Annotated in this window: 40 protein-coding genes and 1 tRNA gene; 22 read left to right on the forward strand and 19 right to left on the reverse strand. The window is 65.0% G+C overall.

What is annotated here, in order from left to right; genetic code table 11:
- Nucleotides 1-544 precede the first annotated feature (544 nt).
- The 6 genes from ACFWPX_RS03705 to catA all read right to left on the reverse strand — a co-directional run bounded on the left by ACFWPX_RS03705 (nt 545) and on the right by catA (nt 7,048).
- A complete protein-coding gene (locus ACFWPX_RS03705) occupies nt 545-2,200 on the reverse strand; it encodes a CocE/NonD family hydrolase (protein WP_378925710.1) in 1,656 nt (551 codons plus the stop codon).
- A gap of 2 nt (nt 2,201-2,202) precedes the next feature.
- Entirely contained in the window at nt 2,203-3,849 is a 1,647-nt protein-coding gene (locus tag ACFWPX_RS03710) for a tannase/feruloyl esterase family alpha/beta hydrolase (protein ID WP_378925712.1), read from the reverse strand.
- A gap of 13 nt (nt 3,850-3,862) precedes the next feature.
- Nucleotides 3,863-4,654, reverse strand: a complete 792-nt coding sequence (gene pcaD, locus ACFWPX_RS03715) for a 3-oxoadipate enol-lactonase (RefSeq protein WP_378925715.1) — start codon at nt 4,652-4,654, stop codon at nt 3,863-3,865.
- 75 nt (nt 4,655-4,729) lie between these two features.
- Entirely contained in the window at nt 4,730-5,050 is a 321-nt protein-coding gene (gene catC / locus ACFWPX_RS03720) for a muconolactone Delta-isomerase (protein WP_378925717.1), read from the reverse strand.
- Nucleotides 5,051-5,066: 16 nt separating this feature from the next.
- Nucleotides 5,067-6,188 carry a muconate/chloromuconate family cycloisomerase gene (locus tag ACFWPX_RS03725; RefSeq protein ID WP_378925719.1) on the reverse strand — a complete coding sequence of 374 codons (1,122 nt, stop codon included), beginning with the start codon at nt 6,186-6,188 and terminating at the stop codon, nt 5,067-5,069.
- A 20-nt stretch (nt 6,189-6,208) separates the two neighbouring features.
- Nucleotides 6,209-7,048, reverse strand: a complete 840-nt coding sequence (catA, locus tag ACFWPX_RS03730) for a catechol 1,2-dioxygenase (protein WP_378925721.1) — start codon at nt 7,046-7,048, stop codon at nt 6,209-6,211.
- A gap of 175 nt (nt 7,049-7,223) precedes the next feature.
- On the opposite strand from catA, the gene ACFWPX_RS03735 reads away from it, so the two are divergent.
- From ACFWPX_RS03735 to ACFWPX_RS03770, 8 genes are all read left to right on the forward strand, one after another.
- Nucleotides 7,224-8,000 (forward strand): IclR family transcriptional regulator C-terminal domain-containing protein, encoded by a 777-nt coding sequence (locus ACFWPX_RS03735; protein ID WP_378925724.1) that lies wholly within the window; start codon nt 7,224-7,226, stop codon nt 7,998-8,000.
- Between the two features lie 98 nt (nt 8,001-8,098).
- Nucleotides 8,099-9,526, forward strand: coding sequence for a benzoate 1,2-dioxygenase large subunit (benA, locus tag ACFWPX_RS03740; RefSeq protein ID WP_378925727.1), 1,428 nt, complete (start codon nt 8,099-8,101; stop codon nt 9,524-9,526).
- Entirely contained in the window at nt 9,523-10,032 is a 510-nt protein-coding gene (gene benB / locus ACFWPX_RS03745; protein ID WP_378925730.1) for a benzoate 1,2-dioxygenase small subunit, read from the forward strand. Before benA ends, benB begins: the two co-directional genes overlap by 4 nt.
- A gap of 10 nt (nt 10,033-10,042) precedes the next feature.
- Complete coding sequence (gene benC, locus ACFWPX_RS03750; protein ID WP_378925732.1) at nt 10,043-11,083, forward strand: benzoate 1,2-dioxygenase electron transfer component BenC; 1,041 nt, start codon at nt 10,043-10,045, stop codon at nt 11,081-11,083.
- Nucleotides 11,084-11,085: 2 nt separating this feature from the next.
- Nucleotides 11,086-11,871, forward strand: a complete 786-nt coding sequence (locus tag ACFWPX_RS03755; RefSeq protein ID WP_378926133.1) for a 1,6-dihydroxycyclohexa-2,4-diene-1-carboxylate dehydrogenase — start codon at nt 11,086-11,088, stop codon at nt 11,869-11,871.
- 138 nt (nt 11,872-12,009) lie between these two features.
- Nucleotides 12,010-14,685: a LuxR C-terminal-related transcriptional regulator gene (locus ACFWPX_RS03760; RefSeq protein ID WP_378925733.1), complete on the forward strand. Its 2,676-nt coding sequence runs from the start codon at nt 12,010-12,012 to the stop codon at nt 14,683-14,685.
- Nucleotides 14,686-15,925: 1,240 nt separating this feature from the next.
- Nucleotides 15,926-16,105 (forward strand): hypothetical protein, encoded by a 180-nt coding sequence (locus tag ACFWPX_RS03765; protein ID WP_378925735.1) that lies wholly within the window; start codon nt 15,926-15,928, stop codon nt 16,103-16,105.
- On the forward strand, nt 16,105-17,847 hold the full coding sequence (locus ACFWPX_RS03770) for a recombinase family protein (RefSeq protein ID WP_378925737.1): 1,743 nt from the start codon (nt 16,105-16,107) through the stop codon (nt 17,845-17,847). The genes ACFWPX_RS03765 and ACFWPX_RS03770 overlap by 1 nt, the downstream gene beginning before the upstream one ends.
- Here ACFWPX_RS03770 and ACFWPX_RS03775 read toward each other — a convergent pair.
- Nucleotides 17,826-17,913: transfer RNA gene (locus ACFWPX_RS03775), tRNA-Leu, on the reverse strand. The two genes, ACFWPX_RS03770 and ACFWPX_RS03775, sit on opposite strands and share 22 nt — an antisense overlap.
- Nucleotides 17,914-18,028: 115 nt before the next feature.
- On the opposite strand from ACFWPX_RS03775, the gene ACFWPX_RS03780 reads away from it, so the two are divergent.
- A complete protein-coding gene (locus tag ACFWPX_RS03780; RefSeq protein ID WP_378925739.1) occupies nt 18,029-18,175 on the forward strand; it encodes a hypothetical protein in 147 nt (48 codons plus the stop codon).
- A gap of 604 nt (nt 18,176-18,779) precedes the next feature.
- Here the strand turns inward: ACFWPX_RS03780 and ACFWPX_RS03785 are convergent.
- The 5 genes from ACFWPX_RS03785 to ACFWPX_RS03805 form a co-directional block, all read right to left on the reverse strand.
- Nucleotides 18,780-20,216: a TIR domain-containing protein gene (locus tag ACFWPX_RS03785; protein WP_378925741.1), complete on the reverse strand. Its 1,437-nt coding sequence runs from the start codon at nt 20,214-20,216 to the stop codon at nt 18,780-18,782.
- Between the two features lie 284 nt (nt 20,217-20,500).
- Nucleotides 20,501-21,502 carry a hypothetical protein gene (locus tag ACFWPX_RS03790; protein WP_378925743.1) on the reverse strand — a complete coding sequence of 334 codons (1,002 nt, stop codon included), beginning with the start codon at nt 21,500-21,502 and terminating at the stop codon, nt 20,501-20,503.
- A gap of 10 nt (nt 21,503-21,512) precedes the next feature.
- A complete protein-coding gene (locus ACFWPX_RS03795; RefSeq protein WP_378925745.1) occupies nt 21,513-22,526 on the reverse strand; it encodes a trypsin-like serine peptidase in 1,014 nt (337 codons plus the stop codon).
- A gap of 384 nt (nt 22,527-22,910) precedes the next feature.
- Nucleotides 22,911-23,261, reverse strand: coding sequence for a hypothetical protein (locus ACFWPX_RS03800; protein ID WP_378925747.1), 351 nt, complete (start codon nt 23,259-23,261; stop codon nt 22,911-22,913).
- 213 nt (nt 23,262-23,474) lie between these two features.
- Entirely contained in the window at nt 23,475-23,834 is a 360-nt protein-coding gene (locus ACFWPX_RS03805; RefSeq protein WP_378914145.1) for a nuclear transport factor 2 family protein, read from the reverse strand.
- Between the two features lie 342 nt (nt 23,835-24,176).
- Here ACFWPX_RS03805 and ACFWPX_RS03810 point away from each other — a divergent pair, with 342 nt between their 5' ends.
- From ACFWPX_RS03810 to ACFWPX_RS03820, 3 genes are all read left to right on the forward strand, one after another.
- Complete coding sequence (locus ACFWPX_RS03810; RefSeq protein WP_378925749.1) at nt 24,177-25,454, forward strand: serine hydrolase domain-containing protein; 1,278 nt, start codon at nt 24,177-24,179, stop codon at nt 25,452-25,454.
- A gap of 3 nt (nt 25,455-25,457) precedes the next feature.
- Nucleotides 25,458-26,249, forward strand: a complete 792-nt coding sequence (locus ACFWPX_RS03815) for a class I SAM-dependent methyltransferase (RefSeq protein WP_378925751.1) — start codon at nt 25,458-25,460, stop codon at nt 26,247-26,249.
- 250 nt (nt 26,250-26,499) lie between these two features.
- Nucleotides 26,500-27,006, forward strand: a complete 507-nt coding sequence (locus tag ACFWPX_RS03820; RefSeq protein ID WP_378925753.1) for a pyridoxamine 5'-phosphate oxidase family protein — start codon at nt 26,500-26,502, stop codon at nt 27,004-27,006.
- A gap of 513 nt (nt 27,007-27,519) precedes the next feature.
- Here ACFWPX_RS03820 and ACFWPX_RS03825 read toward each other — a convergent pair.
- From ACFWPX_RS03825 to ACFWPX_RS03835, 3 genes are all read right to left on the reverse strand, one after another.
- Nucleotides 27,520-28,053: a hypothetical protein gene (locus tag ACFWPX_RS03825; RefSeq protein ID WP_378925755.1), complete on the reverse strand. Its 534-nt coding sequence runs from the start codon at nt 28,051-28,053 to the stop codon at nt 27,520-27,522.
- A 188-nt stretch (nt 28,054-28,241) separates the two neighbouring features.
- Nucleotides 28,242-29,243 carry a hypothetical protein gene (locus ACFWPX_RS03830; protein ID WP_378925756.1) on the reverse strand — a complete coding sequence of 334 codons (1,002 nt, stop codon included), beginning with the start codon at nt 29,241-29,243 and terminating at the stop codon, nt 28,242-28,244.
- Nucleotides 29,170-29,733 carry a helix-turn-helix domain-containing protein gene (locus ACFWPX_RS03835; RefSeq protein WP_378925758.1) on the reverse strand — a complete coding sequence of 188 codons (564 nt, stop codon included), beginning with the start codon at nt 29,731-29,733 and terminating at the stop codon, nt 29,170-29,172. The genes ACFWPX_RS03830 and ACFWPX_RS03835 overlap by 74 nt, the downstream gene beginning before the upstream one ends.
- 118 nt (nt 29,734-29,851) lie before the next feature.
- Between ACFWPX_RS03835 and ACFWPX_RS03840 the strand changes: the two genes are divergently transcribed.
- From ACFWPX_RS03840 to ACFWPX_RS03850, 3 genes are read left to right on the forward strand one after another with little or no spacing between them, the layout of a single operon-like run.
- Entirely contained in the window at nt 29,852-30,745 is an 894-nt protein-coding gene (locus ACFWPX_RS03840) for a helix-turn-helix domain-containing protein (protein ID WP_378925761.1), read from the forward strand.
- 32 nt (nt 30,746-30,777) lie between these two features.
- Entirely contained in the window at nt 30,778-31,602 is an 825-nt protein-coding gene (locus tag ACFWPX_RS03845; protein ID WP_378925763.1) for an SAM-dependent methyltransferase, read from the forward strand.
- A gap of 55 nt (nt 31,603-31,657) precedes the next feature.
- Nucleotides 31,658-32,071 (forward strand): hypothetical protein, encoded by a 414-nt coding sequence (locus tag ACFWPX_RS03850; protein ID WP_378925765.1) that lies wholly within the window; start codon nt 31,658-31,660, stop codon nt 32,069-32,071.
- 93 nt (nt 32,072-32,164) lie between these two features.
- Here ACFWPX_RS03850 and ACFWPX_RS03855 read toward each other — a convergent pair whose 3' ends face one another.
- Entirely contained in the window at nt 32,165-33,100 is a 936-nt protein-coding gene (locus ACFWPX_RS03855) for an NAD-dependent epimerase/dehydratase family protein (protein ID WP_378925769.1), read from the reverse strand.
- Nucleotides 33,101-33,226: 126 nt separating this feature from the next.
- Here ACFWPX_RS03855 and ACFWPX_RS03860 point away from each other — a divergent pair, with 126 nt between their 5' ends.
- Nucleotides 33,227-33,961 (forward strand): TetR/AcrR family transcriptional regulator, encoded by a 735-nt coding sequence (locus ACFWPX_RS03860; protein ID WP_378925772.1) that lies wholly within the window; start codon nt 33,227-33,229, stop codon nt 33,959-33,961.
- Between the two features lie 184 nt (nt 33,962-34,145).
- Here the strand turns inward: ACFWPX_RS03860 and ACFWPX_RS03865 are convergent, their stop codons facing one another.
- Entirely contained in the window at nt 34,146-35,372 is a 1,227-nt protein-coding gene (locus tag ACFWPX_RS03865; RefSeq protein WP_378925775.1) for an FAD-dependent monooxygenase, read from the reverse strand.
- A gap of 61 nt (nt 35,373-35,433) precedes the next feature.
- Nucleotides 35,434-36,900, reverse strand: coding sequence for an MFS transporter (locus ACFWPX_RS03870; RefSeq protein ID WP_378925778.1), 1,467 nt, complete (start codon nt 36,898-36,900; stop codon nt 35,434-35,436).
- A 215-nt stretch (nt 36,901-37,115) separates the two neighbouring features.
- Between ACFWPX_RS03870 and ACFWPX_RS03875 the strand changes: the two genes are divergently transcribed.
- The 6 genes from ACFWPX_RS03875 (at nt 37,116) to ACFWPX_RS03900 (ending at nt 42,656) form a co-directional block, all read left to right on the forward strand.
- Nucleotides 37,116-38,441 carry a sensor histidine kinase gene (locus ACFWPX_RS03875; RefSeq protein ID WP_378925781.1) on the forward strand — a complete coding sequence of 442 codons (1,326 nt, stop codon included), beginning with the start codon at nt 37,116-37,118 and terminating at the stop codon, nt 38,439-38,441.
- Nucleotides 38,438-39,106, forward strand: a complete 669-nt coding sequence (locus ACFWPX_RS03880; protein WP_378925783.1) for a response regulator — start codon at nt 38,438-38,440, stop codon at nt 39,104-39,106. The genes ACFWPX_RS03875 and ACFWPX_RS03880 overlap by 4 nt, the downstream gene beginning before the upstream one ends.
- 313 nt (nt 39,107-39,419) lie before the next feature.
- Nucleotides 39,420-39,824: a hypothetical protein gene (locus tag ACFWPX_RS03885; protein ID WP_378925786.1), complete on the forward strand. Its 405-nt coding sequence runs from the start codon at nt 39,420-39,422 to the stop codon at nt 39,822-39,824.
- An 872-nt stretch (nt 39,825-40,696) separates the two neighbouring features.
- Nucleotides 40,697-40,990, forward strand: coding sequence for a DUF4231 domain-containing protein (locus ACFWPX_RS03890; protein ID WP_378925788.1), 294 nt, complete (start codon nt 40,697-40,699; stop codon nt 40,988-40,990).
- Between the two features lie 230 nt (nt 40,991-41,220).
- Nucleotides 41,221-41,829: a dihydrofolate reductase family protein gene (locus tag ACFWPX_RS03895; protein ID WP_378925790.1), complete on the forward strand. Its 609-nt coding sequence runs from the start codon at nt 41,221-41,223 to the stop codon at nt 41,827-41,829.
- Nucleotides 41,823-42,656 carry an MBL fold metallo-hydrolase gene (locus ACFWPX_RS03900; protein WP_378925792.1) on the forward strand — a complete coding sequence of 278 codons (834 nt, stop codon included), beginning with the start codon at nt 41,823-41,825 and terminating at the stop codon, nt 42,654-42,656. Before ACFWPX_RS03895 ends, ACFWPX_RS03900 begins: the two co-directional genes overlap by 7 nt.
- Nucleotides 42,657-42,677: 21 nt before the next feature.
- Here ACFWPX_RS03900 and ACFWPX_RS03905 read toward each other — a convergent pair whose 3' ends face one another.
- Nucleotides 42,678-43,787 (reverse strand): glutamate--cysteine ligase, encoded by a 1,110-nt coding sequence (locus ACFWPX_RS03905; protein ID WP_378925794.1) that lies wholly within the window; start codon nt 43,785-43,787, stop codon nt 42,678-42,680.
- Nucleotides 43,788-43,912: the final 125 nt, after the last annotated feature.

The following is a 43,912-nucleotide window of genomic DNA, read 5'->3' on the forward strand; positions in this document are numbered from 1 at the left end:
GGGGGGGGGGGGGGGCGCCCCCCCCACCGCGCACACCCCCCCCTCCCCACAACAACATAGTGCCCCATCTGTCCTCATCCAACTCGCGGTGCGCCGCGCCGGGGGCGGCCCCCCCAACACTGAACAGGTCGCCGAATGTGATTGTTCCCGATCCGATTCAGACTTTGACATCGAATCGGTTGAAGCCGAATCGGCGATGGCGCGTGGAACAGGCGAATATGCGGGGACGTTGCCACAATGGTTGTCCACTTGGCCCCATGCCGTCCCGCGTGATCTCGTATTTCCGCGTTGGACCACGGTCTGCCGAATCCAGAAGTCGCACGGATGGCCACTGTGAGTTATTGAGAAACGCCGAACAGCGAGAGCGACAGCGACCTCCGCCCCCGGGGCTTCCACTGTCACAGTGACACCGTGGCCGCTCACACCGGCCACGGCAGCTGATCCCTCCGACCGCGACGCCCGATTCGTCAAGTGAAGTGAGTTCGGGCGTCCGCGGCCGGACCGCCATCCGTGCGTGTACCGCACGCTCGGCACGGATCGCGAACTAGCCCGAATTCCTTTCCGGCAGAGTCAATTTCACGCTGCTATCGGAAATCGCCAACGTCAATCGGGCCTTCGTACTGCCGGGCGCTCGATCGATGGGCAGCAGAGCCGGATTCAGATCGAACCGAGGGAACGCCCCCGCAGCGATCAGCAATCGGATGCGGTGGCCACGCTTGAACAGGTGCACGGTGCCGTCGAGCTCGAGATCGATGGAATGCTCACCGCCTTCGGGAAACCGGGTGATCTCGTCACAGACGTTGATCGACTTCTTGTGAACGTCGCACAGGCGAACGAAGACATCGAATCCTGAGGATGCTTCCACGGTCAGCGCGACGCGTGGCACACCGGCGACCAGCACATCCTCGGCCAGGGGCGCGCTGGTGTAGACGACCACATCGCCGCGAGCCTCGAGCTTGCCGTTGTTCACATAGCCCGCACCCATACCCATGATGTTGCCGCCATAGGACGGTGTGGGATCGGCCGTGTCATAGACCAGCGTCGTCCACTGGCCGTCGGGCTCGGCAGGTTCATGCCGCAACCGTCCGCCGTGCGCACCACACAACTCTCGGGGCGCCGCCGCGGGTGGCCAGGATTCGAGGACCGTTTGTCGCTTCGTCCCGCCGATGGCCACCCGATGCCCGATCGACACCACCCGATCGGGTGTCCCGTCGAGCAGTGCGTCGAGCCAATCCAGCGATCGGTTCGCGAAGTCCAGGTTCAGCAATGCCGCCGCGGGTTCAGCGTGGCCACCCCGCGTCATGTGCACCTCGAGGTCGACGCCACGGGCCTGGAGAACGCGCCATTGAGTCAACGTCTGCTTCGCGAACAAGTCGTTCCACGCTCCGTTCAGCAGAACGGGTCGCTCGATTCGTTCGAGCACCGAAGTGTGACTGTAGGAAGCCCAGTACGGGTCCGACAAGTCGCGGTGGGTGACCCAGTCGGCGAACCATGGCGCGAGCGCTCGCATCTGCGCGGTCGACGACTTCTCCAGCGGCGTGGTGGCGAGCATTTCCTTCCCCCTGGCCAGGGATCTGAACATGGCGAGCGTCTCCGCGAAAATGGACGAGGAGGAATTATTGCGGTGCGACATCAAGTCCGACCAACCGTGGAAATTGAGCAGATCGAAGGCACCACGCCCGTGCATGATTTCGCCGAAGTCGTGGGGCCCGATGGCCGCGATCATGCCCTTCCATTCCGGATAGTCGTTCTCGGCGAGAGCGAACTGGGTAAACGCCAGGTAGCTCGTCCCGTATGTCACGAAGCGACCGTCGAACCATGGCTGCTCCCGCATCCATTCGACGACGTCGTGACCGTCATCGGCCTCGTGGATCATGGGCTCGAAGACACCCTCGCTCCCGTCGGTGCCACGGCTGGCGGTGACCAGGACGGTGTAACCGCGGGCCGCGTAATAGGCGAATTCCAGACCGCCTTTGGAGCGACCGTACGGCGTTCTGACCAAGAGCGTCGGCCGCCGGCGCGACCCTCCGGGACGATAGAGATCCGCCATGACCACCGTGCCGTCTCGAAGCGGCACGCGAAGATCCCGCGTGCGTTCGTATCGGTTCTTGACGGGCGTCCCGCCGCGCAGTTTCCAGGCCAGCCGATAGCCCACTCCAGGACCCGATTCCACCGTCTCGGCTGTGATTGTCTGAACCATTTCTATTTCCTTTCGAAGACCACAGCGGACGGGTGCCGCGGCGATCTGTAAGTCACCTGCTGATCCAGTACCGATGCGGTGCCGTAGGCGGCGATCGATCGAACCTCTGCCACCGAGATCCCGTCATCAGCGAAGTGCAAGGTTTCGAGCGAATCGGGGGCGATGCCGTTCTCCACCCAATTCATCAATGCGATCATGCCGGTGGCCAGGTCGATGCCGAAGCCCGACGGGATTCGGAAGCTGTGCCCGTCACCGGCGCACAGGAAGAAGCGTGCGAACTCGTCGGTCGCAGGGCGGCCGCCCATGTGCTCGATCACATTGTCGAAGTAATGCCGTGATCCTTGCGAGAAGATCACCTGATCATCGGTGCCGTGCGTGAGGAGGAGTTTTCGGCCGCCGTCACGCAGCTCGGACAGATCGGGGTCCTCGACGGACAGGTACGCGAATTCCTCGATGCCCTTCAGGAAGAGTCGTTCGTATTCGTCGAAGGTCAGAGTCCGCCAGTCCCATTCGGGATCACGCTGCAACCAGGTCGCGAACCATGACAGCGCGATGGCCCACGGGTCCGGCGTGCGGCGCCCATCGGGCTCTTCCTTGGTGATGCACAGCCCGTGGGGTCCCAGGGCACCCCACGATTCGGCGCCGGGGCGTAGCCCGAACCACAATTGCTCGCCGGTCGCGGTCCGGGGGCCGTCCCAGATCATCTTCATGACCTGAGCGTCGGCCTCGACAATCGGGCCGGCCGTTGTTGCCTGGCCGACGAGGCGATATGGGTCGAATGCCGGGGGTTCGTCGCTGGTGGTGAACGATTCGGGCGAGCCGGTGCGCAGCGCGAAATCGTCGACGACGGCCTGCCGGAAGGCTTCGAACTTCTCGGGTGCGAGTGCATTGTCCAGCTCCTTCATCACCAGTGCCGGCCACAACTCGGCCGGGATGAGCCGGGTCCAATTCATCGCCGGATCCGACGACCACACGCCGTCGTAGTCGGCGGGATGGAGCCGGGCCTGGGCGATCGCTTGCCGCCCACCGCCCGACGTGCCCTGGAAATAGGAGAAGCGGGGTGTGGCCCCGTGGATCGCGGTAGTGACCGCCTTACCTATCACGGTCATGTCGTGCGTGCTGCGGTGAACCCAGTTCTCGATGAGGTTGTCGTCGAGTTCACCGGTGCTCTCGTCGAGCTGCCAATCCGATATCCGGGGGTCCCGGCCGACCCCACTGTCAGTGCTCGCCGCAGCGAAGCCGTTGCGCACCGCGTTGGCGAGTGTGGCGCCGCGGAACTCATCACCCGGCATGAGGCCCGCCGTGGTCCGGTTTCCTCCTCCCGCAGTGCCCAGGAATCGCCCATTCCAGGTCAGCGGCACCCAAACACGAATTTCGACCGTGTGCCCACCGGGATCCTGCTGGTGCACCACGACCTCGCAATAGCCGGGCAGGTCCTGCTCGATGAAGGCCGGCATCCCGATGGCGCTGGCGGGGACGTTCAGCTGTCCGGTCCGGTTGATCGCGACAGATACCACCGAGGTATCGGAGACCTCGGCCAGCGCGGCTGCGACAACCGCCTCGGTGCATCGGTGGACGACCTGAGGATCCGGCTCCGAGGTCGGGACCACGAGCCATCGGTCCCGCGCTGTTCGCTCGATCTTTTCCATAGTGGTCTGCCTTTCACTGCAGGGGTGTCGCGTGCGCCCTGACGTGTTCGATGATTTCCTCGCTCACGCGCGTCGGCTGCTCGACATTGGCCAGGTGTGCGGCCGAGGCGACGACGACATGCTGTCCATGTGGCATCGCCGCGGCGACAGCGAAGCCGTGCTCAGGCGGTGTAGCGGTGTCGTCGGAACCGCTGAGTACCAACGTCGGCGTCTCGATGGCCGGCAACTCGGGGAAGAGGTCGAAAGACTCGATGGCTTGGCAACATCCGGCATAGCCTTCGGCAGCTGTCGTGCTCACCATCGACCGATAGCCCCGCACCTGGTCTGGATGGGCATCGCGCCAAGCGGGGGTGAACCAGCGATCGACCACAGCCTCGGCGACAGTGGCGGTGCCGCGTTCGCGCACCTGACCCGCTCGCAGCTCGTAGTTCCCTGTGCCGCCCAGTGCGACAGATGTACAGCAGAGGGTCAGCGACATCAACCGCTCGGGCTGGTGCCGCCCGAGCCACATCCCGACCATGCCGCCCAGTGACAGTCCCACGAAATGCACTCGCGCGAGTCCCAGCCGATCGAGGAGATCGACCACGTCCGTACCCAGCTCACCGACGGTGTAGGGACCCGCCGGTACGGGCGACCGCCCGTGACCGCGGTGGTCGTAGCGCATCACGCGGAATCCAGCTGCTACCAGGGGCTCGACTTGGGGCGACCACATCCTCGAATCACTGCCGAGGGAACCGCTCAGCACCACCGCGGGAGCGTCGGATGGTCCGTCGACAACAACATGGACCGGCACCGCCGCGCTCATCGCGCGCCGATGATCTGGTCGTCGACGATGTCGGGCTTCGTCGCCACGGCATGTTCCTCGCTTGCTCTGGGGCAGTCAGTGGGGGGCGGATTCGACGATCCGGCGTCCGGTGTCGTCGGCTACCGCCGAGCTGTGACGGGTCAGCGGAAGGATTTCGAGCTGCATGTAGGGGAACAGCGGCAGGTTCCACAGGATCTCGTGCAGTTCCTCGGCGGACTCGACGTCGAAGACGCTGATGTTGCTGTACTGACCGACAATCCGCCACATATGCCGCCAGGTCCCGTGCCGCTGGAGGAACTGGCTGTATTCCTTCTCGCGGGTCACGATCTCGGTGCGCCGGTCGGGATCGAGATCGTCGGGAATTTTGACGTCCATGCGAACGTGGTAGAGCGCCATAGGGTTTCGACTCCTGTCAGGGACGGGTGAATGCCGCGACCGCGGCGGGATCGAGTTCGACACCGAGGCCGGGGCCGGTCGGCAGCGCGACTCCCCCGTCGCCGTAGCGCAGCGGTTCGGTGAGCAGTTCCTCGGCGAACAGCAGGGGGCCGAAAAGCTCGGTGCCGAAGTCGATACCTGGTTGGCTGCAGGCGAAATGGATCGACGCAGCGGTGCCGATCGGGCCTTCGATGGAGGTGGCGCCGTGGCAGGCCAGGCCCGCGGCGCGTGCCACCGCGACCACCTCCCGGCTCCGAGCGAGGCCGCCGCATTTGGTGGTCTTGACCGCGATGACATCCGCGGCCCGCAACCGGGCGACGGTGAGCGCATCGTGGGGGGTGCGAACGCTCTCGTCTGCCATGATCGGCACCGGTAGCGCGGCATTGAGCTCCGCGAGTACCTCCAACTGCTCACCCGGAGTGGGCTGTTCGATGAGTTCGACTCCGCCGGCCGCCAACGCGGGCAAGTACCGCAATGCTGTCAGCCGGTCCCAGCGGGCGTTGATGTCGACCCGGACACCGGCCCTGCCTTCCAGGGCACGGGTCACCGCGAGCACCCGTTCGGTGTCTTCGGCCGGATCCAACGCACCCATCTTGAGTTTGAAGCTGTGGTGGAGCTTGCGCTCCAGCCTGTCCTCCGCCTCGGCCACGATGGCCTCGACCGGCGCGGCCCCCAACGCCCAGGTGACCTCCACACTGTCGCGGAAGGCGCCGCCGAGCAGCACATGCATCGGTACGCCGAGTGCCCGCGCCCAGGTGTCGTGGAGCGCGACGTCGACTGCCGCTTTCGCGAAATGTGCTGCGGCGACGACACGTTCGATGTCCAGCATGATTCGGGTGATCTCGTCGGCACGTCGCCCGACGACGACCGGCGCAATGTAGCGCTCGATGATCGCCTGCATGGTCTCGACCGATTCACCGCCCCACCACGGGCCGCCGGGGACGACTCCTTCGCCGTGTCCCACCGCGCCACCCGCGGTGCGGATCTCGACCAGCAGCAATGGCTGGGCGCTCATCGACGTGGTCGCGAATTTATGCGGGCGAACCAGCGGAACGTCGAGAACGGTCGTGCGCAACGAGTCGATCGTCAGGTCGTGCACCGGATACCTTTCGGAGTTGATCAGGCGGGATCGAGGACGAAGTCGTACTCGACGTGATCGATGCCCTCGGCGTCGGCGCGCGGGCGCAGGATCAGCTCGGGCTTGACAGCGGTGGCGACGTCGTCGCCGATCCAACTACCGCCGTCGAAGTAGAGCTGGGTGGTGATGGTGCGCTTGCCGGGCGCCTTGACCATCAGGTGCAGGTGAGCCGGACGCCACGGGTGCCACCCCGCCTTCTCGATGAACCACCCGGTGGGGCCGTCGGTCGGGATCTGGTAGGGCGCCGGGCGCACCGTGGTGACCACGAAGTGCCCCTCGGCGTCGACCTCGACCGTGCCACGCAGAATGCCGTCGGGGGTGTTGCTGGCGAAGTGCGAGTAGTACCCCTGCGCGTCGGCGTGCCAGATCTCGATGGTGGCGCCCGGCAGCGGTGTGCCCTCGAGATCCCGGACCTGGCCGGCGAAGACGAGCGGCGAACCTTCCTCGTCCTCGCGCATCGGCAAGGTGCAGGTGGCAGGCAGACGCGTGGTGTCGGGGACGTAGTACGGGCCCTCGATACTGCCCTTGGTGCCGCTCTGCCCACGGTAGGCGACTTCTTCGATGTCGTGCTCGACGAAGACGTCGAGCCACAGCGGCCATTCGCCGTACTGACCGACGTCGATGAGCCACTGTTTGAGCACGCGGTACTCGGCGTAGGTGATCGCGTGTTCGTCGATGATCCGGGCGAAGGACCGCAAGACGTCGGCGGCGATGGCGGCCAGGCGCTGCGGGGAGGTGTCGGCGCTGACGCGGGTGCCGGAGAAATTCGCGGTAGCAGCAGCGCCGGAACCGGCAGCGGTGGGCTGCTCGACAGTGGTCATAGTGGGTTCTCCTGAAGGGAATTGGGGCTGGGAGTTCCGTGCATGCCGCGAAGCCTGTGTACGCTATGCGTACAAACCGCTCGCTCTGCGTACAAAGACAACTGTGCGGGGCGTCACAAACCATTGTCAATCACCTCGACCCGGCGAAATGCCCAGTCCCGACCCAGGTGGGTGCATGAACATCAACGAGCGCGACTACGTCCGCAGCATCGACCGCGCCTTCGCGGTCCTTCGCGCCTTCGACGCCGACCGGCCGAATCCGACCCTGGCCCAGCTGGCCGACGCCACCGAACTCTCCCGTCCCGCTGTGCGACGCATTCTTCTCACGCTGCGCGAACTGGGCTTCGTCACCGACGCTGCCGGCCGCTGGTGCCTCACAGCTCGGGTGCTCACGCTCGGCGAGCACTACTCCGCCGCAACATCGCTGGTCCAGGCGGCGATGCCGCACCTTGTTCGGATCGCCGAACGCACCAGGGAGTCGGCATCGTTGGGCGTCCTCGACGACGGGTGGGTCATCTACGCCGCGCGAGTTCCCGTGCGCAGGATCATGAGCATCAATGTCGCGGTAGGGACCCGAGTTCCGGCCTACGCCACGTCGATGGGGCGCGCGCTGCTGGCCTGGCAGCCCGAATCGACCATCGCCGAGGCACTGGACACCGTCCCCCTGACTCCACTCACCCCCCGGACCATGACCGATCCGGCCGCGCTGCGGACCGAACTGGCCACCGTGCGCGAGCAGGGATTCGCCCTCGCCTACGGCGAACTCGAGGACGGCCTCATCTCCATGGCCGCACCAGTTCGCGACAACTCCGGGGCCGTTGTCGGCGTGCTGGCCTCCTCCACATCCACGGGGCGTTCCACTCCGGCACGATTCCGGGCCGAGGTCGCGCCCACGCTGTGCGCGCACGCCGATCGGCTCAGCACCGAGCTCGGTCACAGCCCGAACATCTGACGTGGGGGCCTAGGTCAGCACTAGGCATTACCCCGGTGTGACGGTGGACACAAACTGCCATCGTAATGCGGTAGAACACGCACGCCACCGGAGGATTCATGACCGAGATACTCGACCGGCCCCCACGCGCCGACAGTCTTGCCGACAGATTGCGCGGCAAGCTCGACGGCGCGCTCATCGAGGACCCGGCCACCGGCCGCTACCAGATGCGACGTGAGGTGTTCACCGACCCCGAGCTCTTCGAGCTGGAGATGGCCGTCCTCTTCGAAGGCAACTGGGTCTATCTGGCCCACGAATCGCAGATCCCGAACGTGGGCGACTATTTCACCACCTACATCGGCCGCCAGCCGGTGGTGATCTCGCGCGACAAGACCGGCGAGCTGCACGCGCTGATCAACGCGTGCAGCCATCGGGGCGCGATGCTGTGCCGCCGCAAGACCGACAACCGAACCACGTTCACCTGCCCGTTTCACGGATGGACCTTCAGCAACAACGGAAAACTGTTGAAGGTCAAGGATCCTCGCGAGGCCGGGTATCCCGAGCAGTTCAACACCGACGGCTCGCACGATCTGACCCGGGTGGCTCATTTCGAAAACTACCGCGGTTTCCTGTTCGGCAGCCTCAACCCCGACGTCGTACCGCTCACCGAGCATCTCGGGGAGACGACGGCCATCATCGACATGATCGTCGACCAATCCCCCGACGGTCTGGAAGTGCTCCGCGGTGCGTCCACCTACACCTACGACGGCAACTGGAAGCTGCAGGCAGAGAACGGCGCCGACGGCTACCACGTCTCGGCCACCCATTGGAACTACGCCGCCACCACGGCGAGGCGGACCAGTGGCGAGTCCACGAACACGACCAAGGCGATGGACGCGGGCACATGGTCCAAACAGAAGGGTGGCTACTACTCGTTCGACCACGGCCACCTGCTGCTGTGGACCAAGTGGGCCGATCCGGCCAACCGGCCACTGTCCGAGCGGCGCGACGAGCTGATCGACCAGTTCGGCCAGGACCGCGCCGATTGGATGATCGGGGTCTCCCGCAACTTGTGCCTCTACCCGAACGTCTACCTCATGGATCAGTTCGGTTCTCAGATCAGGCATTTCCGGCCGGTCTCGGTGGACAAGACCGAAGTCACCATCTACTGCATCGCGCCCAAGGGCGAGAGTGCGACGGCACGCGCGCATCGCATCCGGCAGTACGAGGACTTCTTCAACGCCACCGGCATGGCCACCCCGGACGACCTCGAGGAGTTCCGGTCGTGCCAGAAGACCTACCTCGCTCGCAGCGCTCCGTACAACGACCTCAGCCGCGGCGTCACCCATCAGCTCGATGGCCCGGACGAGGACGCCCGCCGCATCGGGATCAACCCGGTTTCGAGCGGCGTCAAGGTCGAAGACGAAGGGTTGTATCCGATCCAGCACGGCTATTGGGTCCGTGCCCTGCGTCGCGCGCTGGATCACGGAATCGGCGGCTCAGCCGGGACCATCACCGGCGCCCGCGGTCAGGAGCTCACTCGATGACTGCCGTCATTCCGACCACGATCACCCGAGAAGCAGTGGAGCAGTTCCTTTTCCGAGAGGCTCGTCTGCTCGACGACCGCGCTTTCGACGAGTGGATTCAGTGCTATCACCCCGACGCCGAATTCTGGATGCCGGCCTGGGCCGATGACGGTGACCTCACCGCTGATCCGCTGACCGAGATCTCGCTGATCTACTACCCCAATCGCGGCGGCATCGAGGATCGGGTGTTCCGGATCAAAACCGACCGATCCAGCGCCACCAGCCTGCCCGAGCCGCGCACCGGACACAACATCACCAACGTGGAATTGCTGGAACGCCGCGACGCCGAGATCGATGTGCGCTTCAACTGGTTCACCCTCTACTTCCGCTACACCAATCTCGACACCTACTTCGGAACCTCCTACTACACCGTCGATTTCGCCGGTCCGCAGCCGCTGATCCGGCGCAAGAAAGTGGTGCTCAAGAACGACTACATCCACCACGTCGTCGACATCTATCACGTGTGAGGAGGCACAGATGAGTTATCGCGTTGCCCTGAGTTTCGAGGACGGGATCACCCGCTTCGTCACCTGTGCCGCCGACGAGGTCGTCGCCGACGCGGCCTATCGCGCGCGGGTGAACATTCCCCTGGATTGCCGTGACGGCGCCTGCGGGACGTGCAAAGCGTTCTGCGACTCCGGCCGCTACGACGGCGGCGACTACATCGAGGAAGCCCTCACCGACAACGAGGCCGATGCCGGCTTCTGTCTGCCCTGTCAGATGACCCCGCGATCAGACCTGGTGCTGCGGATCGCGGGCACCTCAGACCTCGCCAAGACCGCCGCCGCGACGTTCACCGGAAAGGTGGTGGATATTCAGCGGTTCTCCGGCACCACAGCGGGTCTCACCATCGAGGTCGGTAACCGCGCGGATCTGATCTTCCTGCCCGGCCAATATGTCAACCTCACCGTGCCGGGCACCGATGCCACCCGTTCGTATTCGTTCAGCAACGCTCCCGAGGCGACCACGGTGTCGTTCTTGGTGCGGCTCCGCGACGCCGGTGCCATGACCGACTACCTGCGCGAGCGGGCTCGCCCGGGCGACGAGCTCACTTTCACCGGCCCGCGTGGCAGCTTCTTCCTGCGTGCGGTCACCCGCCCGGTGCTGCTGGTCGCAGGAGGTACCGGACTGGCCCCGATCCTGTCGATCCTGGAGCAGATGCGCGCCGACGGTGTCGTGTATCCAGTCCGGCTACTCTATGGGGCGAGCAATGACGCTGACCTCATCGAGCTCGACCGACTCGACGGATTCGCCGCCGAATTATCCGACTTCGGCTACGAGGTATGCGTTTCCGGCACCGGGACGAGCGCGCGGCGACGCGGCCACGTCACCGACCTGATCACCGACGAGCACCTGCACGCGGGCGAAGTCGATATCTATCTGTGCGGACCCCCACCGATGGTCGAATCGGCGCGAACCTGGCTCACCGACCACGCAATCACCCCGGCCAACTTCTTCTTCGAGAAGTTCGCGACCTCGGGCGCCCTGAATTCCGCGCTGGCCGGAGTCGCCTCGTGAGCATGCTCACCGCCGGCCGATTCGCCGACCGGATCGTGATGGTCACCGGATCTGCCCAGGGCATCGGCCGGACTGTCGCGCGGCGCGTCGCGGCGGAGGGCGGTGCGGTCGTGCTCGTGGACCGCTCCCCGCTCGCTCGCGACGAAGCAGCCGAGATCGAGACCGGCGGCGGCCGCGCGCTGGCTGTACTCACCGACCTCGAGACGGCCGAAGGCGCCGCGGCCGCGGTGTCGGCCGCCCTGGATCGGTTCGGGCGCATCGATGTCCTGATCAACAACGTGGGCGGCACCATCTGGGCGCGGCCGTTCCAGCACTACACCGCCGACCGCATCGAGGCCGAGATCCGGCGCTCGCTGTTCCCGACGCTGTGGATGTGCCACGCGGTACTGCCGCATCTGATCGAACAGCGTTCCGGGGTGATCGTGAACGTCTCCTCGGTGGCGACCCGCGGAATCAACCGCGTGCCCTACGCGGCGGCCAAAGGCGGGGTCGGTGCGATCACCACGGCGCTGGCCATGGAAGTCGCACAGTATGGGATTCGAGTGGCTGCCACCGCTCCTGGCGGCACCGAGGCACCACCCCGGCGTATCGCCCGCGGCCCCGCTCCAGCAGACGACCGTGAAGCGGGCTGGTACGACGAGGTGGTCTCCCAGACCACCTCGTCGAGCCTGCTTCACCGCTACGGCACGCTCGACGAGCAGGCCGCCGCGATCTGTTTCCTGGCCTCCGACGAAGCCGGTTACATCACCGGCACCATCCTTCCTGTCGCCGGTGGCGACCTCGGCTGACCGTCTTCCTCCTCCGTTTAACCCCTTCTAGCTTGGTGGTAACCGATGCACGACTCCTCTTCCTGGCGTTCTCCACGCCATCGACCACTGCCTTGCGCGCGCGTTCTTCTCGAGCCGTGCTCGGACTAGCGTGAACCCATGACGACCCTGCTCGGACGCGACCGCGCGTTCATCGCACTTCGGGACGCGGTGGCGCGGGCACAGGCCGGCGCCGCGCTGTCGCTGGTCGTCGACGGCAACCGGGGATTGGGCAAGACCGCGCTGCTCGAACAGTTCCGGGCCGAGCACATCGGCCTGCCTGCCCTGTGCGCGCGGGCCCATCATTGGGAACGGAACACACCCCACGCGGTGGTGGAACAGCTGACCAAAGCGGACGTCGCCGAACCTGGCTGGCAAACGGTGCTCGACCGAGTTTCCGACGCCGCGATCACCGGGGGTCCGGTTCTGGTGCTCGTGGACGACGCACACAACATCGACCGTGAGTCGATGCGGGCGCTCACCGGGGCACTCGACCGCGCCGTCGAAGGCATGCTCGTGGTCCTCGCCGTCGATCCCGACACCGCCGAGCCAGGCGACGCCGAAACGCTCGCACTGCTCGACGACTGCCGTCGCGAACGGATCTGGCTCAGGCCACTGACACCAGCCCATGTCGCTGTCCTCGCCGTCGAGGTCGCCGGCGTTCGACTCGGCGCCGTGTCGACCGCGCGCCTGGCCGCACACACCGGCGGTAATCCGGCCCACCTGGTGCGCCTACTGCGCGAGAGCGATCCACAGATATGGAGTCGCTGGACACCCCTACTCCCTGTCCCCAGAGCCGAATACGCCGCCGCGGCCGCAGCACTGGGTTCGGCAACCGACTCCGGACGCCGGCTACTCGAAGCCGCGGCAGTACTGTCCACCAGCAGCGGACTCGGTGAAGCCGCCGCGCTGGCCGGTGTCACCGACCCGGTCGCCGCTCTCGACGCCGCCCGTGCGACCGGGTTGATCCGTCTCGATCAGACCCGCCCGCTGTCCGTGGTCGCCTTCCCGGACCCCGTGGTTCGCGCGGCCGTACTGAATTGCCTTCCAGCCCTGCGACTGCGGGAATTGCACCGGCGCGCGGCCGCGTCGGCTGACGATGAAGGCGTACGCCTCGCGCACCTGGTCGCCGCCGAACCCACGGCCAACCCTGCCCTGGCCACTCGACTCGACATCTATGCGGCCACCCGTGCCAACAACGGCGAATGGGGGGCGTGTGCGGACGCCCTCATCGCTGCCAGCCACATTTCCTCGACCCCACGGGAGCGGGAGAACCGATTGATCCGCGGTGTCGACGCGCTGATCGGCGCCGGGTCGATCCCGCGCGCCGAAGCGCTCGTTCCCGAGATCGAAAGCTTCGGTGACGGCGCCCTTCGCGATTCGGTCCTCGGGCATCTGGCCGTGATGCGCGGCCGCGCCGCCGAAGCGCAATTGTTGCTGACCCGCGGCTGGCGCGAACTCGGCGACGACCCAGCGGGCCCGGTCGCTGCCTCGATCGGTCAGCGACATGTGCTCGACGCCCTCGCTCGCTGGGACGGTCACCGCCTTCTGCACTGGGCGGGCCAAGTAGCCCGGATCACCACCGGGAGCATGCCCGAAGCTATCGAAGCGGCCGCCATCAACGGGCTGGGCCACGCTATGACCGGGGACATCGCCACGGCCTTGCGCACCTACGACACCGATCTGGTCGAGTCGGTCTCCGGTGCCCAGTCCCAGCGTTTCAGAATGGCCAAAGGCTGGCTGGCACTGGCAATGGACGACTACGACGACGCCCGCCTGCTGCTGGCCAACGCGGTGCCCACCGCGTTCCGCTTCGGTTCGGCTCGCATTTCCCTCTGGGCCCAAGCATGGCTGGCGCGCGCCCAATTCGCGGTCGGCGAGTGGGACGAGGCGCTGCGTACTGTCGAGCATGCCGCCCTCGACGCCGAGGAGTCCGGTATCCACCTGATCCGTCCGTTGATCCACTGGACCGGCGCCCAGATCTGTTCTCTGCGAGGCGAAGACGACAGCGCGCACGCGCATCTTCGTCTCGGGCGCGCCGACTCCCCCGAGTACATGGCGATGCGAATTCCCGCCGGCCTAGCGCAAGCTCAATACGCCGAATCGCGCGCCGACTACCAAGGCGTCGTACGTGCCCTCGGCGGAGTGGCGCGAATCGCGCCCGACAGCGATCTGGCCGGGCTGTGGCCGTGGGCAGACCTCTACGCCACCGGGTTGGTTCTGACCGGCCGCGTCGGCGAGGCGGACACTTTCCTCGCCGGCTACGAGCACAGCGCCGCCGTGATCGACCACCGCTCTTCGCTCGCGCGGTTCGGCGCGGTCCGCGGGCGCATCATCGCTGCTACCGACGGCATCGACGCGGCCCGCCCCGCTTTCGAATCGGCGCTGCAGGCTGTGGAGGACCTCCCACTGCCGTTCGAGCGCGCCCGGATCGAATTCGCCTACGGACAGGTACTCCGACGCGCCGGCAAACGTCGTGACGCCGACACCGTGATGCGTTCGGCCCGTGAGCTGTTCGCCACCCTGGGCGCGCAGGTTCTGGTGCAACGCTGCGACCGCGAACTCAAGGCGGCCGGCGTCAATACAACGCGTAGCCGCGACCCGTTCTTCGAACTCACCGAGCAGGAACGCGCGGTCGCGACTCTGGTCTCGGCGGGACGAACAAATCGACAAGCCGCCGAGGAATTGTTTCTGTCGGTCAAGACAATCCAATATCATCTGACCCGCGTCTACGCCAAGCTCGGAACCCGCTCGCGCACCGAACTTGCCGCCTACATGCACGAGGCCGACCGTTGAAGCGAGCGGTCGGTTCGTCACCAGTCGGCCAGCCAATCGCGCGAGCCCGGTTCGTTGCCAGTGAGATCGCTGCTGCCCGGAAGGTGAAGTCGTCGCCACCATGGTGCAAGCATCTACGCGACGCGCGGGATCGACGCCCACCGTATCGGTCGCCCACCGCTTTCGAACACGATAATCCCCATGTCAATCAGTGGCTTCAATGCCCGAATAATGTGCTCTGCCCCAAAGACAATGTTGAACAGGGCATACTTTCCGACCGACCGCAGCGATCGCGAATGCCACGGTGACCTGGGCGACAGGCTGCATCGCAGCGACGACTTCCGTGCATTCCCTCGGTTGTGCAATCGCCGCCGCAAACCGCAAACACCACAATGATGGGGCAACACCGCCCGTGGCTACGGCGCTTCGGGCATCCGCTACACAAATCACACCGCTATTTGCCGATGAGCAGCACGCTCCTGGGTTGTAGAAGGTTGGTGCACTGGTCGATACCCCCTCCGGACGCAATCAGTACGCCCACCGGTTCCTCCGTTAGTGAGGAGTCGTCTCAGAACGCACCCGGCGCGGCCTCGGCGAAGCCCCAATGCGGCCGGGACCCCGTTGACCAATCGACACGCTGACCACCGGTAAGGAGTACTTATCGGCGCTCAGGGGTCTCGCTGACACCCCAGGTAGGCTCTCCGATCGATCACCGATGACCCGACCTCGCTCAACAGCCAAAATGCCAAACGCCCCGGGCTCGTAAGGGGACGAGTTCGGGGCGTTCGCGATTGGGTAATCGGCCGCGCACAGGCTTGATGCAAGCTAATGGTTGGCATTTCAGAGTCTAGTAGCAACGAAGCAAACCTGGGAATCGGTCAGTTCTGGTGGCTCCGCGTGTGTTTCCGACCCGTGAACAGTTTCGCCTGACGCCGTACATCGGTAGAGGTCGCCGGATGCGCCCAAGCCTTGCGCGACAGCCACAGACGTACAGTCGCAACGGGGTTCGGGCCAAGCGCGACGTGGCGAGGATCCTGCAAACGCAGCTACACTCGATATCGGAAGAGCCGCTGACCGGGAACCTAGCAAGTTAGGTGACCCGTGACTGCTGTGCAGCTCCTCCGTCCATCCTCGACTTTCCCGTCGCCTGGCGTGGTTCACACGCTCCATCACATCGAGCCGTTCAGATGGATGAGGCGCCGGATTCGACTCGCGCTCAGCAATAGCCATCCCGACACGCCACTGACAGAGACGTCTCGGTATGCCGGATGAACACGTGGCCCGGCACCATCGTCCCGACGATCCCTCCAAGGCAAAAATCATCTGCCCGAGCGCGCCACCGGAGCTCAACAGGTCGGCCGCGCTGGCGCTGCTGCGCCTGCTCCTTCACCACTCACAAACTGGCCAATCGCCCGAAGCACCCGACAGCAAGGAGTCCTGATGTCCTCCGATCAGACCGAATGGGCCGTCCTCGACGATCTCCTCGGTTTGGAGAAGGCCAGCACTTTCGACACGAGCCGCGAAGATCTGGCCTTCTACGGACGTTGCTCCACCGAAGACAACCAAGACCCTGAAACCTCGTATCAGTGGCAGCTCGGCAACGCCGAGAAGTTCATCGACGGCACGATCGTCACCAGCTACTTCGATGTCGGACAATCACGCTCGGTCCCTTGGCATCGCCGCACCCACGCGGCCCGACTGCTCGAAGACCTCCGTAACCCGGACCGCGGATGGGCCGGCGTCGTTGTCGGCGAAGGCACCCGCTGCTGGTTCGGTAACCAGTTCAGCCTCGTCGCTCCCCGCATCCACGCCTACGGCGTCTCGATCTGGGTTCCCGAACTCGGTGGACGCTACGACCCCGACAACGTCACCCACTCGATGATGATGAACATGCTGGGCGGGCTCAGCGAGTCCGAACGACAGCACATTCAGCAACGCACCCGCGCCAGCATGGACGCCCAAGTCCTCAACGAAGGCCGCCACGAAGGCGGACGCCCGCCCTACGGTTACCTCGTCGTCGATGGACCGCCGCATCCGAATCCAAATCGGGCCGCGGACAATTTAAAGCTTCGGATATTGTCGATCGACGCGGCTGCGGCGCCAGTCGTGCAGCGCATCTTCCGCGCCTACCTCGATGGTCGCGGCGACAAGGCCATCGCCACCGAACTCAACCGCGACAACATTCCGTGCCCGTCGGCGCATCGACCAGAACAGAACAGGCATCGTTCCGGCGACGGCTGGCAAGCCTCCACCGTGGCCGCGATCCTGCAGAACCCCCGCTACACCGGCTACGCGTTCTTCGGACGTTGGACCAAACACGAAGTTCTTTTGGACCCCGACGACGTCGCGGCGGGGCACATCGTGAGGTTCAAACGCTCACCCGCACACCGCGTCGTCCGCTCGCGGCGACCCGCCCACCCCGCGATCATCTCCGTCCATACGTTCACCCAAGCAACCCTGCTCCGCAAACAACGCTCCGGGGTCAGCAATCGCTCCCGTGCCCACCTCGAGCGAACCAGGCCGATCAACACCGCCAACACCTACCTCTACCGGGGCAGGATCCACTGCGAGATCTGCAACCGGAAAATGCAGGGCGAAATGCTGCGGAACTCGATCTACTACCGGTGCCGCGCACGCACACTCGCACCCGGCAGCTCCGTCCAGGCCGCCCACCCGCCGACAGTCAACCTCCGCGAAGCCGACATCATCGAACCGATCGATGATTGGCTGTCCACGCTATTTCATCCCGAATATCTCGACCGCACCATCGCCGCGCTAGTCGACGCGCAGGAAGACCGCGGAACCGATACACGCCGAGCCGCCCTGCGGGGGCGCATCGAGCAGGCTCAAACCCGTATCGGACGCCACCTCGCCGCGATCGAGGCCGGCGTCGACCCACAAGCCGTCGTCGACGCACTGAACTCGGCCCAAGCAGACAAAGCCGCCGCACAGGTCGAACTGAACAATCTACCCAAGGAGGAAAAGTTCACCGAGACGGAGTTCCGCCAGCTCATCGGATCACTGGGAGACGTCCGCTTGATCCTCGCGGGTGGCAACCCTGAACACAAGCAAGAGCTCTACAACGCGATAGAGCTCCAGGTCCGCTATGCGCACCTGGAGCGTCAAACTACTATTACGGCATCCCTTGTTGGGGATAGCACTGGTGTCCGGAGGGGGACTTGAACCCCCACGCCCTAATACGGGCACTAGCACCTCAAGCTAGCGCGTCTGCCATTCCGCCACCCGGACTTGCTGGTGTGCCAAAAGATTATCCGACGCGCTGTCGGAAACCAAATCGCCTAGATGACCTGCGGTTTTGCGCGAGGTCGGCATGGTGTCGGTCGGTCCGGAGGCGCGCGTGGAGATGCATGCCATGAGGGCCGTCGCGGTGCCGTCCAGCGCCGCGCAAGGTCTGCCAACCGCCGATCCGGTGCCGGACCTGGTCGACGGACTCGGCAGCTCGCACATGCCATCGCTGAGCCAGGTTCGGCCGGATGACGATGAGGAGTGAGTCGAGTCATGTCTATTGCACCGCTGACGGGCTGCCTTGTCTAGACCGCGTATCCATCGCCTCCCCCGGTATCGAAACCCGCCGACCGAGCTAGCCGGAACCGACCGCGACCACCCGAACGCGCTCGACGATCTCGATCCCCGGGGTCGGCGCGATGGCACCCATGCCGTTCACCCGCATTCTCTACCGCGACCGCGACAATGCTGTCGTGATCCGGCGAGTTACACCCATGGTCGCGGCGCTGCCACTGGAGCCGGCGCCGCCGCTGCGCACAAATCCCCCCGTGGCCGGGCCGCCGCAGTCACCAGGGACGTTATCGGCACGCCGCCTCGGGGCACTGTCAACCTCGAATCACGGTTCGAGACGGCGGTGCTGCTGATCGACTTCCCGCAGCAACTCAGATCGCTTGCTGCGCAACCATTCTAGATCCTGTGGCCCGGCCCGGGCTGGCGAATGTTGTGCCCTTCGAACCCCGACTATGCGCCTCGGCTTCAACAATCGGTCCAGCTTTCGCGGCAGGCGGAATCAGCAGGGCAGAATTGAGGGCACCGAGAATGTTGCCAACCGGCATGTCACACCGCATCCGTGCGCGCGAAGCCGACCGTCACTCCGCACACACGACGGACAACTCGCGGAACACGGCAGACAGCGGACTGCCGGGTATCGGTGTGTTGAGCACGGACATTCCGGCCGTCGCCTCGCCGGCGAGCTGAGCCGACCCCGGTAACGCTTCCCATTGCCGTGCACCGGTGGCTCGCCACTCCCCTGTGACCGCCGAACCGTTTCGTTGTAGACGTAGATCGACCGCATCTGCCGACGTCCGTATCACCGCACCGGAATCCGGCTCATTCGCAAAGGGAGTCGTCAGCTTGACGTGTTCGCCGTTGGTGGAGAACTCGAAGGCGATCGCGTCGAACGAGCCGTGGCCGCGTTCGAGACGAACATAGTTGAGCTGATCGACCATGATCAGCAATCCGGCGGCTTGGTAACTTTTCGTCGGATCTACGGTCACACTGGTCTCCAACGCGAAATCGCCCCGCACGGGAATGCTTACGAACGCAGCCGTCACCGAGCCTTGAAAATCGGTTCGCACATCCGAACCAGGAGCACCCACAACGACAAGGCCGTCCCGTGTGTACTCCGGTTCCGTCGGCATGTGAGCGGTTGCGAATTGCGGATACTCCGACCCGTTCGTGAAATCGGCATTCAGTGCGCCGCACGCACTGTTCGCCTGGCCGCCCCCACCCTCAGCCACGAATCTCACGAGTACAACGCCACCGACGACGGCGGCAGATGCGAGGAGCGCTGCAATCACCAACAACCGCGACCGTCGGCGTCGCGGCTCGCTCAGGTGAACCGGTTCGAACGACGCGGCACGAACGAATTCGGGCGTTCGCGCCGGCCGTGCGGATGGTTGGGTTACCTGCCTTTGATGGGGTTCGACGGAGGACGTGTCGGCTCGACTCACATCGTCGGCGCGGTCGCGGAAGGCGTTGGGGACTCGGCCCCGGGTCGGATGCTCGGGGGCCAACGGTGGCGGAGGGACACGTTCGGCCGGCGTCGCGCTCCCGTCCAGCAGCATCGTCAAGCGGTCGAGCAGCCTGTTCACGTCTGAACGAAAGGACTCGTGCGATAGGCGGATGGCGTTGCGCACGGCCAGGGACTCGATGGACGGCGGGAGTTCCGAGCTGCGCGGCATGTCGGCGCCGTCCACGAGCACCGGGATCACGCGGATGCCGCGTGCCAGCGCCGTCGCGATCTCCAATACGACGAAGTCACCAGATCTGTCCAGGCGGCGTTGGCCCTGCTCGTCCACGACCGACACCCAGCGCCGCCCGATCAGCGCGAGGAATACGTCGCTGACGCTGACGGCGTCGACGATCGCCTTCGTGAAGTCGACTCCTATCTCGATCGAGTCGATGTCCATGAACACCCGATCGGCACCGAGTCGGTCAACGAGGCGTTCGCGAAGGTGGCGGGCGGTGCCTTGGGTGTCCTCGCGCCGATAGCTGAGGAATACGCGACCGGAAGCCTGTTGCATGGATGCCACACTCCGCTCCTGTGATGCCGTCCCGCACACCCGAATGTGCTGGCTACGCACCTATTATCGACTACTGAGAGCCGCTGCCGACACATGTCTGCGGTCGAGGTGTCGGGCCGGCTGATTACGTCGACCTCCGACAGGTTCGCGAGGCATCCGGGTTGGACCTCATGTGCGGCGGCTCGGCGGAATGACGCCCTGGGAACACAACGATTGGCTCAACCCTGATGCAGCCGCCGCTAAATTCAGACTTACGGGACATCCATTATGGCCAACGGGGAGAGTCACCCTTCCATCGCGCGTGAGATCGGCACCGCGACGTCCGGGTCGGCGAGATAATCTTCGATCGCATGGGGGCCAGTCGGGTTGTGGGTCCGTTCATCGGCAAGTTGCCCGGCGAAGGACTCGTCGAATGCTCCCGCCAACGGGTGGACGAGGGCAACGATGTCCAGCACGTCGTAGGCGTTCAGCCACGCAGCTGAGCGCGTCGGGACGTTCGCCGGGACACCGGGTCGCCGCCCAGCGACCTTGCCAAGGAGGTTCTTCTGCACAATCGGGAACCCCAACGGGCTGCCGGCGGTCACCAACTGCCTGACCTTGTACGTCGCCGGGAGCCGGGTGAGCAGATCGTAGGCGACGATGCTGCCCAGACTGTGCCCGACGATCACGACATCACCGCCGGACCCCACTTTCGCCCGCAGGTCCCGCTCGATGAGGGCGAGGACCTGCTCTCGCATCTCCGCCATTTCCAGGTAGTAGGCGACATCGTCGAGGAAGCGTTCGATGATCAGAGCGGGCGCCCCGGTCTTGCGACTCAGGAATTGCAGAGCGCCACGCACGACCGGCAGCTTGAGCGCATCTCCGAACCCGAGCTCCTGCGCCACGTCGCGTTCGGTGAGCCCGACCCCGGGATCGGTGTAGCCGAGTTCCTTGACCGGGTCATAGTTGATCGCACCCGCGGCATCCAGAAGCAGAGCCACCTTCGTTTGCACCAGCTTCGCCTCGTCGGCGTCGGCAGCCGTGTCGAGCATTTCGAGCTCCGGCCGCCGGCCACCACCGGCCTCGAAATCCTTGATGGCGTCAGCGAAGACATTGCCGTAGAACGGAAACACCACGTGCGATTCGTCGACCAGGCCACGTCCAGCCGCGATCAATCCCTTGGCCAGTCCCCCGACCCATTTCCGCTTCATACTCAGCACGTAGGCCGCGAGCCGGTCAGGATCGCGAGCGACCTCGTCGTCACTCTCCTGGCTGCGACCATGGATGAACAGCAGCGTTGTCGACATGAACCTGCTCCTAGTCTTGTTGCAGAACCTTGGTGAGCAGTGCGGCCTGGTCTGTCGACAGGTTCAGCGTTTCCAGGCGAGCGACGATGCTCGATACACGTATGCCCGCGTTGGCAATCCAGTGGCGCAGGTGATCGGGTGTCTGTCGTGTGACGAGGTTGCCGTTGACGTCGAGCTGCCTGCCCTGAGAGTCCTGTGCCTGTTCGGCTCGATAGTGCAGCCCGACCAGCTCCCACTCGTCGTTGAACACCGGTGAACCCGACGACCCTGGCATTGTGTCGGTTTGATAGATCAGCCGTGTCGGGTCCACCTTCAGCAACAGGTTCTGCCGGAACGCCAATTTGCGCGAATTCCCGCCCGGATGTTGGACGATGTTGAGAGGTTGGCCCTGGAGGATCTTCCCGATGGCCGGGTTCAATCGGATCCGGCCGAATCTGGACGCCGCCGCTTTTCCGTTGGGTAGTGCGGACACTGCCACCAGCGCGAAGTCGAGTTCCCGGTCTCCGGTGACGAATAACCGGTCCGGGTCCAACGTCAAGCTCACCGAGGAGCGGATCTGGCCGGCTTCGTTCTCCTCGAATCGGAAGACCGCGCGGACCCGAGGATCTTGTGCCGATTCCAACGTCGGGAACACGTGCCAGTTGGTGAGCAGCAGCTCGTCCGACACCAGGAAGCCGGTCGCCGGCCCGCGGGGTGTCTTGATCAGCGCGACGGAATCCGCGGCCGCGGCTGCCCGCTTGAGCCACAAGCCGGGCACCATGTCGTCATTGCCCATCGCCTGCTCGAGCTCGCCGTCGATCACCACGTGATCGGCGTTGTCCGGGATGTCGATGCCGCGAAGATTCGCTGCCGCCAGCTTGCGGCTGACCGGCTCGGACCGCCAGGCCTGAGCGGGGTCAGCCAGCACCGAGGCAATGTGTTCGACGTTGCCTGCAGTCACGATCGGCCCGCCGTCTGTCGGTACCAGTGGGTCGACCCGTTCGATCGAGCTGATGTCGCCAGACGCGCGACGTCCATCGTCCATATCGCACCGCCCCCGTACCTCGTTCGGCCACGGAAAACACAACGATATTGCACTCTATGCCCCGCAGGACCACGGTCCTGCACACCGCTACGCAATCGTGACGGCTGGAACCTCATGACCCGGCATCCCGGACGCAGGCGACAGGTTGCGGAGATTTGAGGTAGTGCCCTACTCGTGTCCCGCCCAGCTGAGAGCGGGAGGATCGTGGGACATGATCACCTGGTAGTAAAGCTGTTCCGGTTGCGGACCGGGATGCCGTAACGAGACCTGCCGAAATTCGGTCCGTGGCATACGGTTTGGAAGCGGCATCGCCGCCGGCCCAAGTGTCAAAGTCAGCTCCCGCCTCGATGAAGGCGTCCGGGCAGCGTTCTTCGCACCTGATCTTCAGTTACGTGGCGAAGTCAGAGTTGACGATGAGCATCCGGTCAACACCGGTCCGCTGGCCGCGGCGAGCTTGCAGAACAACCGCTTTGCGATTGCATGGCGCGGCGGCGATAGCGATGCAATTCCGTTGTCTGCAAAATAATTTCGGGCGCGCTGCCAGAACGCGACCGCTGTTTCCTTGCGTTCGTCGCCCAGGATTTCACTGTAGGCGGCGAGGCTGGAATGGTCGTCGACGGCGTTGTGTAGGTAGCTGGAGCCGACGTGGCTGTTGCGGTCGAGCCGTTGCCGGCGGTGCGAGTGCGGTGCAGTTGCCCGGCCCAACTCCGACAACGGCGCATTACGGTGGGACACGAAGACCTCCGATTGGTGAATGCGTTCATAGACAGCTCGCAGTTCACTCGGAGGTCTTCGCCATGTTCAACTCGCCACGCCGTCACCAACGTCCGTGGTCAGTACACCTAGGCTGCATCTACACCATCGTTGGCGGAGGCTCAGGCGGCGGGACGCCGGATGGCGTTTTCAGACGCCCTCTTACATACATGTCGAATTCGGGCGACAGGACCATCAATCCGTCGTACTGGCGTGTGCTGCGATAATCCGCCAGCCGTGCATATCGTCGTGCAACCAGGAACGCGTGTAACGCATCCTGGCTCCGAAAGGCTCGCCGTTGACGGTCCCCTCGACGGTCCCGAGAAACCAGGTCACCCCGGCACGCCCGTCGGTGAGTACGCTCAGCTCTTCCTCGACCATGGCCGTCACCACCTGCGTCCGGGTGCGGTGAAGCTCCAGGTCATCGGTCTTGGTGTAGACGTCTGCGCCGAAGGTGAAGATCAACCGGTCATCCAGCAGACGATCCAGCGCCTGCACATCCCCAGCAAGTTGGGCGGCCTGCAGCCGCCGCTCAGCGTCCCGCAAATTCTCCATGCGCCTCACCCTGCCAGCCGATGTCGCACTCACGCCACGATGTTCGCGTTCGGCTGAGACTGTCAGACAGCGTATCGGCACGGGCCCTACCACGGGAACCGACCGCGTCAGGCCCTCCCCCACCGCATACGTCAACCCACCACCAACGACGTCTGCTGGGCCAATTGGTGTGCGTAGTGGTCGAATCGCCCTCCGGACGCAACGCTTTGCAATGCACTGCAGGGATTCGTCGGGTCGTCGGTGCTGTCCGTGTGCTGCGCGGTCATTTCGGGGTCACCGGGGCATAGAATCGGCTATTCGGTCGATCCACATTTCGGAGGACGGTAACCAGGAAGGTGACCAATGTCCGTTTCTCGGAACGTTCTGGTGTTCGTCTGCACACTGGGTCTGCTGGCGGCGGCCTGTTCATCGAACGAGACTGCGCAGGATTCCCGATCGGCCTCGGGCGCGCCCTCGACGTTTACCAGTGAAGACCCGGTGCAAGCCGAGGCCATCATGAAGATCGTCGACGATTACATGGCGGAGGCGCACCTGAAGTCGGTGATCGTGCGCGTGACGGTCGACGGGAAAGAGATCGTCACCGCGGCCAGGGGCGAGTCCATGACGGGTGTGCCCGCCACCGCCGCGATGCATTTCCGCAACGGTGCAGTCGCGATCTCCTACGTGTCGACCTTGCTGTTGATCCTGGCCGACGAGCGGAAACTGAGCCTCGACGACAAGCTCTCGAAATACCTGCCCGACATTCCCAACGCGGACCGGGTGAATCTTCACCAGCTCGCGCAGATGACCTCGGGCTATCACGATTTCGTGCTCGGGAACACGAAATTCGCGGAGATCGCCTACGCGGATCCGTACAAGGCGTGGACCACCCAGGAACAACTCGCTCTCGCGATCGACGACCCCCTGTGGTTCGAGCCCGGAACCAACTGGGCCTATGCGCACACCAACTACGTGCTCCTCGGGTTGGCGCTGGAGAAGGTCACGGGAAAGTCGCTCGCGGATGCCCTGCAGGAGAAGGTTCTCGGCCCGCTCGACCTGAAGAACACCGTGCCGAACCTCACGCCCTACATCCCCGAGCCGGTCCTGCACTCCTTCACCTCGGAACGACGCGAGTACTTCGCATTGGCGCCCGACGTTCCGTTCTACGAGGAATCGACCTACTGGAATCCGTCGTGGACGCTCAGCCACGGCGCTATCCAGACGAGCAACATCTACGACCTGGAGCGAAGTGCCGTCGCCGTCGGCAGCGGCGAATTGCTGTCCGAGGAGTCGTACCGGGCGATGACGACGACGGACCTGCGAGGTAAGTCGACAGCAGTCCCGGGTTGCGTCAACTGCCGGCCGCTCGACGATTTCCAGACCTATGGTCTCGGCCTGTGGCTCACCGGCGACTGGTCCTACCAGAACCCACTGTTCTATGGCGGCGCCGCGGTGAACGCCTACCTGCCGTCGAAGAAGATCGCGATCGCGGTCGCCGTCACCTACCTGCCCGAAGCGTTCAGCTCTACGGGCGGTTACTCGAACGGCGGTGACGCGCTGTTCCGCAAGATCGGTGCGCACCTCGCCCCGGACGACGCCCCGCCGGTCAAGAAGGATGTTCCGCCACAGGGCGGGTCATAGCCGATGGCCGACTGGGACGGCGCAGGCTACGCCCACATCAGTGGACTCCAGCGCACGATGGCGACCGACGCTGTGGAGTCCGTCTCGCTCGCGGGTGCCGAGCACGTCCTCGACGTGGGTTGTGGCGACGGCTATGTGACTCGCCTGATCGCGGCGCGGGTGCCCGGTGGTTCCGTGCTCGGCATCGACCCGTCGCCGCGGATGATCGAGGCCGCCCGCACGGCCGACGACCAGCTCACGAACGTCGACTTCGGCGTCGGCGATGTCACGACCATGACCTTCCCCCGCGACTTCGACCTCGTTGTCTCGTTCAACGCACTGCACTGGGTGCTCGACCAGGCGGCCGCCTACCGGCACATCGCCGCGGCACTCGCACCCAGCGGACGGGTGCTCGTGCAGTACGTCTGCGACGGGCCACGCCCGAGCATCGAGAACGTCGCGATGTCAGTCACCGGCGATGCGCGCTGGTCGACAGCGTTCGCCGGGTTCGCGCGCCCCTACGTGCATGTCGACCCCGGCGCGTTGACCTCGATCGCGGCGATCGCCGACCTCGAGGTCACCGCGCTCTCCGTGACCGACCGGGAATGGGATTTCGGCTCACGCGAGGCCTTCGCCCAATGGTGCACGGTCGGGTTCGCGGACTGGACAGCCCGCATTCCCGCCGCCGACATCCCCGTCTTCGTGGACGAAGTCGTCGACCGCTACGAAGCCGTCGTCGGCCGACCAGGACTATTCCGATTCCTGCAGTTACGGGCCGAGCTGTCGAGGCGGACCGCCTTCCTGGAACCCAGGTAGAGGAGGCACTGTTCTGACCGGCGTGGTGTACGACGATGCCACCCAGTGGCCCAGCGGATTCACACGTCCTCCTCGGAGGCTCGGTGGCGGTCACCGGAGCGACCTTCGACAATTCCACGCCTACTACAAGATTCGACATGCGACCTGGTGATCGCCGCACAGCTGCACTGACCAGCGAAATAATCGCGTTCGGGATCGCCGAACGTGGTTGCTCGATAGGGTCGGCGGAGAGATCGAGCTGGAGGTGAACGTGGGAGTCAAACAGCGGGCCGCGGTGCAGATGAGTGCGGACGAGATCGCGCAGTTCCTCGACCGCAGCAGGGTGCTCACCTTGGCCACCCTCGATGTCGAGGGGAAACCGCACCTGACAGCGATGTGGTTCGGGCACATCGACGGCAAGATCTACTTCGAGACCAAGGCGAAGTCGCAGAAGGCGACCAACCTGCGCCGCAACCCGACCCTCACCTGCATGGCCGAGGCGGGCGACACCTACGACCAGTTGCGCGGCGTTTCGATCGAAGGAACAGCCCATCTGATCGAAGACCCCGCGGACGAGGAGTACTGGAACGCCGGAATCGACGTCTTCCGCCGCTACGTCGGCCCATACACCGAGCAGGCTCGTCCGCTGGTCGAGTCCATGATGCACAATCGCATCGTCGTTCGGGTCGAGCCGACGCGGATCCGCTCGTGGGACCATCGCAAACTCGGACTGCCCGCCATGCCGCTCGGCGGCAGTACAGCGGACGTTCAACCCTGATCAGCGTTCATCGGGTCGGCCGAGGCGGCCAACGCGTCGTACCGGATTCCTCAACGCCACCGCCGTACAGCCGCGTGCTCGCATCGCGATCGACGTACTGAACGCGACCTGTGCCCGCGCACGTCGGCGCGCGGTCGACAGTTGCGCGCGACGCTCTCCGCTGGGAAACCGCGAAGCGGTGCGCGAATTCCTGCGAATCGTCGGGAAGGGTTGTTTTGCGAAAAGGCCTGGTGCTGAGCACTATTGAGCTCTTCCGGGTCCGCTGTCATCCGGCGGGTGGATGGTGTGCGTCCGTTGAGAGTTCTTGGGAAGGTCCGGTTTCTGCATCGGTCCAGGTACTGACAGGTTCACGATCCGACCCGCACCAGCTCAACGCCCAAGGCCGCGCGCTTCCCGACCGCACCGGCCAACGTGCCCTCGACAGCGTGCTGGGTGCAGCTGCGGCATGATCTGTCGCGCTGCCGCTTGTGAGCCCAAAGTGGGTGCGCGGCAGGCGGGTTCGGGTTGCGCCCGTTATGGGGCGGGCGTGTTGCCCCGACCCAGTGGTAGTGCGACGCGCAAGGCTCGAATTTCGTCGACCAGATCGGCATAGCCTTCCTGGACTTGAGCAAAGCGCAGGGCGGCGTGGTGCTGGTGTTCAGCGCTCTTGGTGTGGCGCAGTGTCCATTGAACATGCGTGTAGGTGTCTGCGACGTGGCTGATCACCTCGCCGAGGGAATGGGTGTGGCGGCGGCCCGCGGTCGGGCGGGGAAGGTGGCAGGCCGACCACTCGTCGATCAGGCCGATGATGGTGTTGATTCGGCCGCGGGTGGTGGTGGCATCGAAGTCGGCCGGCCGACGGGTGATCGACACCGATGCGGTGAACAGGGTCGCATGCAGATCCGCCAGCTCGCGCGCCCACTCGATCAACGGGGAACCGCCCTGGAGGTTCCCGGCGACGGCGAGCAGGAGCTGGCGAGCTTCGAGTAATCCTTCTGCGGTCCGTGCCCGCACGTCGGCCACAGCGCGGTTGTCAGGCTTCGCGGTGGAGACGACTGCGTGCGTCACTGCAACACACACCCGGTTCACCGGCCTCTGTCCATATCCCGATGGCCACGTCTCGGCGTCGTGGTAGTCATGGTCCGATTACATCGCCGAACATTCTCTGCGACAATGACATTCGACAGGGCATGTGGTCGGAATCGCTATGCGAGGATGACATCGACCTGAGACGGTAAGGATACGCACCCACATTGCTATGCGGTCGCGAGGCGGTGTCGAGTCATCGGTTGCGGAGCGCTCCGGTCGGTGCGGACTGTCCGCCGGCTCGCATGGCAAACTTCCCGGACATCGGATCGCGAGGACGCGAGGGTCGCGGCGTGCACCAGCTGCCCCAGTCGGTCGCCGACTCTCCGGCTGTCGACCTGGCCGGTCATCTCCAGCGAAGCTGTCGCGAAGGAGACCGCATCGTCGATCTGGCCGAGGCGGAAGGTGCCCGTGGCGATAGTGATGTTGTCGAACAGAATGCTGCGGGCCGGCCGTCTCGGTGTGGACGCGGCCAACGAGGCTCGGGCGGCGTCGACGGCTTCGGATGTGTAGTGTTCAGCGGTCTGTCCGCGGGCTGTCAGGGCGTACTCGTTGTAGATCACCGATTGCATACCGGTGAACTCTCCGGGGGTGAAGAACACCCGGGTCCACGGGTCGACGGGGTCGGCGACCATCGCCATCTCCTCTTCGGCACGCGAGAGCGCGGTCCGCATCCGGCCGACGTCGCCCATCATGGCATGCGCCCATGCCTCATTGGCATACAAGCGCGCGGATTCCCCACCGCCGGTGGCGTCTTGGGCGGGCAGCTGCCCGAGTTGAAACATTCGCAGGGCAACGCGTGGGTCGCGCTCGGTCAAGCTGATCCGTCCCAGAACGTAGAGCGTCGACGCCACCAGACTGTCCGCACCCGCCCGCCGCGCGGACACCAAAGCCATGGTGGCGTATTGGCGGGCGCGATGTTGATCACCGATGTCGTGGTAGGCCCATCCGATCAGACGGGCCAGGTCGGCGGTGGCGACCAGCAGTGAGTGCGCGAGAGCCGTGTGCCCGCGGTACTGGGCCAGCAGCGCGGTCGTCGATTTCAGGAGATCAACAGCCGTGCAGGCGACCGAGCCGCCACCGTGTCGCTGGTCGAGTTCACGTAATCCCGTGGTGGCGCTGCGCACGGTATCGAGATCGAGTTGCCCTGTGTGGCTGTATCTCGGAAACATCGAGAGACGGCAGCCAGGGCGTGAGGATGTCAGCAGAACCGACAACGGCGGTCGCGAGAGCCTCCAGCAAAGTCGCGTGCGCGCCGGGACGTGTACCGGTACGGGGGCTTTCGGGCGACCATGACACCGCGTCACGAACCAACCCGGTATTCGGTTCTGCGGATGACAGTCCGGAGTCGACCTCGGGAACGGGTGCGCCGAGCACAGCCAGCAGGGCACGGTAGGACTTGCTCGGCCTGCGGACCTCGCCGAGCTCCCAGCGCGCGACGTGGCGTTCCGAACACGCGACATTGATGCTGTCCCGGCGGGCTCGATCGTTGATCAGCTCGGCGAAATCCCCACGGCTGAGCCCTAATCGAGCGCGGCGATAGGTCCGAAGTCGCTGCCCCCAGCTGTTCGCGGCCCCGGTATCGGGATCGGTGCGCAGGGTTTCGGGGTCGGTGACGTCCATGAGTGGGCCCCACTCTTCTTGCGCCGCAGGGTATGTCACAGTGCGGACTCACCCTCAGACTTGTTCGCCAAATAATCGTGGTTGATAATCTAACCTGATAATCAGGATTGCGAAACTGGCGGCATCCGCCGCTCAGCATCCCGATACGGTGGGATCCATGGCACGAACCGCACGAAAAGTGCTGCTAGGTCGAGAGATCGACGCGCTCCTGCGCCGGAATCGAACCACCCAGGCCGACGCGGGGAAGATGATCGGGGTCAGCCAGTCCCGCATCGCGGCGGTGATCAGCGGCACCGGTAACCTGAGCGCTCAGGCGCTCGACGAGTTGGTCAGAACGCTGGGCGTCACCGACGACAGCTACATCGGGATCCTGCTCGATCTACGCGAAGACAGCCACCGCCGCGGATTCTGGAACTCCGGTTACCGCCGCGCCTACATCGAGGAACTGCGACTGCTCGTCGATCTCGAGGATGTGGCGGATCGCCTACGCGAGACCGGTGCCGAGATAGTTCCCGGCCTGCTACAGCACGAGAACTACATCCGCGCGCTGCACGAACCCCTGCAACCCGACCCCGACGATCCGGACGCGGTCACCGTCGATGACTACGTGCAAGCCCGAATCGCGCGTCAGCGAATCCTTCTCAAGCGGGGAGCACCCGAGTTCCACGCCATCCTGTCCGAGTCCTGCCTGCGTCGCACCTACGGTGGGGACGCGGTGATGCTCGACCAGATCACTCATCTCCTCGAGCTGTCGGGCCGCCCCAACATCCAGATCCAGGTCATGCCCTTCACCCACCAAGCACCCGGCGCGGGCATGGAGGACCGCTACATCCTGGTTCGCGTGCCCTCCCCTGGGGCCGCGGGCGATCTCGAGATGGCCGTCATCGAAGCCCAGGGCGAGATCCGCTACATCGATGACAAACCCGCTGTCGGGATCCGCGACAAGATCTTCAACCGTCTGACGATGACCGCATTGAGCCCCCACGACTCCCGTCAGTTCATGGAGCACCTCGTCCGCGGCCTCCGCAGCCGACCGACCATCCAGCGATAGACCGGCGCCACCGCAACCGGATAGGAAACACCATGTCCTACAGTGACTTCGAGCCCCGCCAGATCGACACCAACAAGCCCAGCTCCGCACGCATCTATCACCACATGGTGACCGGCGAGGTGATCTTCGAATCGGATCTGCCGTTCATCCAGCGGCTCTACACCGATATCCCCTTCTACCCGATGTGGGCCCAGCACAATCGCCGGTTTCTGGCACGCGCCGTTCGCTACATGTCCGGCACCGGAATTCGCCAGTTCCTCGATATCGGGTCAGGCCTGCCGACCGGCGGCAACACCCACGAAGTCGCTCGTGAGCTCGCGCCCGACACCCGCGTCGTGTACGTCGACAACGACGAAGAAGCAATCAACCGCGCCCGCGACCTGCTGCGTGACCAAGGCATCGGCGACACTGCGGCGATGGTCGACGCAGATCTGCGCGAGCCGGTACGCATCCTCGCCCACCCCGACACCCAACGCCTGATCGACTTCACCGAACCCGTTGGGCTGCTGCTGGTTTCGGTGCTGCCATGGGTCACCGATGCCAGCGAACCCGGCAAGCTCGTCGCGCAACTGCGCGACGCACTCGCGCCCGGAAGCCACATCGCGATGACACACGTGTCCCTCGAAGACGCGGGCCCGAAGATCAAAGCACAGGTTGCCGCCGGCGCTGCCGTCTTCACCGATGCCAGCACACCGGTCACGCTGCGCACCCGCCGGCAGTTCGAGACCTTCTTCGACGGGTGGACCATCGCCGACCCGGGCATCACCTACGCCACGGACTGGCGACCCGACCAGCCGATCGACCACGACGACTACGCCCGCCCATGCAATTTCGCCGCGGTCGGCAGCCTCCCCTAGCGCGCACCCGCGCTGTCGGCACCGCCGCCGACAGCGCTGTTCGAAAGGATCCACCATGGCGTTGCCGACACCGACCGCCCACCACTTCCGCAAGGCGGCCGCCAGTTCCCCGCAACAGGCGTGCGTGATGGTCTACCGAGACAACCACCGCACCCTCATCTGGGACGACAAACTCGGGGACCCCCTCGACACTGCGGCACAACCTGTCCCACTCGACGAATGTCTGAGCCTCGACCACCGCCAGTTCGAAGGCCTCCAACAGGCGATCCGGGCAGGCCGACCCGTCCGGGGAGCTCTGATAATCGATCGAAGGCCCGACGGCCTCTATGAATTCAGCGCCGCGCCGGAATGCAGAGCCTCAGCCGGGACCGCCAGGCTCGCCTTCGATCACCTCGAATACACCGCGTTCGTCCACGCGGTGCGCCACCGCGAGTTCGAACGATCAGCCTTCTTCTCGCCCACCGCGTGACCGACTCGGCCGTGAGCCACCAGCCGGGTGATGGACAGGTGCGCCTCGGGCTGGTCCTGCGGCGGAGGACCCCCGCTCCTGATCACTCGCGGCTCAAATGGTCGTCGCTGGTGCGCGCAAGGTTTCGATGGTTTCGCGCAGTGCCTCGCCGGTAGGGGTGGGTTCGATCCCGAACGCGGCGGTAGCGGCGGACGAGTCGAGCACGAAAGGCGACCGCAGCTGATATTGGACCTCGAGCGCTTCTCTGGCAACGGAGTTGAAGAGCCCGGCAGAACGCATCACGAAACCGGGCATCTCCGACACCCTGGCGGGCGATGCACCCGCGAGATCGGCGGTGAGGCTTGCCAACTCGCGAACCGATAGCGGCGGCGGCGTCGGTACGTGCCATGGTCGGCCCCACGCATGTTCGTCGGCGGCAACGGCGACAAGGGTACGAGCCACGTCACCGACGTAGGTCCAGCTGTGCGGCGCGTCCAGATCGGCTGGTATCCAAGCCCGTCGGCCGGCGAGCACGTTCGGCAACACCATGGCAGTAGCCACCGAAACCGCGCCCGCACCTAGATAGTCCGAGCCGCGGACCTCAGCGGTGTGGATGCGCCCGGCTTCGTGTGCGGCCAGTGCGGCGGTCCACAGTTCAGCCCGCACCCGGCCCTTCACCGAGTTGGGGCGCAACGGGGACTGTTCGGTCATCGGCGTGTCGACCCGGCCGTAGACGTAGAGATTGCCCGTGGTGACGAGCACTGCACCGCTGGACTCCGCGGCTTGTACGAGCGCGGCGCCGAGCGGCGGCCAGTCGGTAGACCACCGGTGATAGGCCGGACCCGCGCAGCAGTACAGCGCGACGGCACCTTCGGCGTGCCGGGCCAGCGTGTCGAAATCAGTCGCATCGGCGGCGACGCGCTCGATCAGGTCGTGCTCCGGTCCCCCGCCGCCGCGGGTCACCAGACGCACTCGTCGGCCCGCGTCGGCGAGCAATCGGGCAGTGGCTCGGCCGACTGGGCCGGCTCCGACGATGACGTGAAGGGTCATGGGTCGCACTCTCTCCGAGAACAGTGTTAACGAATATAAACACCGTACTCATGGCGCGGCAGCCGAGTCAAGAACAGTGTTCTCGAATATTTCTGACGTTCTCGAATCTGTGCGAGACTGGGAGCCATGACCGCACAGTCGTTGCGAGCCCGCGTCCGCTCGGAGATGACCCGAGAGATCAAGGAAGTCGGGCGCCGGCAACTCGCCACCCAGGGCGCGAACCTGTCCCTGCGCGGCGTCGCACGGGAAATGGGAATCGCCGCCTCGGCGCTTTACCGATACTTCCCGAGCCGCGACGCCCTGCTCACCACGCTGATCATCGAGGCATACGAGACCCTGGGCGAGGCGGCGATCGAGGCCGAAGCAGCCGCGCCTCGCGACGACCTGCGCGGTCGATGGTTGGCCGCCTGCCGTGCAGTGCGTGCCTGGGCTCTCACACATCCGGTCGAGTACGGCCTGCTCTACGGCAATCCGCTGCCCGATTACGCGGCGCCGCCGGAGACCATCGCCCCTGCCGCGAAAGTGGTCTTGCTACTGGTAGACATCGCCATCGACGGCGCGGAAACCCTAGCGCCGGTGCCGTCTCGAGCCCCGATCCCAGCACCGGTCCGCGCCGACCTGACCCGCCTGATCGACCAACACCCGGGTGATCTCCCGGCGGAACGGCTCGATCTCGTGTTCGTCGGCTGGACCCAGCTGTTCGGCCTGGTCAACTTCGAGGTGTTCGGCCGATTGAACGACACGATCGACGCGCGAGCTGAATACTTCGACCACCACATGAATCTGATGGCCGACCTGGTCGGCCTGCCGGGCCTGCCGCGGATTCCTTTGGCACCAGGCACGGAATATGTTGAGGCTTAGTAATTTTCAGAGCGTCGATAACACGAACCGCAGTTGTTCGGCGGGGCCGATCCAGCGAGGCGGCGACTGCGAATGACTGATGCTCGGGGGTTGACTGCGCAGCACCCGAGTGCGTTCCGGGCGACGTGGCACGCCGAACGTGTCGTGCCACGTCGACCTGGCGACATCGAGCCGACCTGACGATTCACTTACGATGAACGGCGATTTCAGATCTCACCGCGGCGGGTCTGGGATCGGGCAACGTGAGTGCTGTATGGGCCGGTCGCCCTGTGGTCGGCGGCGATGTGGTGAGGCTGCGGAGTCTGTGGTTGCGAGCTTCCAGGGCATCGGCCGTGGTGGGAATCAGTGCCGCCTCGCCGGTGGAGATCTGCGCTTGGTTGAGGTCGACGAATCTGCGGCCGGCGCGCTCGTAGGCGGTGAAGGCGGTGGTGTGATCGTCGTGTGCGGCCAGGGAGTCGGCGAGCATGTAGGCGCCGACGAGGGCGAGACTCGACCCTTGCCCGGTCAGGAACGACGGCGCGTAGGCGGCATCGCCGACGAGTGCCACACGCCCGCTGGACCATTGCGGCATATGGATCTGACTTACCGTGTCGAAGAAGGGGTCTGGGGCGTGGTGCATGGCGTCGACAATGGTCGGCATCTTCCATCCGTCGTCGCCGAAGACAGTGGAGATCAGATCACGGTGAGTATCGGCGGCGCGAAGGGCTTCGTGCGATGGTTCGGAGTGGGCGAAGGTCAGCAGGGCGTGTACGTCGCTGCCGTCTCCGACGGCGTAGAGCGCAGCGGCTCGTCCGGGGGTGTTCCAGATGAGTGCTTCGTGCGAGAGCCCGAAGGTATTGGGCATGGCGCAGATCGAGAAGCAGTAGCCGAGGTAGCGCAGGTAGTGCTGTTCGGGGCCGAAGGCGAGTGCCCGGGTTCGTGAGTGCAGTCCGTCAGCGCCGACTACGAGGTCGAAACTGCGTTGGGCGCCGCTGCGGAAGGTGACATCGACACCGTGATCGTGTTCGGTGAGTGCGTCGATGGAATCGTCGAAAACGAACTCCACGTTGTTGCGGACTGCTGCGTAGAGCACGTTCGTCAGTGTCCCTCGCGGAATCTCGAGGTCATGTCCGTCGACACCCCCGACCACTGCTTGCGGATGCACGACCGCAGCTCGACTGCCGTCGGCATTGAGGAAGGTCACCCGCCGCGTGTCGATATGGGCTTGCTGTAGTTGCGGCAGGATGCCCATCCGGTGAGCGACAGCTACGGCGGTGCCACGCACGTCGATCGGGTATCCGCCGTCGCGCACACCGGCGGACTTCTCGACCGCTGTCACCGTGAAGCCATATTTGTGCAGCCAGAACGCCAACGCGGGACCCGCGATGCTCGCGCCGGAAACCAGGACGGTTCCTCTCGATCCGGAATTCATGTCAACTCCTGTGCTTGTCAGGGGATTGTCGAGGGAAGGGCTCATTCGCGCGTTTCGCGGTTCATCCGACAATCTCGGGCTCGAGTCTCGGCGCGGGCGTCTGACGCTCCGGGCGCATGGTTCGTACGAGAACGGCGACGACTATCGCGGCGATCGCGAATGCCGCGGTGGCGATCGCTATGTAGCTGAATACACCGGTAGCCGAGTTCACTGTCTCGCCGTCCACGACGACCGTGGTCGATGCGAGGACAGCCGCGCCGACGAAGTTGAACACCACGGCCCCGGTCGACACCATCACCATGACCAGGCTGGACACGATGCCCTGCCGTTGTGCCGACGCCAAGTTGCCTGCCATGTTGAATCCCGACGCGCCCAACGCGGCGACCGTGACACCGAGCAAGAACGCGAAGCACAGCGCCGCGAGTAGCTGCGAAGCACCGAGAAACATCCCGATGGTGGCTACCGTTCCGAGCATGACCGCCCCGGCCAAGGTCCGGGCAGGCCCGATACGCGTACCCAACCATCCGGCCACCGGACCGCCGAGCATGACTCCGACGGCCGGTGCCGCGAGTAGCAGCGCCACTGACCCGTGATCTGCGAGTCCGTAGCCCAAGCGCTGGTCCGCCGAGATATCACCGATGAGGGGAATGAGCTGCAGCATGCTCTGGTAGGAACCCGCACCGAGGAAGACGACCAGTAGCGTGAGAATCAGTGGCCTGCCGAGGTTTCCGACGTCGATCAGCGGGTCAGGCTTTCGGCTCGAGGCCGTAAACCATCTGGCCAACGCCACGACCCCACCGAAGAGAAGGGTCAGCGGGCCGATGGCGGACCAGCCGAGGTCGGGACCCATGCTGATGTAGCCGAGCACACCGAGGAGGCCACCCCCGAGCAGGAGAGCACCCGCGATATCGAGCCGGCCCGGTGTCTTCACCAGTGATTCGGGAACCAGGAAACGCACGCAGATCGCCATCGCGACCGCGATCACAGCGGAGAGGAGGAACAGGATCTGGAAGCCGAACTCCGTCGCCAGCTTCTCGATGAGAAACCGGGAGGCGACATTGAGCACCGCGGTGCCGGTGGTCACGATGCCGACGATGATCATGGCCAGGCGTGGCGTGCACACGGTTCGCACGATCGCGACCGACAAGAACATGGCGGCCAACGCAGCTCCCTGCAACATGCGTCCCACGACGAAGACCCACATCGTCGGGGCCACCGCACAGATCAGCGCACCCACGCAACTGATCAGCAATGCCGACACGAGCACTCGACGTTTGCCGTAGATGTCCGCGCTCTTCCCTAGCAGCGGCGCCCACATCACTCCCGCCAGCATCGCGGTGGCATTGAGCCACGCCGCCTGGTCTGTGCCGAAATGGTCGAGCATCTCGGGCAGGACGATCAGCGGTGCGCCGATAGCCGAGTCCACCACGAAGTTCACCAGAGCCAGGACCGCCACGAGACCGAGTAGGCGCCAGCTCCACCTGGAATGAAGGCCGACGTTCGCACCGTCGGTTATGTTCTGCTGCATCGAAATTGGCTCCTCACCAGACCTGGTCTGCCCCGGGTAGCGCCGTGGCGACGTTCTGGCTACAACAGTTCCAGCGGAACTTCTGGCGGGCATCGTCTCTCGTCACCGATTACCTCTAGTGCTGCTGCACCAGACGGCCGCGCACGCCTGGTGCGTACGTACCGGGTCGAGCGCCTCGCGGTCGAGGGAGGCTTCGGACGCGTATCTTGGGCGGGGTGTTGGGCGACCCCGCAGCGTTCCCCGATCAGGTGACGGCCACTCGCCAGGTGGCGCGACGACCAACGTCGTGGCGCGAGGCGCTGGTCCTGGCGACAGCGTTCCTGCTGTGCCTATCCGGCGGGATCTTTCACCTCGACGACACCCTGGGATGGCCACCGATCGCCACCTATGTCGTCGCGGGGGTCTCGTGTGCGGCGCTGTTCGTGCGGCACCGGGCGCCCGTGGCCGTGGTCGCGGTAACCACCGCGTGCGGGATGCTGGCCGCGCCCGCGGGACTGCTGCTGACCCCGCTGATCGTGGTGCCGGTCGCGATCGCCGCCTATGCGCTGGCAGTGCATACCGAACCCAGGGTGACGATCGCGGTCCTGCTCCCCGCCGTGACATTGCTGGTCACGGTGACACCGTTTCTCGATGGCCTGTCCTGGCAGGACAGCAGCAGGCTGGTGTCCGTGGCAGCGCTGCCGCTGATCGCCGCAGCGCTCGGTAACGCGACGCAGAGCCGACGGGCCTATCTGGCGGCCATGGAGGAGCGAGCCCTGCGCGCAGAGAAGAGCCGGGAGAGTGAGGCGCGCCACAGCGTTGCCGAGGAACGGGTACGCATCGCGCGCGAGCTCCACGATGTCGTCGCCCACCAGATCACGCTCGCCAACGCCCAAGCAGTGGTTGCCGCGCACGTGTTCGACTCCCATCCTGAACAGACTCGCTCGAACCTGCGCAACGTTATCGAGACAACGAGAAACGCCCTCGACGACCTGAGGGCCACAGTCGGGCTGCTACGCCAGGCCGGGGACGCGAACGCTTCCGCCGAACCGTCGCCCGGCTTGTCCCAGCTTCCCCTGCTCCTCGAGTCGTTCAGCCGTGCGGGACTGCAAGTGACGATGGACCACGAAGGCGCGCCCACACAGCTTCCACCCGGCGTGGATCTCACTGCCTACCGGATCATCCAGGAGGCCCTGACCAACGTGAGCAAACACGCCGGGACCAGCAGCGCCCGAATCCACTTGTCCTGGAGCCGCAACCGGCTCTCCATTGCTGTCACCGACGACGGACCGGACTCGCAGGCCGCACCGAAACGGCTGCTCGAGCCGAGTGCGGTCATGCGATCGGACCGGCCATCGGGCTACGGGCTGATCGGTATGCGAGAACGCGCCACAGCGATCGGAGGCCATCTGTTCACCACGGACAGCCCGGCGGGTGGCTTCATCGTCTCCGCCCAGCTGCCACTCACGCCCGAGTACGCGGCGACTGTCGACAAACCGGTAACCGACGCCAATTCAGACGGTGGGCGCGTCGGTGACGCAGAGAACGGTGGTCCCCCATGACGATTCGAGTGTTACTCGCCGACGACCAGGCCCTGCTGCGCCAAGCGTTTCGGACACTCCTCGACACCGCCGACGACATCAGCGTGGTCGGTGAGGCCGCCGATGGCCGACAAGCGGTGAGCCTCACCCGTGAACTGCACCCCGATGTAGTGATCATGGACATCCGGATGCCCGATGCCGACGGCCTCACCGCCACCGCACAGATCTGCGCGGACCCACAATTGCACGACAGCCGCGTCCTGATTCTCACCACCTACGAGACCGACGACTACGTCGCACAGGCGCTGCGCGCGGGCGCGAGCGGCTTCATCGGCAAGGGCATCGGCGCAGCGGAACTACTCGACGCCGTCCGCACCATCGCACACGGAGAAACCCTCCTGTCCCCCGCGGCAACGCGCAGCTTGATCGCTCGCTTTCTGGCAACGCCAACCGACCACACGTCCGAGCTACTCGACGCACTCACACCGCGAGAACGCGAAATGACCATGCTTGTCGCAACAGGACTGTCCAACAACGAGATCGCCGCGCAACTGTTCGTGAGTCCGTTCACCGTCCGCGCCCATGTGCAACGCGCCATGAACAAACTGCAGGCTCGCGATCGTGCACAACTCGTCGTCATCGCCCACCAGACAGGTCTGGTCAACCGAACACATCCTGGGCGTTGACGCCCAAGGCACCCTTCGCTCTGACGTTGGCGATGCCCTGTCGCCGATGTTCGGCAGATCAACTCTAAGACCAAATATCCTGTCGAAGAACAGGATTGACCATTCAGACTGCCACTGATGACATCGACACGGCACCGAGCGATGGTCACGGTGCATCGGCAATCCTGCCCGCTTGAATATCCTCGGCTTCGCCGGGAGGTAGCTGCCGCGCAGCCGTGAAGATCTTGTCCGCTTGTGCGCCGACCGGATCCTACATTTCCTCATCTCGAACGACTTCGCCCGTTCGCCTCAACGTCTGTCGCACACGCACGAGTTGATCGCCCTGAAATGCGAGATCGGTGTCGTATCCGCGCGGTTTATTGGGATAGCTACAGAAGCGCTGACTGGGCAGCTTCCCGTCCGTGACAACGGCTGTGTAACTCGCGAGGAGCTCTTCGGTGCTTACCTGCTTATTCGTATAGCCCAGCAGCGCAACAACTTCCGCTTCCGTCATTCCGAGAGCGACCTGCACTTCACCAGCGCTGCTTCGTTTCCGAAGCTCGGTTCTAACGATACCGAGCAGTATGACTGCCAGTATGACAACGATGACGGCCAAACCGACGAGGAACTGACCGGACGACATGATGGTTTCACCTCGGCTGTGAGTGTTCGTGGCAACCCGATTCGGGCGTGTCGTGCCCGTACGAATGAGAGAGCCAGCCAGCTCACTTTTCCCTGACTCGCAACTACTTTCACGATATTTCATCGTGACGAACGGCGCACCTGTTCGATCCATATCCGACCGGGTCCATCCTCTTCGGCCCCCTCCCCCACCGCATGCGTCACCCCACCACCAACGACGTCTGCTGCGTCAGCACCAAGGCTGTCACCCGATGAAACATCCGGCTTCTCGAGTGAGTTCCGATAGCCGGCGGCCTTGTCTGGGCGTCGAAGTGCGGTGCCTGGTCGGCCGCCGAGGAGTTGCTGGCCGACGCGGAGGGTTGGTCGGTACACACGGGCGACGTTCGACCTCGGCAAGGATCTCCGCGATATCCGGTCCGAGGACTACGCCCCAGCTCGTTTGTCGAATGGCACCAAGGCAGGTAGTCGACCACTCATGACAACTGCGACCCCGGCGAACACGATGAGTGAACAGAGCACCAACGAATACGCATTGATCGTCATGACACGTCGCGATGTGCGCCCCCGGCCGAGTACAGGTAGGGAGGCACATCTAACGGCCGTGGCATAGCTGGGGGGTTGCACAACGCCCTTCTCAGGGTGTCGCGAACTGAAGGACTCGTCATGGAAACGACCTCGCTTTTCGGCGCAGGTGGGGCCTGTTCGGCCGATCCCCAACCGAAACTACCCGGCGCAAATGCGGCCATGGGTGTCGCCGGACTGAGCCCGACGACCGCCGGAATATGAGATGCGATGAGCTCGCAAGATGAAAGACCGCCGCGTGCGGGCCACCCGATTGCCGGTGGACCGGAAGTGGACGGCGGACTCGCGATGTCAGCCGATGTTCTGGTCCCAGGCTCCATGGACTGGTTGCTCCAGGCAAGAACCCCAAGGGGCGCCTCCGTCCCTCCGTCGGTGGTGACCGCGTGGATGCGACACGTTCGAGCCGGGCACGAGGCTCGACTGCGGTATGGGGCGCTGGAGATCCTCAGTCTGGTGGTCGCTGCGGCGATTCCGGCTGTTGCCGCATTCGGAGTCGGAACCAAATGGATAGTGGTCCTCGGCTCGTTGGCCATCGTTCTCAACGGCTGCCGGCAACTGTTCGGCTGGAAAGAGAACTGGGCCAACAGGAAGCGAGTCGTCTACGCGATACAACGTGAGGTTGCCTTGTTCTGCGTCGGCGCCCCCCGTACGGGGCAGCCGACGATGCTGCCACGCTGGTGACGTCTGTGGAGGACATCTGTACCGAACACTGGGAGCAGTGGTATTCGCGTCGTCTCGCCGAAGCCGGAACAGCCGACCGCCGTAATGGGGGCACCGACGTCGCGTGAGGTGGCTCTGCGGATTCGATCCTGACCACGAGCGCACCTGCTTGGTTCAGGACGCTGCGAACCGCTGTGGCCAGAGCGTCGCCGCACCGATGAGTTTCGCTGACCGGAGGAGTCATACCCGATATGAACACAACACCTCAGCTGGAACCACAGACCGCGGCCGGCAAGGTGCTCTGGCACTTCACGATGTCGCTCGACGGGTTCGTCGCGGGCCCGAACCATGAGATGGACTGGATGGCTGGGTTCTCCGGCAAGCCGGGGCTGGAACAGGAGTACACCGCGACCACCGGCGCTGTGCTCGGTGGCCGTGATGGCTGGGACGCTTTTCCCGGAGCTCGCCCCTATGGTGGCGGTGATGCCTGGCAGGGCTCGGTCTTCGTCCTCACTCACCACCCCGAGGACGCCGCGCCGGACGCGGATGTCACGTTCCTCAATTGCGACGTCGCCGAGGCCGTGCGGATCGCCTTGGAAGCTGCGGGCGGCAAGAATATCGAGATCCATTCGGCTTCGATCGGAGCGCAGCTGATCGAGCGCGGCCTGATCGACGAGCTCGACCTGCATATTGTGCCGATCCTGCTCGGCGACGGTATCCGGTTGTTCGACAAGCCGGGCTGCGCACCCGTACGCCTCGATCGTGTGCACGATGGTGCCCCGAACGAGGAGCTCAGCGTTCGCTTCCGGCCGGCGGCCCGGCGCGGTGGCGGACCACAAGAGGGAGGCGCCCCGTGCTGAAGCAGGTCGCGGAGGGTGTACTGGTCCACCAGAGCGAGATACTCCGGAACAACACCGTTGTCGTGCAGGGCACGGGCGGAGTGCTGCTCGTCGACCCCGGGATAACAAGCGCTGAAATGGTCTGTCTGGCGAACGACCTTCGCGAGTTGGGACAGCCCGTTGTAGCAGGGTTCTCGACGCATCCTGATTGGGATCACGTGCTCTGGCATGCCGAGCTCGGCGATGCGCCTCGTTACGGTACGGCCCGCTGCGCAGCTTTTATGCAGGACGTGCGGTCGGATGCGGACTGGAAGACCAGCGTTGTCGATGGGTTCCCGCCGGAAATCGCCGAGGAAATACCGCTGGACCCGTTCGGCCTGATTGCCGGTCTGCATGCCGGCACTACGCAGATTCCTTGGGATGGCCCTGAGGTCCGGATTATCGAGCATCCGGCGCATGCCCAAGGCCATGCGGCGCTGGTGGTCGAAGAACTCGGGGTTCTCGTGGCCGGCGATATGCTCTCCGATCTCTTCGTTCCGATGCTCGACCTGGACGCCGCAGATCCCCTTGAGGACTATCTCGTCGGGTTGCGGCTACTCGAGGGCGTGGTGGACAACGTCGATGTCGTCATCCCCGGTCACGGGTCGGTCGGTAGGGGTGATCAGGTACGCGCGAGGATCGATCAGGATCGGGCTTACGTGCACGCCCTGCGTGACGCCCGTGTTCCCATCGACCCGCGGGTCGGTCAATCGGCTGAGCCCGGTTGGGAGTGGGTGAACGACATACACGAAGGGCAATTCCAGCGCCTCGCCCGAACACGAGGTGTGCGCGACGAAACGCCCGGCTAGAGCCGGGACACTGCGCTGCGGTCAGCCGCACCCCTCGAGCGTCGCCCGACCCAATTCGGCAACCACATCGGCGATCTCACCTCGTGCGCGCAATGCCTGCACCTGTCGCCGCGCGCCGTTGCCGCGCGCGTACAGCGCGGCGATCGCCGCGGTGACGAAGGTGTGGTCACCGCACTCGCGTAGGGCGGGCTCGACGTGCTCGACGAGGCGCCCCATCAGCTCGTGTTGCGGCACGACAATCCCGTCGACGAGGTCGAGACCGTTGCCGTCCAGGCCGGAATGCGCGGCATTCCAGTACGCGGCGCGCAGGAGCTCCCCCGACACCGCGGGCGCGGCTTCGTGCTGTGCGATAGACCGCAGGCCCGTCCCGACGAGTCCTCGGATCAGGGCAGCGAGCAGCGCTGATTCCTCGGCAGTGGCGGGAATGTCGCTGACCCGGATCTCGACCGTCGGGAACGACTCCGACGGACGGACATCCCAATACACCATCTTGTTGTCGAGGATGCTGCCGCTGGACCGCATCATGGCCACGATCGAATCGTAGTCGCCGAGCGAGGCGAAAAATGGTGGCGGTCCCGCGCTGGGCCAGCGTCGCCACAGAATGCTGCGCCAGCTCGCGTACCCGGACTCGAAGCCGCGGTAGATAGCCGAATTCGCGGTCATGGCCAGCAGGACCGGCAGCCAGGGCCGCACATGGTTGCTCACCAACACCGCGGTCTCGCGATCGGGGACACCGATATGCACGTGGCAGCCGCACAGCCCCTGCTCGTGGGCGAGCATCCCGAAGGTGTGCGCGATCCGCTGGTAACGCGGGGTGTCGGTGACCGGATAGCCCTCGGGCACCGTCGGCGGGACGGCCACCGCGAGCAGACGCGCATCGTGGTCGACCGCGCAGGCCGCGACCCGGCGGCGGGAAGTGCGCAGCTCGGTCAGCAGTTCGCCGATGTCGCAGTGCACGCTGCTGCTGGTCTCTACCTGACAGCTCGTGAGCTCCAATTGCAGGTCGATGCCGATCTGTCGCGCCGCCGCGGCGACCTGGGTGTTCTTCGGCGCCGGTGCGCCGGTACCGGGATCGGTCAACAGGAATTCTTCTTCGACGCCGACCGTGAGTACGTGTTCGTGCCTGCCCACCGCCTGCCTCCTTCACGCGAGGTTCGACGCGGGGCGGGGGGTTAACCCCCCCCCCCGCCCCCCAAAGGCGCGACCGCCCCCCGCGTAAACGCAACCCCAGGGGGCCTGAGCCCGGGCGGGAGAAA

Origin of the sequence: Nocardia sp. NPDC058518 (assembly GCF_042719655.1) — a bacterium.
GTDB lineage: Bacteria > Actinomycetota > Actinomycetes > Mycobacteriales > Mycobacteriaceae > Nocardia.

Bases quoted from the DNA above. Each gene is read 5' to 3' on its own strand.
- ACFWPX_RS03780 (WP_378925739.1), top strand. From the start codon at position 18,029: ATGCATGCCATGAGGGCCGTCGCGGTGCCGTCCAGCGCCGCGCAAGGT.
- ACFWPX_RS03805 (WP_378914145.1), bottom strand. From the start codon at position 23,834: ATGGAGAATTTGCGGGACGCTGAGCGGCGGCTGCAGGCCGCCCAACTT.
- catA (WP_378925721.1), bottom strand. From the start codon at position 7,048: ATGACCACTGTCGAGCAGCCCACCGCTGCCGGTTCCGGCGCTGCTGCT.
- catC (WP_378925717.1), bottom strand. From the start codon at position 5,050: ATGGCGCTCTACCACGTTCGCATGGACGTCAAAATTCCCGACGATCTC.
- ACFWPX_RS03855 (WP_378925769.1), bottom strand. From the start codon at position 33,100: ATGACCCTTCACGTCATCGTCGGAGCCGGCCCAGTCGGCCGAGCCACT.
- ACFWPX_RS03785 (WP_378925741.1), bottom strand. From the start codon at position 20,216: ATGCAACAGGCTTCCGGTCGCGTATTCCTCAGCTATCGGCGCGAGGAC.
- ACFWPX_RS03850 (WP_378925765.1), top strand. From the start codon at position 31,658: ATGGCGTTGCCGACACCGACCGCCCACCACTTCCGCAAGGCGGCCGCC.
- ACFWPX_RS03735 (WP_378925724.1), top strand. From the start codon at position 7,224: ATGAACATCAACGAGCGCGACTACGTCCGCAGCATCGACCGCGCCTTC.
- benB (WP_378925730.1), top strand. From the start codon at position 9,523: ATGACTGCCGTCATTCCGACCACGATCACCCGAGAAGCAGTGGAGCAG.
- ACFWPX_RS03795 (WP_378925745.1), bottom strand. From the start codon at position 22,526: ATGGACGATGGACGTCGCGCGTCTGGCGACATCAGCTCGATCGAACGG.
- ACFWPX_RS03880 (WP_378925783.1), top strand. From the start codon at position 38,438: ATGACGATTCGAGTGTTACTCGCCGACGACCAGGCCCTGCTGCGCCAA.
- ACFWPX_RS03790 (WP_378925743.1), bottom strand. From the start codon at position 21,502: ATGTCGACAACGCTGCTGTTCATCCATGGTCGCAGCCAGGAGAGTGAC.
- ACFWPX_RS03765 (WP_378925735.1), top strand. From the start codon at position 15,926: ATGCCGGATGAACACGTGGCCCGGCACCATCGTCCCGACGATCCCTCC.
- ACFWPX_RS03865 (WP_378925775.1), bottom strand. From the start codon at position 35,372: ATGAATTCCGGATCGAGAGGAACCGTCCTGGTTTCCGGCGCGAGCATC.
- benA (WP_378925727.1), top strand. From the start codon at position 8,099: ATGACCGAGATACTCGACCGGCCCCCACGCGCCGACAGTCTTGCCGAC.
- benC (WP_378925732.1), top strand. From the start codon at position 10,043: ATGAGTTATCGCGTTGCCCTGAGTTTCGAGGACGGGATCACCCGCTTC.
- ACFWPX_RS03760 (WP_378925733.1), top strand. From the start codon at position 12,010: ATGACGACCCTGCTCGGACGCGACCGCGCGTTCATCGCACTTCGGGAC.
- ACFWPX_RS03890 (WP_378925788.1), top strand. From the start codon at position 40,697: ATGCGACACGTTCGAGCCGGGCACGAGGCTCGACTGCGGTATGGGGCG.
- ACFWPX_RS03705 (WP_378925710.1), bottom strand. From the start codon at position 2,200: ATGGTTCAGACAATCACAGCCGAGACGGTGGAATCGGGTCCTGGAGTG.
- ACFWPX_RS03895 (WP_378925790.1), top strand. From the start codon at position 41,221: ATGAACACAACACCTCAGCTGGAACCACAGACCGCGGCCGGCAAGGTG.
- ACFWPX_RS03710 (WP_378925712.1), bottom strand. From the start codon at position 3,849: ATGGAAAAGATCGAGCGAACAGCGCGGGACCGATGGCTCGTGGTCCCG.
- ACFWPX_RS03845 (WP_378925763.1), top strand. From the start codon at position 30,778: ATGTCCTACAGTGACTTCGAGCCCCGCCAGATCGACACCAACAAGCCC.
- ACFWPX_RS03755 (WP_378926133.1), top strand. From the start codon at position 11,086: ATGCTCACCGCCGGCCGATTCGCCGACCGGATCGTGATGGTCACCGGA.
- ACFWPX_RS03840 (WP_378925761.1), top strand. From the start codon at position 29,852: ATGGCACGAACCGCACGAAAAGTGCTGCTAGGTCGAGAGATCGACGCG.
- ACFWPX_RS03830 (WP_378925756.1), bottom strand. From the start codon at position 29,243: ATGTTTCCGAGATACAGCCACACAGGGCAACTCGATCTCGATACCGTG.
- ACFWPX_RS03860 (WP_378925772.1), top strand. From the start codon at position 33,227: ATGACCGCACAGTCGTTGCGAGCCCGCGTCCGCTCGGAGATGACCCGA.
- ACFWPX_RS03810 (WP_378925749.1), top strand. From the start codon at position 24,177: ATGTCCGTTTCTCGGAACGTTCTGGTGTTCGTCTGCACACTGGGTCTG.
- pcaD (WP_378925715.1), bottom strand. From the start codon at position 4,654: ATGAGCGCGGCGGTGCCGGTCCATGTTGTTGTCGACGGACCATCCGAC.
- ACFWPX_RS03770 (WP_378925737.1), top strand. From the start codon at position 16,105: ATGTCCTCCGATCAGACCGAATGGGCCGTCCTCGACGATCTCCTCGGT.
- ACFWPX_RS03870 (WP_378925778.1), bottom strand. From the start codon at position 36,900: ATGCAGCAGAACATAACCGACGGTGCGAACGTCGGCCTTCATTCCAGG.
- ACFWPX_RS03815 (WP_378925751.1), top strand. From the start codon at position 25,458: ATGGCCGACTGGGACGGCGCAGGCTACGCCCACATCAGTGGACTCCAG.